The organism is Kouleothrix sp., assembly GCF_046328425.1.
Classification (GTDB): Bacteria; Chloroflexota; Chloroflexia; order Chloroflexales; family Roseiflexaceae; genus Kouleothrix.
In genome coordinates, this window is record NZ_JAXLWP010000008.1 from 1 (window position 1) to 56,623 (window position 56,623).

General features: G+C 66.3%; 51 protein-coding genes and 1 pseudogene (1 of these 52 cut by a window edge). 24 read left to right on the forward strand and 28 right to left on the reverse strand.

Features of this window, described 5'->3' with window-relative positions:
* Positions 1-275: 275 nt before the first annotated feature.
* From U0177_RS08565 to U0177_RS08580, 4 genes are all read left to right on the forward strand, one after another.
* The gene (locus U0177_RS08565) at positions 276-1,304 is read left to right on the forward strand and encodes a peptidoglycan DD-metalloendopeptidase family protein (RefSeq protein WP_409570194.1); all 1,029 of its coding nucleotides are present in this window, start codon (positions 276-278) and stop codon (positions 1,302-1,304) included.
* A 22-nt stretch (positions 1,305-1,326) separates the two neighbouring features.
* Positions 1,327-2,127: an HAD family hydrolase gene (locus U0177_RS08570; protein ID WP_409570195.1), complete on the forward strand. Its 801-nt coding sequence runs from the start codon at positions 1,327-1,329 to the stop codon at positions 2,125-2,127.
* Positions 2,128-2,317: 190 nt separating this feature from the next.
* A complete protein-coding gene (locus U0177_RS08575) occupies positions 2,318-2,539 on the forward strand; it encodes a hypothetical protein (protein ID WP_409570196.1) in 222 nt (73 codons plus the stop codon).
* Positions 2,540-2,618: 79 nt separating this feature from the next.
* Positions 2,619-2,837 (forward strand): hypothetical protein, encoded by a 219-nt coding sequence (locus tag U0177_RS08580; RefSeq protein WP_409570197.1) that lies wholly within the window; start codon positions 2,619-2,621, stop codon positions 2,835-2,837.
* A 383-nt stretch (positions 2,838-3,220) separates the two neighbouring features.
* Here U0177_RS08580 and U0177_RS08585 read toward each other — a convergent pair whose 3' ends face one another.
* The gene (locus U0177_RS08585; protein ID WP_409570198.1) at positions 3,221-6,697 is read right to left on the reverse strand and encodes a BTAD domain-containing putative transcriptional regulator; all 3,477 of its coding nucleotides are present in this window, start codon (positions 6,695-6,697) and stop codon (positions 3,221-3,223) included.
* 153 nt (positions 6,698-6,850) lie between these two features.
* Here U0177_RS08585 and U0177_RS08590 point away from each other — a divergent pair, with 153 nt between their 5' ends.
* Together U0177_RS08590 and U0177_RS08595 are read left to right on the forward strand one after the other, a co-directional pair.
* A complete protein-coding gene (locus U0177_RS08590; protein ID WP_409570199.1) occupies positions 6,851-8,173 on the forward strand; it encodes an MGDG synthase family glycosyltransferase in 1,323 nt (440 codons plus the stop codon).
* Positions 8,174-8,392: 219 nt separating this feature from the next.
* On the forward strand, positions 8,393-10,417 hold the full coding sequence (locus U0177_RS08595) for a VanW family protein (protein ID WP_409570200.1): 2,025 nt from the start codon (positions 8,393-8,395) through the stop codon (positions 10,415-10,417).
* A 69-nt stretch (positions 10,418-10,486) separates the two neighbouring features.
* On the opposite strand, the gene U0177_RS08600 is transcribed toward U0177_RS08595, so the two are convergent.
* Positions 10,487-11,308 carry a DUF92 domain-containing protein gene (locus U0177_RS08600; RefSeq protein WP_409570201.1) on the reverse strand — a complete coding sequence of 274 codons (822 nt, stop codon included), beginning with the start codon at positions 11,306-11,308 and terminating at the stop codon, positions 10,487-10,489.
* A gap of 16 nt (positions 11,309-11,324) precedes the next feature.
* Positions 11,325-11,780: an SRPBCC family protein gene (locus tag U0177_RS08605; protein ID WP_409570202.1), complete on the reverse strand. Its 456-nt coding sequence runs from the start codon at positions 11,778-11,780 to the stop codon at positions 11,325-11,327.
* 344 nt (positions 11,781-12,124) lie between these two features.
* Here U0177_RS08605 and U0177_RS08610 point away from each other — a divergent pair, with 344 nt between their 5' ends.
* Positions 12,125-12,994, forward strand: a complete 870-nt coding sequence (locus U0177_RS08610; protein ID WP_409570203.1) for a retropepsin-like aspartic protease — start codon at positions 12,125-12,127, stop codon at positions 12,992-12,994.
* Positions 12,995-13,028: 34 nt separating this feature from the next.
* Here U0177_RS08610 and U0177_RS08615 read toward each other — a convergent pair whose 3' ends face one another.
* The 3 genes from U0177_RS08615 to U0177_RS08625 are packed head-to-tail and all read right to left on the reverse strand — an operon-like array spanning position 13,029 to position 17,019.
* On the reverse strand, positions 13,029-13,772 hold the full coding sequence (locus U0177_RS08615) for a hypothetical protein (protein WP_409570204.1): 744 nt from the start codon (positions 13,770-13,772) through the stop codon (positions 13,029-13,031).
* A gap of 60 nt (positions 13,773-13,832) precedes the next feature.
* Positions 13,833-15,308 (reverse strand): hypothetical protein, encoded by a 1,476-nt coding sequence (locus U0177_RS08620; RefSeq protein WP_409570205.1) that lies wholly within the window; start codon positions 15,306-15,308, stop codon positions 13,833-13,835.
* Positions 15,309-15,354: 46 nt separating this feature from the next.
* Entirely contained in the window at positions 15,355-17,019 is a 1,665-nt protein-coding gene (locus U0177_RS08625) for an extracellular solute-binding protein (protein ID WP_409570206.1), read from the reverse strand.
* 272 nt (positions 17,020-17,291) lie between these two features.
* Here U0177_RS08625 and U0177_RS08630 point away from each other — a divergent pair, with 272 nt between their 5' ends.
* Complete coding sequence (locus U0177_RS08630) at positions 17,292-17,786, forward strand: 6-pyruvoyl trahydropterin synthase family protein (RefSeq protein WP_409570207.1); 495 nt, start codon at positions 17,292-17,294, stop codon at positions 17,784-17,786.
* 121 nt (positions 17,787-17,907) lie between these two features.
* Here the strand turns inward: U0177_RS08630 and U0177_RS08635 are convergent, their stop codons facing one another.
* The 5 genes from U0177_RS08635 to U0177_RS08655 all read right to left on the reverse strand — a co-directional run bounded on the left by U0177_RS08635 (position 17,908) and on the right by U0177_RS08655 (position 23,565).
* Complete coding sequence (locus tag U0177_RS08635; RefSeq protein WP_409570208.1) at positions 17,908-18,225, reverse strand: hypothetical protein; 318 nt, start codon at positions 18,223-18,225, stop codon at positions 17,908-17,910.
* A 270-nt stretch (positions 18,226-18,495) separates the two neighbouring features.
* Positions 18,496-20,625, reverse strand: a complete 2,130-nt coding sequence (locus U0177_RS08640; protein WP_409570209.1) for a hypothetical protein — start codon at positions 20,623-20,625, stop codon at positions 18,496-18,498.
* A gap of 375 nt (positions 20,626-21,000) precedes the next feature.
* Positions 21,001-21,795, reverse strand: coding sequence for an SDR family NAD(P)-dependent oxidoreductase (locus U0177_RS08645; protein WP_409570210.1), 795 nt, complete (start codon positions 21,793-21,795; stop codon positions 21,001-21,003).
* A gap of 45 nt (positions 21,796-21,840) precedes the next feature.
* A complete protein-coding gene (locus U0177_RS08650; protein ID WP_409570211.1) occupies positions 21,841-22,344 on the reverse strand; it encodes a cupin domain-containing protein in 504 nt (167 codons plus the stop codon).
* Between the two features lie 216 nt (positions 22,345-22,560).
* Positions 22,561-23,565, reverse strand: coding sequence for an aldo/keto reductase (locus U0177_RS08655; RefSeq protein ID WP_409570212.1), 1,005 nt, complete (start codon positions 23,563-23,565; stop codon positions 22,561-22,563).
* Positions 23,566-23,744: 179 nt separating this feature from the next.
* Here U0177_RS08655 and U0177_RS08660 point away from each other — a divergent pair, with 179 nt between their 5' ends.
* Entirely contained in the window at positions 23,745-24,983 is a 1,239-nt protein-coding gene (locus U0177_RS08660; RefSeq protein ID WP_409570213.1) for a PP2C family protein-serine/threonine phosphatase, read from the forward strand.
* A 16-nt stretch (positions 24,984-24,999) separates the two neighbouring features.
* On the opposite strand, the gene U0177_RS08665 is transcribed toward U0177_RS08660, so the two are convergent.
* Together U0177_RS08665 and U0177_RS08670 are read right to left on the reverse strand one after the other, a co-directional pair.
* On the reverse strand, positions 25,000-25,584 hold the full coding sequence (locus U0177_RS08665) for a YdeI/OmpD-associated family protein (protein ID WP_409570214.1): 585 nt from the start codon (positions 25,582-25,584) through the stop codon (positions 25,000-25,002).
* 53 nt (positions 25,585-25,637) lie between these two features.
* Entirely contained in the window at positions 25,638-26,612 is a 975-nt protein-coding gene (locus U0177_RS08670; RefSeq protein WP_409570215.1) for an NAD(P)H-quinone oxidoreductase, read from the reverse strand.
* Between the two features lie 264 nt (positions 26,613-26,876).
* Between U0177_RS08670 and U0177_RS08675 the strand changes: the two genes are divergently transcribed.
* From U0177_RS08675 to U0177_RS08690, 4 genes are all read left to right on the forward strand, one after another.
* Complete coding sequence (locus tag U0177_RS08675; RefSeq protein ID WP_409570216.1) at positions 26,877-27,074, forward strand: hypothetical protein; 198 nt, start codon at positions 26,877-26,879, stop codon at positions 27,072-27,074.
* Positions 27,075-27,189: 115 nt separating this feature from the next.
* Positions 27,190-27,699 (forward strand): STAS domain-containing protein, encoded by a 510-nt coding sequence (locus U0177_RS08680; RefSeq protein ID WP_409570217.1) that lies wholly within the window; start codon positions 27,190-27,192, stop codon positions 27,697-27,699.
* 167 nt (positions 27,700-27,866) lie between these two features.
* Positions 27,867-29,453 (forward strand): aldehyde dehydrogenase family protein, encoded by a 1,587-nt coding sequence (locus U0177_RS08685; protein ID WP_409570218.1) that lies wholly within the window; start codon positions 27,867-27,869, stop codon positions 29,451-29,453.
* Positions 29,454-29,637: 184 nt separating this feature from the next.
* The gene (locus tag U0177_RS08690) at positions 29,638-30,201 is read left to right on the forward strand and encodes a hypothetical protein (RefSeq protein WP_409570219.1); all 564 of its coding nucleotides are present in this window, start codon (positions 29,638-29,640) and stop codon (positions 30,199-30,201) included.
* A gap of 86 nt (positions 30,202-30,287) precedes the next feature.
* On the opposite strand, the gene U0177_RS08695 is transcribed toward U0177_RS08690, so the two are convergent.
* Entirely contained in the window at positions 30,288-30,731 is a 444-nt protein-coding gene (locus tag U0177_RS08695; protein ID WP_409570220.1) for a CBS domain-containing protein, read from the reverse strand.
* 159 nt (positions 30,732-30,890) lie between these two features.
* Positions 30,891-31,820, reverse strand: coding sequence for an NAD(P)/FAD-dependent oxidoreductase (locus U0177_RS08700; protein WP_409570221.1), 930 nt, complete (start codon positions 31,818-31,820; stop codon positions 30,891-30,893).
* A 345-nt stretch (positions 31,821-32,165) separates the two neighbouring features.
* On the opposite strand from U0177_RS08700, the gene U0177_RS08705 reads away from it, so the two are divergent.
* Positions 32,166-33,113 carry an L-lactate dehydrogenase gene (locus U0177_RS08705; RefSeq protein ID WP_409570222.1) on the forward strand — a complete coding sequence of 316 codons (948 nt, stop codon included), beginning with the start codon at positions 32,166-32,168 and terminating at the stop codon, positions 33,111-33,113.
* A 79-nt stretch (positions 33,114-33,192) separates the two neighbouring features.
* Here the strand turns inward: U0177_RS08705 and U0177_RS08710 are convergent, their stop codons facing one another.
* On the reverse strand, positions 33,193-33,498 hold the full coding sequence (locus U0177_RS08710) for a hypothetical protein (RefSeq protein ID WP_409570223.1): 306 nt from the start codon (positions 33,496-33,498) through the stop codon (positions 33,193-33,195).
* Between the two features lie 102 nt (positions 33,499-33,600).
* On the opposite strand from U0177_RS08710, the gene U0177_RS08715 reads away from it, so the two are divergent.
* The 3 genes from U0177_RS08715 to U0177_RS08725 all read left to right on the forward strand — a co-directional run bounded on the left by U0177_RS08715 (position 33,601) and on the right by U0177_RS08725 (position 36,568).
* Positions 33,601-35,055, forward strand: a complete 1,455-nt coding sequence (locus U0177_RS08715) for a sensor histidine kinase (RefSeq protein ID WP_409570224.1) — start codon at positions 33,601-33,603, stop codon at positions 35,053-35,055.
* A gap of 208 nt (positions 35,056-35,263) precedes the next feature.
* Entirely contained in the window at positions 35,264-35,662 is a 399-nt protein-coding gene (locus U0177_RS08720; RefSeq protein ID WP_409570225.1) for a response regulator, read from the forward strand.
* A 114-nt stretch (positions 35,663-35,776) separates the two neighbouring features.
* Positions 35,777-36,568, forward strand: a complete 792-nt coding sequence (locus U0177_RS08725; protein ID WP_409570226.1) for a response regulator transcription factor — start codon at positions 35,777-35,779, stop codon at positions 36,566-36,568.
* An 8-nt stretch (positions 36,569-36,576) separates the two neighbouring features.
* On the opposite strand, the gene U0177_RS08730 is transcribed toward U0177_RS08725, so the two are convergent.
* The 4 genes from U0177_RS08730 to U0177_RS08745 all read right to left on the reverse strand — a co-directional run bounded on the left by U0177_RS08730 (position 36,577) and on the right by U0177_RS08745 (position 39,331).
* Entirely contained in the window at positions 36,577-36,999 is a 423-nt protein-coding gene (locus tag U0177_RS08730) for a hypothetical protein (protein WP_409570227.1), read from the reverse strand.
* Between the two features lie 79 nt (positions 37,000-37,078).
* Entirely contained in the window at positions 37,079-37,522 is a 444-nt protein-coding gene (locus tag U0177_RS08735) for a hypothetical protein (RefSeq protein WP_409570228.1), read from the reverse strand.
* Between the two features lie 14 nt (positions 37,523-37,536).
* On the reverse strand, positions 37,537-37,764 hold the full coding sequence (locus tag U0177_RS08740) for an ATP-binding protein (RefSeq protein WP_409570229.1): 228 nt from the start codon (positions 37,762-37,764) through the stop codon (positions 37,537-37,539).
* 175 nt (positions 37,765-37,939) lie between these two features.
* Entirely contained in the window at positions 37,940-39,331 is a 1,392-nt protein-coding gene (locus U0177_RS08745) for a multicopper oxidase domain-containing protein (RefSeq protein ID WP_409570230.1), read from the reverse strand.
* A gap of 299 nt (positions 39,332-39,630) precedes the next feature.
* Between U0177_RS08745 and U0177_RS08750 the strand changes: the two genes are divergently transcribed.
* The 5 genes from U0177_RS08750 to U0177_RS08770 all read left to right on the forward strand — a co-directional run bounded on the left by U0177_RS08750 (position 39,631) and on the right by U0177_RS08770 (position 45,434).
* On the forward strand, positions 39,631-40,305 hold the full coding sequence (locus U0177_RS08750; RefSeq protein WP_409570231.1) for a Crp/Fnr family transcriptional regulator: 675 nt from the start codon (positions 39,631-39,633) through the stop codon (positions 40,303-40,305).
* A gap of 163 nt (positions 40,306-40,468) precedes the next feature.
* Complete coding sequence (locus tag U0177_RS08755) at positions 40,469-41,818, forward strand: general stress protein (RefSeq protein WP_409570232.1); 1,350 nt, start codon at positions 40,469-40,471, stop codon at positions 41,816-41,818.
* Between the two features lie 300 nt (positions 41,819-42,118).
* On the forward strand, positions 42,119-42,445 hold the full coding sequence (locus U0177_RS08760) for a luciferase family protein (RefSeq protein ID WP_409570233.1): 327 nt from the start codon (positions 42,119-42,121) through the stop codon (positions 42,443-42,445).
* A gap of 87 nt (positions 42,446-42,532) precedes the next feature.
* Positions 42,533-44,074, forward strand: a complete 1,542-nt coding sequence (murJ, locus tag U0177_RS08765) for a murein biosynthesis integral membrane protein MurJ (protein ID WP_409570234.1) — start codon at positions 42,533-42,535, stop codon at positions 44,072-44,074.
* Between the two features lie 70 nt (positions 44,075-44,144).
* Positions 44,145-45,434, forward strand: a complete 1,290-nt coding sequence (locus U0177_RS08770) for an FAD-dependent oxidoreductase (protein ID WP_409570235.1) — start codon at positions 44,145-44,147, stop codon at positions 45,432-45,434.
* Here the strand turns inward: U0177_RS08770 and U0177_RS08775 are convergent.
* The 8 genes and pseudogenes from U0177_RS08775 to U0177_RS08810 all read right to left on the reverse strand — a co-directional run bounded on the left by U0177_RS08775 (position 45,431) and on the right by U0177_RS08810 (position 55,547).
* Positions 45,431-46,477 carry a dienelactone hydrolase family protein gene (locus U0177_RS08775; RefSeq protein ID WP_409570236.1) on the reverse strand — a complete coding sequence of 349 codons (1,047 nt, stop codon included), beginning with the start codon at positions 46,475-46,477 and terminating at the stop codon, positions 45,431-45,433. The genes U0177_RS08770 and U0177_RS08775 overlap by 4 nt on opposite strands.
* A gap of 206 nt (positions 46,478-46,683) precedes the next feature.
* Positions 46,684-47,610 (reverse strand): 1-phosphofructokinase, encoded by a 927-nt coding sequence (gene pfkB, locus U0177_RS08780; protein ID WP_409570237.1) that lies wholly within the window; start codon positions 47,608-47,610, stop codon positions 46,684-46,686.
* Positions 47,607-49,346 (reverse strand): zinc-binding dehydrogenase, encoded by a 1,740-nt coding sequence (locus U0177_RS08785; RefSeq protein ID WP_409570238.1) that lies wholly within the window; start codon positions 49,344-49,346, stop codon positions 47,607-47,609. The genes pfkB and U0177_RS08785 overlap by 4 nt, the downstream gene beginning before the upstream one ends.
* Before the next feature lie 3 nt (positions 49,347-49,349).
* Positions 49,350-51,374 carry a phosphoenolpyruvate--protein phosphotransferase gene (gene ptsP / locus U0177_RS08790; protein ID WP_409570239.1) on the reverse strand — a complete coding sequence of 675 codons (2,025 nt, stop codon included), beginning with the start codon at positions 51,372-51,374 and terminating at the stop codon, positions 49,350-49,352.
* A 163-nt stretch (positions 51,375-51,537) separates the two neighbouring features.
* Positions 51,538-51,981, reverse strand: a complete 444-nt coding sequence (locus U0177_RS08795) for a PTS sugar transporter subunit IIA (RefSeq protein WP_409570240.1) — start codon at positions 51,979-51,981, stop codon at positions 51,538-51,540.
* Positions 51,982-51,985: 4 nt separating this feature from the next.
* Entirely contained in the window at positions 51,986-52,309 is a 324-nt protein-coding gene (locus U0177_RS08800) for a PTS lactose transporter subunit IIB (RefSeq protein ID WP_409570241.1), read from the reverse strand.
* A gap of 152 nt (positions 52,310-52,461) precedes the next feature.
* A pseudogene (gene mtlA, locus U0177_RS08805) lies at positions 52,462-53,502 on the reverse strand (mannitol-specific PTS transporter subunit IIC); the annotation flags it as partial.
* Positions 53,503-54,008: 506 nt separating this feature from the next.
* On the reverse strand, positions 54,009-55,547 hold the full coding sequence (locus U0177_RS08810) for a BglG family transcription antiterminator (protein WP_409570242.1): 1,539 nt from the start codon (positions 55,545-55,547) through the stop codon (positions 54,009-54,011).
* A gap of 343 nt (positions 55,548-55,890) precedes the next feature.
* Here U0177_RS08810 and U0177_RS08815 point away from each other — a divergent pair, with 343 nt between their 5' ends.
* Positions 55,891-56,118 (forward strand): hypothetical protein, encoded by a 228-nt coding sequence (locus U0177_RS08815; RefSeq protein ID WP_409570243.1) that lies wholly within the window; start codon positions 55,891-55,893, stop codon positions 56,116-56,118.
* 235 nt (positions 56,119-56,353) lie between these two features.
* Positions 56,354-56,623, forward strand: the 5' portion of a protein-coding gene (gene nusA, locus U0177_RS08820) for a transcription termination factor NusA (protein ID WP_409570244.1). The gene runs 1,062 nt beyond the window's last position; 270 of the gene's 1,332 nt are visible here — the first part of the coding sequence; it begins with the start codon at positions 56,354-56,356; its stop codon lies off the right edge, out of view.

Below are 56,623 nucleotides of genomic sequence, written 5' to 3' on the forward strand. Positions count from 1 at the left end.
CCCCCAGAAACTACTCTTTTGGGCGGTCTCGGCCCCCGCAGTGGCCGAGACCGCCCAAAAGAAAAGATTCACCCCCTGAGTAAGTAAAAGCCGCGTTAAATTCCAACTTGCGCGAAGCGCAACTTCGTGTATAATCGCCGCACCGATGGCAACCAAACCTTCAACTGAATTGGCATAGCGGCCCTGCTGCCGCTCGCTAAGCTGGCGCTATTCGTCTGTGCGCGTCTTGTTTTGCGCGCCTACGCGGCCTCGTTGCCGCCGAAGGAGCCTGTCGATTGCGTCGAATTGCTCTCGCTTTTTTGCTAGGCGCCCTGCTGCTCGCGATCTTCCCCGCCGCCTCCGCCGCCGCCGCCGATCCGGCGCTGCCCCCGCCCGACCTGCTGCAGCTGCCATTCCCGGTTGGCGAATCCTGGACGTTCAATGGCATTCACGGCGCGCATAAAGAGGCGGTCGACTTCAGCGTCGGCCGCCCGTGGCCGCGCTGGAAGTCGGATACCAGCCAGATCTGGGTGGTGGCCGCCGCCGCCGGAACTATTCGTAAAACTTCGTCGTGCGGCCTCGAGATCGACCACGCCGACGGCTGGACTACCGTGTACTACCATGTCGAGCACATCCTGCGCGATTCGGGCACGGTGCAGGCCAACGAGCGTATCGCCAATATCGCCAACACGCCGCGCGAGGCCGCCTGCGAGGGTGGCTACGCCACCGCGCCGCACCTGCATTTCGGCCTGAAGCACAACGGCCAGGACGTGCCGATCAATGGCCTGACGCTCTCGGGCTGGAGCATCCACAGCGGGCGCGGCCGCTACGACAACAGCTGCGCGCGCATGTACCTGTACCGTGGCGATCAGAAGCTGTGCCCGTACACTGATCCGCTGCTCAACCAGGGCATTCCCGCAGCCGCGAGCCAGCCCCCGGCTCAGCCCCACGACGATGCCGCCGCCAATGAAGAAACAGCTCAGATCGACGTCGATGCGCTGGCCGACGGCGCGACTGTGAGCGGCACCGTTACCGTGCAAGGCTGGGCCGTCGATCACGCCGGCGGCGCCGGCAGCGGAGTCGACCACGTGCACCTGTACCTCGACGGCCCGGCCGGCCAGGGCAGCTTCATCGGCGAGGCGTCCTACGCGCTCGATCGCGCCGATGTCGCGGCCGCGCTGAGCAACGAGCGCTTCCGCGCCTCGGGCTTTCAGTTCGCCTGGGATACGCGCGGCCTCGCGCCTGGCCAACACATGCTGTTCATCTATGCCCACACCAGTAACGATTGGTCTTTCGTGACGCGCAGCGTGGTGGTGGTGGGCTAAGGCATGCTGTATACTATGCCCTATGATACGCCTGATTGTTTCCGACATCGACGGCACGCTGATCGACGAGCGCGGCGCGCTGCCTCCCGAAAATGCTCTGGCGCTTGCCGAGGCGGCGCGGCGCGGCGTGCGCGTGGCGCTGGCGACAATTCGCAAGCGCGATTCGGCGCTGCACATTGCCGGGCTGCTGGGCATGCCGTGTACGCTGGTGTGCAATGGCGGCGCGACGATCTTCGACGAAGCTGGCGCTGAGCTACAGGCGCTGACCATCCCGCTCGAGCTGGCGCGCACCATCGCCGCCCTGGCCGACCAGCAGGAATTACCACTGCTGGCCACGATCGACGAGCATAACTACTACCGGCCACGCTCACACCCGGCCGCGCATATCCAGGCAACCGGCACCGATGTCGCGGCGATGCTTCCGGCAATCGACCGCGCGCCAAGCCGCTTTATTGTGCGCGGCGAGGCTGGCGCGGCGCTGCTGATGCGCGAGTTCGGCGCCGCGCCGCTGCGCTTTGTGCGCCACTACCACACCGACGGATCGCTCGCCGATGCGACAATTACCCACGCCGATGCCACCAAAGAGTCCGCGCTGGCGTTTCTGTGCGCGCGCTGGGCGATCGATTGCGCCGCAGTGCTGGCGATCGGCGACGCCGAGGCCGACATCGCCATGCTGCGCATGGCCGGCGTGGGCGTTGCGGTTGGCAATGCACAGCCCGACGTGCGCGCCATCGCCGATTGGATCGCGCCTGCGGCCGGTGCGGGTGGCGTGGCGGCGGCCGTGCGGCGCTATGTGCTGCGGGAAGCGAGCGCTATACCCTAGTGGTGGGGCTTGGGGCGGCTTCGCCGCCCTAAAACGCTTGCCTTTGCCGCACTATGAAGCGATTTGCGATTCATAGTGCGGCACAAAGAATGTTCATTCTTGGAGCGCTGACGCCCCCAAACATCCCAACGGCATAAAGCTCACATAGCAGGTTTTGAAACATGCCCCAGGCAGAGAAGAGGAGCAGGCGATGATCATGGGCGGAAGCAAGCCGGCCACGCTGCGCGCGGTGCGGCTGATCGACATCCACGGCACGCGCTTCTACGACATCGAGTACACCCACGACGATGCGCCCGACGCTGTGCGCAGCGCGCGTATCGGCCCCGAGAGCGCCTACGATGCCCCGCAGCCCGGCGACCGGGTGACCGTGAGCTACCTAATGAATGTGGTCACGGCGCTCGCGCGACGGTAATCGGCAGGTAATGGCTGGGAACTATACTTGGCTTGTCAGCGATTTTTGCGGCTGATACGCCTTGTTAGGAGACCAGCCAATGAAAGGCCGGCGAGTCGAGTCGTTCTTGCTACGACTAGTTGTCGATGAGCCTGTGGAGTCCGGGGCGCGCCCGTGGCGCGGGCGCATTCAGCACGTGAGCAGTGGCTACGAGCGGCAGTTCGAGCGCGTGCAGGATATGCTGGCATTTATCGAAGATCAAGTATCCAGTCGGCGATCGTTTCTTCTCTCATTCGAGGCCCCGGTCGATCCTGAATAGCAGCTCGGGCTCAATAGCGTGAAGGCCGGCCTGGTGGCCGGTCTTTATTTTTTTGAGTAGCGCGCACGCGTTTCTGGCCCAACTCCGTTTGATCACTTTCTTTTTGGTATGCCCTGCCAGGATTTTGTACCAAGCAGCATCTCATACCAACTCCGTTTGATTACTCGTGTTTTCTTGTGCGGCAAAGCCCGCGAGGCGGGCGCAAAAACGAACTTCGGGGGCGGCGAAACCGCGAACCACCATAATCGAAGCGATCAGCCGGATTTGGTATCATACGCTGTTCGCTTGATCACCGTATCGATTGTGCACTCCGTGGCTTCGCCACGGGTGCAATCATTGCAGGGCGGCGAAGCCACCAAACCCCAGCATAAAGCGAGTGATCATCAGCGCATTTCGCGCAGTGCATTGTAGAGCGCTACCGTCTCGGCCATTGGTTCGACGGCCAGATCCTCGCGCAGCATCGCCACGCAGCGGGTGTAGAGCCGCAACGCGGTGCTGCGCTCGCCAAGCGACGCGTGGGCGCGCATCAGCAGGCGGTACGCTTCCTCGTGGGCGCGGTCGTTTTCGAGCACGCGCCACGCCAGGCCGATCGCGTCGTGCGCCAGCCCTTCTTCAAGCAGCAGTGCGCCTAGGCGGATCGCGGCATCGTTGAACAGCATGGCCAGGCGCTCGCGCTCGACCACCGTCCAATCCTCGTACATGTTATCGGGGAGGTATGGCCCGCGATACAGCCCCATCGCGCTGCGGAACGCCGCGATAGCGGCGGCGCGCTGCCCGCGCCGCGCCGCGCGCTGCCCTTCGGCAACCGCCTCGGCGAAGTCGGCTGCGTCGATCTGGTGGTCGCTGGCGACGTTGAAGCCGTATGTCTCGCCCTGCTGCACGACATACGCCGGCGGCGCGCCTTCCGGGCGCTCGGGCTCGATCGCCTTGCTTAGGCGGTTCAGCGTCACGCGCAGGTTATTGGATGCGGCGTCGGAGTCCATCTCGGGCCACAGCGCCTCGAGCACGCGGTCGCGCGGCAACGCGCGCCCGCGCTCGGTCAGCAGCAGCTGGAATAGCTGGCGGGCCTTGCTGCTGCGCCAATCGCGGTCGCGCACTTCCAGGTCGCCGCGCCATACCGCGAATGCGCCAAGCGTTCGCACGCGCAGCTTGTACGGCGGCCGGTACACCAGCCGGCCGAGGGCTTGTTCGGCGGCCTGGCGCACCGGCGCGCTGCGATCTTTCAGCAGCGCGCGCAGCGACGGGTAGGCCGCGGCGGTGCCAAGCTCGCCAAGCAGCTGGGCGACATTCGTGCGCACGGTGGCGTCGGGGGCGTCGATCAGGCCGCGCAGAATGTCGAGCGCCTGCTCGGGTAGCTGGGTTTGCAGCACGCCGCTGACGCTTTCAGGCGCCAGGCCAAGCTGCAGCGCCGCGACGGTGATGTGGCGTAGCGCGGCTGGTGGCACGATCGGCAGGTAGCGCTGGCCCTCGGCGGCGAAGGTTGCCCACCCGGCGCGCAGCATGCCGGCCTGGGTTTCGGCGTCGCCGAGCTGGCTGGCCAGGTAGGCCGCGTACAGCTGTGCGCAGGCCAGAAACAGGCGGTAGCCGCCTGCTTGCATCTCGCTAGCCAGATCGCGCATGAGCGCCAGTGCGCGCTCGGGCTGGCCTCCTTCACCCAACACCAGCGTCAGCAGCAGGCGCAGGCGTAGGTCGCGGTTGAGCCCTTCCGCCTCGTCGAGCCGGCGCAGCACTGTGCCAACGGCGGTGCTGGCGCGGGCGCCTTGGCCGCGCAGCAGCTGGCCGTAGAGCTCAAGCGCCTGCAGGCCTGCCAGCGGCTCGAGCGCGCCCATGTCGTGAAACGCGGTGCGCGCCTGCAGAATGTAAGTCGAGGCTTCGTCGATCCGGCCCTGAAGCATCAGCAGGAGCGCGAGCTGCTGGGCGCTGAGCCCGGCGCTGCCGTCGCGATAGTAGTCGGCAAGGTGGCGGTGCGCGTCGAGCGCCAGCGCCGCAGCTTCGCCGGTTTGCCCAAGCAGCTCGAGCGCAAACGCGCGGTGCCGCAGCAAATTCTGGCGCATACGGTCGTCGTGGTCGATCTGCGGCAGCCGCAGCGTAGCGTCGACAATGCCGAGCGCATCGGAGGGCATGCCGAGCTGGTTGTTGATCGAGGCTGCCAGCATTGCCATCAGCCAGTGCCACGCGGGCGAAAGCGGGTGCCCGGCCGCCTGACGGGCCACGCGCAGCGCCGCCAGGTAGCGGCCCTTGGTGTAGAGCAGGGCCATGACACCTACCAGCGCCGCGCCGCGCGACCACGCATCGCGCACGCGGTTGGCGGCGCGCACCGCGCGCACACAGCAGGCCACAAACGAAGGCGGGCGGCCGCGCAGGTACAGCAGCGCCGTCAGGTCGGCCAGCGCGCGTAGCTCACGGTCGAACTGGCCGGTGCTGTGGTAGCGGTCGGCGGCGCGCTCGATCGCGCTGATAGCCAGGTCGGGGGCGTTGACGATCTGGCTGTAGCCCCACATGTACAGCAGCTCGGTATCGCCTTCGCGCGCATCGGCCGGCAGCTGATCGAGCCAGCGGCGCACAGTCTCGCGGCGCGGCGATTGTAGCAGCGGCCAGGCGCGCTGGCGCAGCGCGCGGGCCAGCTCGCCAGTGGCGCCAGCGCTGGCGTAGTGGCTCAGTGCCTCGTCGAGGTCGCCGCGCGCCTCGAGCGCCTGGCCAAAGCGCCGGTGGATATCTTTGGCCTCGTGCGATGGCGGCGCGCCCTCGCCGGCGGGCTCGTCGTGGGGCAGCTCGTCGGGGCGCGCATCGTAGTGCAGCAGCAGCTCGCGCCAAAGCGGGTGAAAGCGCAGCTGGTCGCCCTGCTCGTCGAGCGGCAGGATCGGCAACCCCAGCGCCTGGGCGCGGCCCAGCAGGTAGGCAACGTCGTCGCGGCCTAGCACCTCGGCCAGCAGCGCGGCGTCGAAGCGCTCGGGGATGGCGGCCAGCCGCAGAAAATCGATGAGCTCATCGGGCAGGTCGGCCAGCACCTCGGTGGCCAGGTAGTGCAGCAGCTGCTGCTGGCTGCCGGCGAGCGCCTGCAGGAAATCGTTGCGCCGCTCGGTCGGCTGGCCGGCCAGCGCGCGCGCCGCCAGCTGAATGCTCAGCGCCCAGCCCTCGGTGCGGCCCAGCAGCAGCGCCAGGTCGGCGTCGTCGATCGTCACGCCCTGGGCCAGCAGCAGCTGGCGCGCTTCATCGGCTGAAAGGTGCAGGTCGCGCTGCGATAACTCCATCAGCTGGCCTTCGGCGCGCAGCCGCGAGATCGGCGCGAATGTCGGCGCGCGGCGCGAGGCCGCCACAATCCGCAGCGTCGGCGGGGCAGCACGCAGCAGGTAGCCCAGGATCTGGCCGATCACCGCCGACTCGGTCACCTGCTGGAGATCGTCGAGGAACAGAAAGGTGGTGGTGGGCAGCATGCGCTGCAGATCGCTGCAGAGCGACCCCGCGACCAGCGGCCAGTCGCGCTGCATGTTGGAGGCGCCCGAGAGCACGCGCCAGGCTTCTTCGCCCAGGTGCGGCGCCACCGACTGAAACGCGCGGATCAGGTAGGCCAGAAACATGGCCGGGTAGCGCTCGCCGCGGTCGAGCGTCAGCCAGCACACCGGCGCGCTGGTGCGCTGAAGCTCTTGCACCCACTGCGAGAGCAGCGTCGTCTTGCCGTAGCCGGCCGGCGCCACGACAAGTGTGAGCGGCTGGAGGCGCACCTCGGGCAGCAGCGCTTGCAGATCGGGCCGCAGCAGTACGCCGTCGCGAAGCGGCGGAGGCGTGAGCTTCAGTGGCAGTAACGGCTGGGCCGAGCGTCCGATCGGCGCCGAGGTGTGTGTGGGTTGGGCTGGTATCATGTCGACTTTGCCCGGAAATCGCCACGATAATTTTCACCCAGGGATTATAGCATACCCATGCAAGCTTTACACGATCGTACGCTGTATGGTAGGATACTGGCCGCAAGCTGGCGGCACCTTCCGGTATGTGCCAGCGGCTACGAGGAGCCCTGCGTGGATCATACTCCTAGTGTGCTTTTTGCAATCTCCGACACTGGCGGCGGCCACCGCGCCGGCGCCGCCGCTATCGATGCGGCGCTGGCGCAATTAGCCGATGGCACGGTCGACCGCCATATTGTCGATATGCTCACCAGCACCGGGCTGCCGCTGATCAAGGACGCGCCCGACCTGTATAATCAGCTCTCGACACGCTGGCTGTCGGTGTTCGACCTGATGTTCCAGATGACCGACGGCCGCCGCCGGATCGACGCGCTGACCCAGTTTGTCTACCTTTCGGCGCACCGCAATATTGTGCGCGTGTTCGAAGAAACCCGCCCCGACCTGGTCGTCTCGGTGCACCCGCTGGTCAACCGGCTTATCGGCAACGCCCGCCGCACCTACCGGCTCTCGTTTCACTTCGTTACGGTTGTGACCGACCTGGTGAGCCTGCACTCGGCCTGGGCCGACCCAGGCGCCGAGCTGTGTATTGTGCCAACCGAGGAAGCCTACCAGCTGCTGCTGCGGCGCGGCTTCCCGGCGCGCAAGCTGGTGCGCACCGGCTTCCCGGTGCATCCTAAATTCGCGGCCTACGCCGGCACCCGCCGCGAGGCGCGCGCCACGCTGGGCATCGAGCCTGACCCATTCACCCTGCTGATCACCAGCGGCGGCGTTGGCTCGGGCCAGCTGCGCGAGCTAGTACTGACGCTCGAACAAGCCTACCCCGCGCTGCAGCTGCTGGTCGTCACTGGTAAAAACGCCAGCCTGCGCGCCGAGCTTGAGGCGCTGGGCCTGCGGCCTTCGATACGCATCTATGGCTTTGTGAATAACATGGAAGTGCTGATGGCCGCCAGCGATATTATTGTCACCAAGGCTGGCCCCGGCACGCTGATGGAGGCGCTGGTAATGCGCCGGCCAGTGATTGTGACCGAAGCGGTGGGTATGCAGGAGCGCGGCAACATCGACTTGGTGCTGAACCGCGAGCTTGGCGCGTTTTGCCCCACGCCCGATCGGATCGTGCCGGCGATCGATGGCCTGATGGATCCCGCCACCTACGCCGCGACGGTCGCGCGGCTGGCCGAGGCCGTGCCGCGCGACGGCGCCACCCAGATCGCGCAGGTCGTGCTCGACCGGCTGCAGCTGCCGCCGCCATCGCGGCGGCGTATGCGGCTGCTGAACATCGACGCCATACGCCAGATTGGCGCTCGCCGCCCTCGGCTGCACCTGCCGGCGGCGCGCGCGCGCCAGCGGCGGCGCGCGCGCGCCGCACGGCTGCGAACGATTTCCATCCGTAACCTGCCGCGCTGGCGCAAGTCGCGCCGCGCGCCACCCTCGGGCTAGCGCCCATCCAAGCAGGCACGCGCCGAGCCTCATTCCGACGGTATGTAACTTGCTCTCAAATTGTAAGCAATTTTCACCTGATGCTCATTGACACGTCCGGTGGATGTCGGCTATAGTTAGCCAAACATTCCAACATCTGTGCGCTCGGCATGGCGCGCCGCTACTACGCCAGCCGAGCGTAGTTTTGCCCCTGGTTGCTCTGACGTTCGGGAGGCTCATGTGTCTGCTGAGAAGTTCTACTCCGAGCAAGGCGTCGCCGGTCGCGCGCTCAACGATCCGTACAGTGTGAGGGCATTGCCGGCGCACGAGCCGCGCCGGCGTCAGCAGGCGGGCGGCTCGCCATCGGCGCCGCGCCGCCGGCTGAACATTGGCATGTACGTGGCGCTGGCGCTCCTGGCGGCGCTGCTGGCAGGCGCCGGCGGCGGCCTGTACTACCTCGACCGCTCGTACCAGGGCAAGATCTACCCGAACGTCTCCATTCAGGGGCTGCAGGTCGGCGAGCTGACGCCGCAGGAGGCCGAGGCCGCGCTCCGCGCGCGCCACGCCGATTTCGCGCGCCAGCCGCTCACACTGACATTTGGCGATCAGACGTGGCGGCCGTCGCTCGACGAGCTTGGCATCAGCTTCGACTACGCCGACGCGATCGACCAGGCCTACCGCGCCGGGCGCGGCAATGGCATGCTCGAAAACCTCGAAGAGGTCTACGCGATCTGGCAGAACGGCCTTGAGCTGCCGCTGCACGCGTCGTTCGACCAGCAGAAGCTGCGCGCGTATGTCGCCGCCACCACCGCAGGCTTCGAGCTGGCCCCCGTCGATGCCAAGCTCTGGCTCGACGGCGTGCAGGTTGAAACCCAGCCGGCGCGCGCCGGCCGGCAGGTGCTGGTCGATCAAACCGTCGCCGAGCTGACGCAGGCGCTCATGTCGCTTACGCCACAGACGGCGACGGTGCGCACGCGCGATCTGCCGCCGCGCCTCGACGACGCGGCTGTCGACACGGCGCGCCAGCAGATCGAGGCGATGCTGCAGGCCCCGCTGACGCTTAGCGTCGCCGACAAGCGCTATATCTGGCGGCCTGACGAGATCGCGCTCATGCTCGACATCGCGCGTGTGCCAGCCAGCAGCGGCACCGACCGCGTGGCGGTTGCACTGAACCCCTACCTGCTCAACCGGCGCGTCAACCGGATCGCCGAAGAGACTGGCCAGGGCAGCGTGAACCCGCGCGTCGATTGGAACAATGGCGATCTGAAGATCATCAAGCCCGGCCAGCCTGGCCTGCGTATGAACGAGGCCGACGCGCGCGCGGCGATCCTGGCGGCGATTGGCACACCGCAGCGCACCGTGGTGCTGCCGGTGGTCGCGGTGGCGCCGCAGGTCACCGAAGCCAACCTCAAGCAGCTGGGCATCAACGAGCTTGTGGCGGCTGGTCGCAGCGATTTCACCGGCTCGGCCGCGTACCGCATCCAGAACATTGGCGCGGGCATGCGCCTGCTGCACGGCATTCTGATCGCGCCGGGCGAAGAATTTTCGTTTAACGATAATATCGGCTCGATCGACGAGAACAACGGCTTCGTGAAGGGCTACGCGATCATCCAGAACCGCACCCAGCTCGAGTTTGGCGGCGGGATCTGCCAGGACTCGACCACGCTGTTCCGCGCGGCATTCTGGGCTGGCCTGCCGATCACCGAGCGCTGGGGCCACTCATTCTACATTAGCTGGTACGATAAATACGGCATGGGGGTGCAGGGGAACGGCGCGGGCATGGACGCGACGATCTTCACCGGCGGGCCAGACCTGAAATTCATGAACGACACCGGCCACTGGCTGCTGATGCAGACGACGTCGAACCCGCGCACGGGCGTGGCCGAAGTGTCGCTGTACGGCACCAAGCCGAACCGGCAGGTATCGCTGACGCGGCGGGTGTACAACCAGATTCCCGCGCCGACGGAGCCAAAGTTCGTGGCCGACGCGGATCAGCCGCAGGGCAGCAGCCGCCAGAGCGACCACGCGCGCGGCGGCATGACGATCGACGTTTATCGCGTGATTGTCGAGAATGGCGTGCGCAAGGAGCCCGAGCTGTTCCAGACGAAATTCCGCCCCTGGCCAGATATCTTCGTCTATAATCCGGCCGATATGGGGCCTGACGGCAGGCCGCTATTTGCGCCTGGCGCGGCTCCGGCCGCTCCCGCCGCGCCGGCCCCCACCGAGCAGCCGGCCCCCGCTGAGCAGCCCACGTCAAATGGCTAGGTCGCGCCGTAGCTCTTGCTGATGCGCAGTTCGGGGGCAGCTCTGCTGCCCCCGAACTGCTTTTTGGGGCTAGCGGCCGAGCAGGCCAGCTACCGCGAGCGCCACCAGGCCGCCGGCAAGCGAGCTGGCAAAATTCACCACGTCGTTATTCACCCAGCGCCAGCCGCGGATCTCGGGCAGCGCGCGGCCGTCGGGCCCGGTGCGATGCTCGGTCTCGCCGCCGCTAGACGCGCGGTAGATCGCCTGCACAGTCGCGCCGATCAGGCTGTCGGCCACGCTGCCGGCCAGGCCGCCAAGCGCGGCGGCGGGCACCAGCGCCAGCAACCACGCGCCGCGCTCGGCGCGCGCCAGCAGCAGCGCAGTGATGCCGATCAGCAGCGCGCCGGCCAGCGAGGCCAGCAGACCATAGGCCGTGACGCCGCCCGAAGTGCCGGGCTCGACCACGCGCCCGCTGGTGATCATGCGCGGCGGCGCCGGGCTGAGCACGCCGATCTCGGTTGCCCAGGTGTCGGCCGTGACGGTGGCCATCACGCCGCAGAAGCAGGCCAGCAGCGCGGCCGGCTCGCCGCCGAGGCCATACGCGAGCGCCAGAAGCGCGCCCGCGCCGCCGTTCGCCAGCGTCTGCCATAAATCGCGGCGTCCGCCTTTTTCGAACTTCTCGCCGGCGAGGCGCTGCTTTTGCGCCTGGCGAAAGTGCGAGAGCATGCTGGAGGTGATGAAGAACGTGATCAGCGTCAGCCCCCACGTCCAGCCGCCAAAACCAAAGGTGAGTGTGCCGGTGAGGATGGCGCCGGCCCAGCCGCTTGCGTCAAGCGAGCGGCGCCAGTAGGCCAGGCCGCCGATCAGCGTGCTCAGCGCAAAGCCGGCCAGGATGCGGGGGATGTCGAGCACGGCGAACCTTTACGCTTCAGATTGCTTCTTGGAGGCTCATCTCGGCGCGGCTGGCGATCGCCGCCAGGGCCGTGTCGAGGTCGGGCGCGATCATTCGCGCGACCTCGGCGGTAGGCACAAATGCGGCGAGCGGGCCGATCAGCGCGGCCAGGTCGAGCGAGAGCGTCGCGTGGAGCGCGGTGCCGCCGCTATTGGGCCGCAGCTGCCAGCGTGCCTCGACCGGAACCGGGCGCGTGGTGTTGAACACTACCTCGCGGTTTGTCTGCCAGCGCACGGTGCCTTCGCTGCGCAGATCGCCAAACGGGCCGATCGCCATGTGCGTTACTACGCGGGCGTGGCTGGCTCCGCGCTCGACAAGCTCAATTTTGTGAACGTGCGGCACCACCCCGGCCAGGTTGTCGGGGTCGGCCAGCGTGGCGAACACCGCGTCGGGCTGGGCGGCGATCTGGCGGCTGCGAGTTACTTGGATCATAGCGGCTCCTCGTGCTGCGGCTACAGCGGCGCGGCGCGGATGCTGCGCGCTTACTATACCATACCTGCTTCATAGCGTTGCGGATGTATGGATGCCCAAAGCCGCCAGGGTAGCGCAGGGCTCGTGCAACGTCTTTCGATCCCTCCCCCTCGCCTGTCAGGGGAGGGGAAACACATCTGGCTGTGAGGTGCGATCGCGGCGGCGACCGCACCTCACCCCCCTTACCCCCTCTCCTGCGCGCGGGAGAGGGGGTAAGGGGGGCGAGGGCCGATGTTGCACGAGCGCTTCAGGGTAGCGCGGCGCGCTTGACAGCGCGCGCTGCGGTGCATACACTACAGGCACCTATGCTGATTGAAGATCGCACAAGCCTCGAGTTTCCCTCGCGCGGGCTCACCAGCGTGCCGTTGTGCCGGCCGGGTGGGCTGGTATGCTGCGATGCTTCGGGGCCGGGCGGATACCCGCTGCGGGTGATGCTCGACACCGGCACCGATCCATCGGCGATCGACGCGCGCCTGGCGCGCCGGCTGGCGCTGCACACCGGCGGCAGCGGCCTCGGGGTGGGCGCGGTCAGCGCCGAGGTGCCGTTTACCGAGGCGGTGCTGCCCTGGCTGCGCATCGGCGATCTGACCATCCGCGATCTGTTTGCGCCGGCGGTCGATCTGCGCGGGTCGCCATTCGATGTCGACGTGGTGCTGGGCTACAATGTGCTGCGCCAGCTGGCGCTGCGGATCGACTACCGCCGCGAGCTGCTGACGCTGGCGCATCCCGATCTGGGTATTCCTACACTGCAGCCGGGCGTCGCACTGCCGCTGGCATTTTTCGAGCATTTCCCGGCGCTGCGCGACGTGGCGATTGGTGGCCACACCGTCGCGCTCGCCACGCTCGACACCGGCTCGAATGCCGCGCTGACGGTCGGGCCGGATTTGGGCGCGGCACTCGGTCTGCAGGCCCACGCGGGCGCGCCGCTTGGCAGCGGGGCCGGCTTTGGCGGCGGCGGCACGGTGCTGCGCGGCGGGCTCTGGTCGGTGCGCATTGGGCCGCTCGCGCTCGGCGATGTCGAGGTCGACCTGCCGCAGGCCACGCAAGGCGACCTCAGCCGGGCGGGCCGGGCGAATATCGGCAACCGGCTGCTGGCGCGCTTTGCGGCTATCGCGTTCGACTATCAGCGGGCCCTGCTGCTGATCGAGCCTGACGGCGACGAGGCGTGGCGCTGAGGCTTCAGGCCTGCTGGTTTTCGCACGCGCAACCTCACGCGTCCCCTAGCTCGTGGCCGACATAGTAGGCGCCCACCAGGCTTTTGTTCTGCTCCTGCTCGTAGAACTCATACCACCACTTGGCCGCCTGCCAGATCGCCTCGGGGCAGCTGGCGCGGCTCTCGAGCCCAGGCGTCAGGTCGATCCCGACCGCGCCAAACACGATCTCGAGCATCGCGGCCGAGGGGATGCCCAGGCCATCGTAGAGCGGGTTGGCGCCGCCCGGTGCGACGCCCCAGACATACGCCAGCCAGCGCAGCATCAGCTCAAGCGCGTCGAGCACCGGCCGCTGCTGGCGGAAGCGGTTCAGCGCCTCGGCCACCTGCGCCTGCGGCGCGGCCACGCGCAGCAGCGCGATATTCGGGTAGGCGCGCGCGCTGCGGTACTGGTCGATCCGGCTCTGCTGCACGCCGTTCAGCGGCGGCGGGAAGCCGAAGCCGCTGGGCGGCTGGAGCGAGATCTCGAACACCGACGTCTTGGCCAGCGGCTGCGCGATCGGGCCGAGCAGCAGCGCGTGCGACCAGTGGCTGGGGTGCATGTCGTGGCGCAGGTGCGACTGAGCCACGCGCAGCCGGAACGAGGCGATATCAGCGCCGCCGATCAGCACGATCTGGCTGATCTCCTCGCTTTCGAGCACGTGGCGGCTGAGCCACTTGAGGTTGTCTTCGCTTTTGGGGCGCGCGTCTTCTTTGAACAACGTGTTCGGGTGGGTGGCGTTCGAGCGCAGAATGCTGATCATGCGAGTGTCCTTTGGCTGGTGGCGAAGCTCAGTCGGTGGCGCTTGAGCGCAGAATGCCGATCAGGTGAGTGTACCTTGGCTGTTGCGCAGCCTGAATGGGCCAAGGACGGTTGGGCGGCGCACGGATGGGTCGAGGCTCAGCGGGTAGTAGGTGACGCGCATGTCGAGCCCGCCGCCGCTCTGCTGGAAGCTCAGCATCACCACATGGTTGCCGCGCTGCATGTGCGTGGGCGGGGCCAGGCATGCGAAGCGATTACCGAGCACCTGGCTGGCGAAGTAGGCCGGCGGGAGCTGCGGGTCGGGGTGGCGCGGCCACGGGTCGGGTGTGCCGCCGAGCCAGCGGCCGAATGCCGAGCGCGCGCCGGCGATCTGGTCGGCCACTGGCGTATCCACCAGCGACACCGGCGAAGAGATGATCTCGCGCAGCGCGGTACGGCCGCTAAGCTGGTCGCGTATTTCGGTTGTGCGGCCCCAGTGCACATCGCCGGTGAGGCACAGCAGCGAGCGGTTGGCATCGGCCAGCCGCGCCAGCGCCCGCACGATCGGCGCGAAATCGCCATAGTTCGGCGTCTCGTAGTCCGAGAGCTTGCCGGCCAGCAGCCCGGCCGGGTCGCATAGCAGCGTCTGCCCCGACACAAAGACGCCGAAGAGCTTCGCGTCGATCACGTGCTGCACCCAGGCTTCGAGCCGCGCCAGCTCGGCCGGGCCGAGCATGTGCATCCGGCCGCGATCGCGGTCGGAGCGGCCGTCGGCCAGGAAGAACGAGAGCGGGGCGATATCGAGCGAGGCGCCGCTGCCGAGCGGCTCGGCGTAGCTGTGCTGAAAGGCCGTGTACATCGCCTGGGCGGCGCGCTGCCAATTGGCTCGGCCGCCTTCGGTCCAGGTATTCGCGATATACGGCGCGGTGTTGGGGAAATTATTCCAGTACTCGTGGTCGTCGGGGATGTGCAGGCTCGGCGCGGCCGCCAGGATGCGCGCGTAGCCCTCGGGGCCGAGCCAGTTCCGGCGGTAGTCGGCCTCGAACTTGTCGGCCAGCCCGGCGGCATCGGCCGGGTACAGGAAGTGCGTCGGCAGGTCGAGGTACACCTGGTCGCCCATCAGCAGCGCCAGGTGTGGCTGGCTGGCGCCGCCCAGCTGCGACACGATCGTCCCGGCCACGCCGGTAACGTCTTCGGGCTGGTAGAAGCACGACACCAGCAGCACGTTGAACCACTGGCCGAGCACATTCGGTACGCTGGCGGGCAGCGTGCGCAGCGGCACGCTGGTGCGGCTCGCGCCGGCCTGCAGCGTGACGGTGTAGCGCGTGTCGGGGGCCAGGCCGGCGAACTCGTACACGCCGGTGAAGACGCGCGGCGCAACGCCGGGCGGCAGCATATCGGCGGGGCGGGCGCTGCCGAGCGGCAGAAGCGCCCGCGGCTCGCGCGCCGCGCCGTCGAGCCACCAGCTGAGCGTTGGCGGATCGCCCTGGCCGAAGGCCCCAACCCACACGCGCAGCCGGTCGGGCGGCGCGGCGCGAGCATACAGCACGAGATCCATACACCCTCGCAAGCAAAAGGCGAAACGCAGCGCAGGCGCCGCCGGCCTAGAAGTACCGGCTCAGGTTATCGAAGATCTGGCCGACATCGCCGGTGCTGCCCTTCACCAGGATGGTGCGCGAAAAATCGACGATCGCCTGGAGCGTCTGGCCGGCCTCGGCCTGATCGGATTCGCCGCCGTAGGCCACCGGGAAAATGCTAATACTGCTCTCGTCGAAGTCGCCCTTGAGCTGGTCGAACGTCGTGCGGCTGGCGTTCTCGGCGCCGTCGGTGAGCAGCACAATCGCCTTGATGCGCTCCTCGCTGTCGGGCGGGAGCTTGTCGAGCTCGGCCTTGGCCGCCAGCAGCGCGTCGTAGATGGCGGTTTTGCCCTGCGGGCGCAGCGCCTGGATGGCGTCGCTGAGCGCGATCCGGCTTTCGCCGAGTGGCGCGGGCGGCACCTCGACCTTGGCAGTGCTCGAGAACGACACCAGGCCGATGCGGTCTTCGGGCAGGATGCGCTGAAGGAACGTATCCAGGCCAGCCTTGGCCTGGTCGAGCTTGCCGTTCTCGTCCATCGAGCCCGAGACGTCGATCACCAGGATCACGTCGGCGCGCTTGCGGTTCTGCGCCCACGTCTGCTTGGCGGCCACGATCACGTCGGCCGGCGGGAACGGCAGAATATTCTGCACGCCCTGCGGCTGCACGCCAAACGCCGGGCTGATCGGGTCGGCCAGCGGCACGTCGACATTCGCCGGCCGGAAGCCAAAGCTCATGGCGAGCTTCTGGCTCTCGGGCGTCAGCAGAAAGTTGAAGAATTGGTCGGCGGCCTGCTGCTCTTGCGTACTTGAACTCGACATAACGATGAATGGATCGTCGTGATAAAACGTGCCCTCCTTAGGGTAGATAGCGACCAGCGGCACGGGCGGGTTTTTATTCTTATTGAAATCGATCAGCGTAATCTCTTCCATCGGGAAGGCGCTGATATAGCTCATGCCGAACTTCTGCATGTTATCGCTAAACACCAGCGTGTTGTAGCCATAGTGCTTGATCGCCTTGCCAAGGCCGCGGATGAACTGCTGGCTCTTGGGATTCTGCACATCGGCCACGGTCAGGTCGCGCTGCTTGCCCGATGCGGCGTAGAACTCGGCCAGCAGCGTCGAGAGCGCCGAGGTGCTGATCTCGGGGTCGGTGTGGCCCCACGAGAAGCGGCCCCACTCGGGGTGGCCGAACTTGCCCCAGCCCTGCGGGTCGTTGATCAGCTCGAGCATGTCGGCCCAGCCGATCGGCTTGTTCGGGTAACCCATCGCCTCGGCCATCGGCTTCCACATCGAGATCACCACCGGCGTCAGCACCAGCGGCCGGTTCGAGGCAGCCACGTTGGGGTTGCCGGATTCCTGCTTCAGCACTTCGAGCCAGGTCGAGGCCGATGGCGACCAGATCGTAGGTTTGAGCTGGCCATTTTTGATCTCGGTGCGCGCCGCGCCGCTGGATTTATTCAGCCCCTCGACGAACACCACCTGGCCGGCGACCTTGGTGTTGGTGGCGTTAAACGCGGCGATGCGATCGGTCAGCCAGCCCTCTTTCTCGGGGCTGTAGGCGATGGTTATCTTCAGCGCGTTGCTGGGCGCCTGGGGCGTGCCGTTGTCGGCGCCGCCGAGCGGGTTGGCGCCACACGCCGCGAGCACCGCGCCAAGCATGGCAAGTAGCAGCAAAAGGGCAAGCTTGCGCATCTGGACTCCTTATTTCTATTGTGGCAGAGGGGTGCGCCTACGGTTTGCAGGGTGCTCTGCTCGGCCGGCCGCCGCCGCGATGGGTGGGGGCGGCCAAACAGAAGGTTTCGGGTGCGGCTGCGCCGCCTCGGCGCCCGAAGCGTCGATCTTGCTACTAATACGCGCGCGGCAGCCAAGTGTTGCACATCCTGCACAGCGGCGCGCCGCGCGCCGCTGCGCTCTCACGTATAATAGCATGCGGGGGAGTTGTGAGACAAGCAGGAGCATATGCTATGGGCGCCTATCGTATTCACATCAGCCGCGATAACCTGATGTTTGCGGCCGGGCACTTCGCCTCATACGACGGCGACAAGGTCGAGCCGCTGCATGGCCACAACTATCGGCTGGGCGTCACGCTTGAAGGCCCGACCGAAGAGAATGCGTATGTGTTCAACTTTGTGACGCTGAAGCGGATCATGAAGCGCGTGACCGACGAGCTCGATCACCATATGTTGCTGCCGCGCGCCAACCGGCTCGTGGCAGTGGAAGAGCAGCCCGACGGCGGTGTGATCGTGCGGACGCAGGGCCGCTGGTATCGCTTCCCGCGCGAAGATGTCGTGATCCTCGACCTGCCGAACACCACGGTGGAGATGATGGCGCGCTACCTGTGCGGCCGCCTGCGCGCCGAGCTGGCCGCGCGCGCCGACGCCGCGCACCTGACGGCGATCGAGGTATCGCTGGAAGAGAGCTTTGGCCAGACGGCGTTTTACCGCGAGCTGCTGGCCTGATCAAACGCGCGAAGCCGGCACATGCCGGCTTCGCGCGTGCGCGCCGCCGAGGGAAGCGGCGCCGCACTGGGGGGAATCGGCGGCATGCCAGTGCTACCGGGCATGCTACGCCGCGCTGCTGCTAGAGGTTCACCGCCTGCGGGCCAGCCCCGCCGGCCGACTGGCCGCCTGGCTGCTCGCGCACGATGCCGTTGCGCACCACCGACAGATCCGGCTCGGCGCCGTCGGCCACGGGCCGCTTGAAGGTGTAGTAGGCCTGCCCCGGCGCGGTGTGCTGGATGCCCGTCAGCTCCCAGCCATCCACGCCCAGGCCGTTCAGAAAGCGCCGCGCGAACCCGCTGGTGCGCTCGCCTTCCTCGGGGTAGCTTTCCTCGCCTTCGATCGACACACGCTTCCAGCCGGCTACGTAAACGACCTTGTACTCCCATCGTGCAGACATGTCTGGCCTCACTTTCAGTTGTTCGACGCTGATGGGCTTAGTATACCATGAAATTTTGTAATTGTGTAATCAAGTAATTAGACGTGTATTAGAATCCCTGGCTTGCGCAGCAGGCGCGCTCCGCTCTTCGGCAGAGCGCGCCTGTGCCGTATTCAGGCGGTTTTCCGCGCGGAGCGCGGAAACCGCACAGAGATGGCAGAGTCATGCGGCCGCAGGCATAAGAAAAGGGGTGGCAATGCCACCCCCGAGCAGCGCACGGCCGAGCCGGCATCAGCCCGCCGACGCGATCGGAATATTGACGAGCGTCTTATCGTTCAGATACTCTGTCACGTCGGGCGCGGGGTTGTAGTTGACGCTGCCGGCCTGCGACGCGCGAATAGCGCACAGGTTCTTCCCGGTGATCGTCACCAGATTACCGACGACGGTGCAATCGCCGGTGGCGCTAAAGCTCACCGCCAGGCCCGACGAGGCAACGGCGCTGATCGTGAATGGCGGGTCGCCGAAGTGTTTGTGCGGCAGCGGCGCGAACGAGATCGCCTGGTTGGCTTTGCCGATGCTGAAGCTCTGGATCACATCTGGCGCCGGGCCGTAGTTCGCGTTGCCGGCCTGGCTGGCGCGCACCGCGCAGCTGCCCGCGCCGGTGATCGCCAGCGTGGCGCCGCTCACGGCGCAGTTGCCGGTGGCGCTGAAGCTGACCGGCAGGCCCGACGACGCGCTGGCGCTGAGCGTGAACGATGGATCGCCGTACTGCCGGCTTGGCAGGCTGCCGAAGCTGATCGTCTGGCTGGTTCGATCGACGTCGAACATCGCGCTCTCGACGCCGGTTTGGCCGCTGGCGCTGGCGCTCAGCCGGTAGCTCACGCCGGCCTTCGAGATCGCCAGGCCGCTGAATGTCGCGATGCCCGCGACCGCTTGCACGCTGACGGTGCCTACGAGCGCGGCGCCAGCCGTGCCGCTGCTGGGATCGATGGATAGCGTGACCAGGCCATTAAACGCACTGTTCGTGTGGCCGGCGGAATCTTGCGCTACCACTATTGGCTGGGTTGTGAAGGGCGAGCCCGCCTGGCCGCCAGCGGGCGTGTTCTGGAACACCAAGCGCGGGAACGCGCCGCCGAGATCGCGGTAGTTGTGCAGGTACCAGGGCGTATTTTCGTCGCTGGCCATCACCACAAGCCCGGTGTTGGCGTCTACCGTCTGCTTGGTGGTGGTGGCATTGTTGACGCAGGTGTAGGTATTGCTTTGAATAAACGGCTCGCCAAGGCCGGGCTGGCCGCTGAAGTCGAGCGTGTCCATACTGGTTGATTTCATGTAGATCGCGCCGCAGCTGGTTGGCGCGGTGGCGAACATATACACGCGGCGATTGGTGGTGTCGAGCAGCAGCACCGGCCGGGTATGCGCGTCGGCGATCGTGCCGAAGGTAGCCCACTCCCAGGTGTTGTCGGGGCGGCGCACCACCAGGCGGAGCAGCGGGTCGGTGTTCGCGTGGCCGCAGCCGTTGTCGCCGAATGATGTCTTAACCGCCGCGAAGATCGCGCCGCTGGGATCCGCCTGTACCGCCTTGAGGTCGATATGGTCGTCGGCGGCGCACTGCTCGGAGTAGATGCTCTCGATCGGCTGCCAGGTCGCGGGCGGGTCGCCGTCCTTATGCGCGGCGAAGTACATCGACGACGGGGTGACGTGGTTGCTCCAGAGCACGCCGACGCTGCTGCCGTTTTTGTCGCGGTAGGCCACAATCGACGAGATATCGTCGGGGTCGAGCGTACGCGCGCCGGGGATCACGAACGGCGTGGCCCAGGTGTTGTCGGCGGTAGTGCTGTGATTCACATACACCTGGTTCCCCTGGGTGAAGGTGACCCACAGCATGCCGGTGGTGTCTTTGGCGAGCACAACCGTCTCGCCGCCGCCGGTACGCACCACCACCGGGTTGAAATCGCGGCTGTAGCTGTGCGTCTGCGGGTTGTAGCTGTAGCGCATAAACCAGGCATCGTACGCGACGGTAGTACCGCTGCCGCTTGGGTCGGAGCCGCCGCCGGAAACGACATACAGCTTCTGGGCGGCGTTATCCCACAGCACGTCGGCCTTGGTCTGCGCGCGCGTGTCGAGGTCGACGGCAGTGTCGTTCCAGGTCTGGTTGGCGAGGTTGAGCCAGTAGATCCGGTGGGTGTGGCTGGTGCGGTTGAACATGCTGGCCCACCAGCGGCCATCGTTGTACCACAGTTTGCTCTGGGGTTTCTCGCCGGTGGGCGTCACAACGCCAGTGTACTGGTACGAAAAGTCGGGGTAGCCAACATCGGCGGCGGCATTGATCACCGGTGGCGAGGCCGGGCCGGGCCAGCCGCCAAGTGCGAGCAGCAGGCCGGCGAATATGCTCCACAAAAACAAGATACGGCGATTGTGCATTGGCGCCCTCGTGAAGATGGGAGTGCGCTATGAGCGCACGACTGAAACGAGGCATAGCGCGCTGCGGTAGCGATAGGCCGGGTCAATTATAGATGTGCGGTGGCAAAAAATGAAGTGACAGTTTGTTTAAGCAAAAAACACACTACTATTGGAATGAGCAGATCATAGTGACTATATATAGATTTATTGACATAAACATAGTCGGGTTTGGGCCGCTTTCCAAACCCCTAAGAAGCTGTTTGAAAAGGGGTGGCTGGAGGACTTCGTCCCTCCAAGTTTCCACTGTTCTGGCGGGTGGCCACGAATGTGGCCGCCACCCGCCAGAAGGGGTGAGCGAGGGGCAAAGCCCCTCGCGCACCCCTTCTCAAACAGGCTCTAAAAGATCGGCGCCGACATGACGCCGCCGTCGACGCGCAGGCTGGCGCCGGTGATCCAGCGCGCCGCCGGCGAGGCGAGGAACAGGCAGGCGTCGGCGACGTCGGCGGGGGTGCCTAGCCGGCCGAGCGGCGCGGCGGCTTGCCAGCGCGCCACGCCGTCGGGCCAGTCGCGTTCGAGGCCGTCGCGCCAGATCAGGCCGGGCGCCACGGCGTTCACGCGAATGCCGTAGGCGCCTAGCTCGCCGGCGGCGGCACGCGTGTGCATCAGCACGCCGCCTTTTGCAGCATTGTAGTGGCTGTGCAGCGGCGCGGGCTGCTCGGCCTCGATCGAGGTAATGTTGATGATCGCGCCCCCGCCGCCCTGGGCGATCATCTGGCGCGCGGCGGCCTGTGTGCACAGAAACACGCCGCGCAGATTGGCGGCGATCATGGCGTCCCACTCGGCGGCCGGCATCTCGACCAAGCTAGCCAGCGACTGCCTGGCGGCGTTGTTTACCAGCACATCAAGCCGGCCGAAGCGCGCCACTACCGCCGCGAACAGCTCGGCAACCGCTTGCGCGTCGGCCAGGTCGGCCGCGAATGGGGCCGCCTGCCCGCCAGCATCCACGAGCCGCTGTGCCAGCTCGCTGGCCGCGCCGGCGCTGCTGCGGTAGTGGATGGCGACGCGCGCGCCGGCCTCGGCGAAGCGCGCGGCGATGCCCTGGCCAATCCCACCGGCCGCGCCCGTCACCAGCACGACCTTGCCGCCGAAGTCGAGCAGCGCGCCGACAGGCGGAACCGTGTTGTCGCTCATACCAGCCTCTTTCTTGCGCTTGGCCGTTTGCCCGCTTGGTTTCGGCTAGCGCGTTAGCGCCTCGATCAGCGCGGCGCGCTCGGGGAACTGCGCGATCAGCTCGTCGCGCCGGCCCAGCTCGAAGTCGCGCCCGTCGTAGGCCGGGGCCATGGTGGTGCCAAGCAGCGCAACCCGGCCGCCCGGCCGCACGCGCGATCCCTGCCACGCGCCGTGCGGCGCCAGCAGCTGCACCTGCTGCCCGGCGACCAGGTCGTGGCCCAGCACGTGCAGCGCGTGGCCGCCGCCGGGGTGCAGCAGCAGCAGCTCAACCGGGTCGCCCAGGTAGAAGTGGTAGAGCTCGTCGGTCTGCAGCCGGTGCAGCGCCGAGAAGTCGTTCGGGCCTAGCAGGTAGTAGATCGCGCCGCACAGATCGCGCTCGCCGGCGTAGCGCGCCGGCAGTGCGGCGGCGGGCAGCCGCTCGGCGGCGGTATAGGTGCGGCGAAAGAAGCCGCCCTCGATCGGCAGCGGCGCGAGATCCAGCAGCGCGATCAGCTGTTCGGCAGTGAGCATGGCGCCTCCGTGATGTGCGCGAGCCCGCCTGGCAGCGCACGCTCTAGCCCGAGCAGAGGTAGTGCCCTACGCGGCGAGCCTGGGGCGCATCAGCATGGCCGAGCGTACTACCGCGCTACGCTCTGCTCTAGGGCCAATACATTTCAAATAGCCACACAGATACAAAGACGCAAAGAATATGCGGCTGCAGCGCGCCCTCGCGACGAGCTACTGGCTCTAGGGCGCGATGCGCATTTTCATCCAGGCGGCCGAGTTGTGAAAATCGACGACGGCGTTGCCGGGCGGCACAAGCGCGTCGCAGGCGGCGCGCAGCTCGTCGCTCAAAGCCAGCTCAAGCACCGGCAGCGCCTGCTCAAGCTGCTCGAGCGTGCGCGGGCCGAACACCGGCGCGGTCACGCCGGGCTGATCCTTCACCCACAGCAGCGCCAGCTGCGCGGCCGGCATGCCCGCAGCCTGCGCGAGCGCGGCGAAGCGCTGGCCGACCTCGACGCCGCGCGGCGTGACGCGCTCGGCGTAGACGCCGCCACGCGCGACTGCGCGCGAGTCGCGCGGTGGGGCGGCGGCATCGGCGTAGCGGCCGGCCAGTACGCCCTGGGCCATCGGCGCCCACGGCAGCAGCGCCAAGCCGTGGGCCTGGCACAGCGGCACCAGCTCGTTCTCGATCCGGCGGTCGAGCAGGTTGTAGGGCGGCTGCTCGGACACATAGCGCGCATAGCCGTAGCGCTCGCTCAGCATCAGCGCACGCATCACCTGCCAGGCCGGGTGCGTCGAGCAGCCGATGTAGCGCACCTTGCCAGCGCGCACCAGGTCGTTCAGCGCGCCGAGCGTTTCCTCGGGCGGCGTGTCGGGGTCGGGCCGGTGCACCTGGTACAGGTCGATATGGTCGGCCTGCAGGCGCCGCAGCGAGTCGTCGCAGGCTCGCAGGATGTGCTGGCGTGAGCCGCCGCGATCGTTTGGGCCAGGCCCGACCGCGAAGAACACCTTGGTGGCCAGAAAGATCCGGTCGCGCCAGCCGTGCTCGCGGATGATCCGGCCGAGCATGCGCTCGCTCTCGCCCTCGTTGTAGCTGTTGGCCGTGTCGATCAGGTTGACGCCGGCGTCGAGCGCGCGCGACAGGATGCGCGCGGCCTCGGCCTCGGGCGTAGGGTTGCCGAAGTTGAGCGTGCCGATCGCCAGCGGCGCCACGCGCGCGCCGGCCTGGCCCAGGCGTCGGTAGTTCATTGGCATCCTTTCCGTGCCGTGCGCTCGCGCAATCGGCCGATTCGCAGTATACTTGCCGAAGCTCAGTATAGCCGCAATTGAGAAACTCGTGATCGCCGAGCTGCGCGTATGCCGGCGTGCCAAGCCGGCGCGCCAGGCCGCAAACCACGGCAGCTAGGCGCTCGCTTTGTTGAAACGCAATGGTTGACATCCAGACACTTCGCCAGGTTCCGCTGTTTGCCGAGCTGCCGGACGCCGAGCTGGCGCGTATTGCCGTGCAGCAGCTCGAGCGCTTTCCGGCCGGCACGCTGATCTTTCGCGAGGGCGATGTTGGCGAGCGCTTCTACGTGGTGCTCGAGGGCCAGATCGCGATCATCAAGGCGATCGAAACCGAAGACGAGCGCTGGGTAGGCACGCGCGGCCCCGGCGAGTTCGTCGGCGAGATGAGCCTGATCAACCAGGACGGCCTACGCACCGCAAGCGTGCGCGTGGTCGAAGATGCGCGCCTGCTGGTGCTGACGCGCGCCGACTTCGACACGCTGATGCATCGCCATCCGGCGCTGGCGTTCACTATGCTCAGCGTACTGAGCATGCGGCTACGCAGCTCGCAAGACGCGGCGCTGCTCGAGCTGCACGAGAAGAATCAGCGGCTCTCGCAGGCGTATGCCGAGCTCAAAGCGGCGCAGGCGCGGATCATCGAGCAGGAAACCCTGGCGCGCGAGCTGCAGCTTGCCCGCGAGATCCAGCGCAACATGCTGCCCACCCAGCTGCCGCGCCTGCCCGGGCTCGACCTCGGCGCCTGCATGATCCCGGCGCGCTCGGTTGGCGGCGATTTCTACGACGTGCTCGTGCTCGACGACGACCAGATCGGCCTGGTGATCGGCGATGTCTCGGGCAAGGGCGTGCCGGCCGCGCTGTTCATGGCGCTGACGTGCAGCCTGCTGCGCGCCGAGTCCAGGCGCGGCACCACGCCCGAGGCCGCGCTGCAGGCGGTGAATCGCCAGCTGCTGACCTACCCGACCCACAGCATGTTCGTGACGGTGCTGTACGGCATTCTGCGCCGCTCGACCGGCGAGTTCGCGTATGTGCGCGCCGGGCACGAGCTGCCGCTGCTGCTTGCCGCCGACGGCGCCGATTGCTCGCCGCAGCGCCGGCCCGGCCAGCCGCTCGGCCTGTTCGACAACTGCCTGCTCGATATTCAGTCGCTGGTGCTGCCGGCCGGCGGCACGCTGCTGCTGTACACCGACGGCCTGAACGAAGCGATGACCGCCGAGTACGAGCAGTTCGGCCGCGAGGGCGTGCTGGCAACGGCATGCGCGGCGCTTGACACCAGCGCGCAGGCGCTGTGCGACCAGCTCGTGGCCGCCGCTAACGCGCACAGCGCCGGCATGCCCCAGCACGACGATATTACCCTGCTGGCGCTGCGCGCGCGCCACTAGCCCTGCCGCCAAGGATCTACTTGCGCCACTGGTTGGCGCGCTGGTTTTGCTCGGCCAGCCGCGCAGTTTCGGCCACGCGCCTGGCGCGGGTTTCGGCGGTTTTGGCGCTGGCGATCCACTCCAGAATGCCGCGCTTGGCCGAGCGCGGGAACGCCGCGAAGTTCGCCGTGGCTGCCGGGTAGCCCGCCAGCGCCTCGGCCAGGTCAGGCGGAACCTCCAGCGCCTCAACTGCGTCGAGCGCGGCCCACGAGCCATCGGCCTGCGCCGCGCGGATCTTGGCCATGCCCGCCTCGGCCATGCGCCCCGCCGCGATCAGGCGCGCCACTCGCTCTTTGTTGGGCTTCGACCAGCCGGTGCCGGCTTTGCGCGGCGCGAACCACAGCATCGCGCGCTCGTCGTCGAGCTTGTTTGGCCGGCTGTCGACCCATCCAAAGCACAGGGCTTCTTCCACCGCTTCGTCGTACTCGATGCGCGGCTTGCCGGTGGCCTTCTTGTAGCTGATCAGCCACACTCCCTCGCCGCGCGTATGGTTGGCTTCGAGCCAGGCCCGCCATTCGCCACGCGTCAGCGGGTGAGTCGCGTTTTCGGGTTCAATCGACATAATAATTTCGCTCTCACGGCACCTTCTAGTAGCCAGCGAGCTTTTCTCGCCAGCTAGACGCCTACCTTTAGGACGACCTTCCCAGCACTGGCGTTCGATTCGACATAACGATGAGCATCGGCGGCGTCGGCCAGGTCGAACGTACGGTCGATCACCGGCCGCAGCTCGCCGCTGGCGAAGCGCGGCAGCGCGAACTCGGCGAACGCGCGCGTCAGCGCGACCTTCTGGTCGAGCGGGGTGCGCCGCAGCGTTGTGCCGGCCACCGTCAGCGACTTGCCGAGGATCGCGCCGATGTCGAGCGCGCCGCGCGAGCCGCCCAGAAAGCCGATCAGCATCAGCCGGCCGTACGGCGCCAGCGCGGCCATGTTCGCCTCCCAGTACGGCGCGCCCACGAAGTCGAGCACCAGGTTTGCGCCCTGGCCGCCGCTGGCTTCGGCCACGCGCTCGGCGAACGCCTCGGTTTTGTAGTTGATCGCCAGCTCGGCGCCAAGCGCGCGGCACAGCTCGAGCTTGGCCGCGGCGCCGGCGGTGGCAAACACCCGCGCCCCGGCCGCGCGCGCCAGCTGGATCGCCGCCGTGCCCACGCCGCTGGCCCCGGCGTGGATCAGCACGATCTCGCCGGCCTTGAGCCGGCCCAGCGTGAACAGGTTCAGGTACGCCGTTAGAAACGCCTCGGGGATGGCCGCGGCCTGCTCGAAGCCGAACTGCGCCGGGATGCGAATGGCCATGCCCGCAGGCACCGCCGCCAGCTCGGCATAGCCGCCGCCGGTCACCACCGCCATCACGCGCTCGCCGGCGCGCCACTCGCCGGCATCCTCGGCCACCTCGCCGGCCAGCTCGAGCCCAAGAATGGCCGAGGCGCCCGGCGGCGGGCTGTAGCCGCCGCGCCGCTGCAAGATATCGGCGCGGTTGACGGCGCTGGCGCGCACGCGCACCAGCAGCTCGCCCGCGCCGGGCTGCGGGTCGGGCGCGTCGGCGTAGCGCAGCACATCGGCATCGCCTGGCTGCTCGAACACAATCGCTTTCATAGCCGCTCTCCCCAGTACACTCGCGCAACAACACGCGGCGTGCGCTCGTCTACACCATAGTATCCGGCAAAGTATACAGGATTCATGGGGAAGTTGGGAGGCCGGCGCAGCCGCATGGCCGGTGGCGCATGCCTCAGGGCCGCGCCGGGGGCGCTGCGCCGCACACACTACACCCACTTCTACACCTTTTGGCCGCCGACAGATCGGCCGCTGGGTGGTATGCTCAGGGTACGCGGCTTATGCATCACTATAAGCGAGGCGCCTATGACCAGCGACTCTCATCACCCAGCGCTGCCCGACACCGCGCCGTCGGCGCCGGGCCACTACTACGCCGAGATCGGCAGCGACGCGCTCGAAAGCCAGAGCGAGCTGATCGACCAGATCCTGGCCTTCGCGCTCGACGTGCTCGACGCCCAGTATGTCGAGGTTCGGGTGTACGAGGGCGCCACGCCGCCGCGCTGACCGCCTGTGAACCATCTCACCGCGCGGGTGTAACCGATCTCGCTGCGCGCTGCAAACCCTGTGGTACAATGCGGTCACCCCAGTGATGGTGAAGCGGTCAGCGAGGGAGTTGGCTATGGAGATCCATGTCACGCATTACCAGGGCCGCAGTATTATCTCGGTTATGCGCTTGGTCGGCCGCCTCGACGCGACAAGCTACCTCGATGTGATCGAGAAAGCCAAGCAGCTTGTCGGCGAGGGCACGCGCCAGATGGTCATCGACCTCGGCGGCGTGCCGTACCTGAGCAGCGCTGGCCTGATGGCGCTCCACGCCATCGCCGTGCTGCTGCGCGGCGAGACGCCGGCCGACCCCGAGGCCGGCTGGGGCGCGCTGCAAGCCGCCGCCGACGATATTGCGACCAGTACGGCCCAGCAGCTGCGGCTGCTCAACCCCCAGCCGGCCGTGCTGCGCACGCTCGAGCATGTCAACTTCACCCAGTTTCTCGCGATCTACACCAACCTCGACGACGCAATCAGCTCGTTCACTCCGCTCGCCGAGCTGCCCGACCAGACGCGGCGCCAGATGCGCTATGTGCAGGCGGCTGGCTCCGCGCAGCCCACTAAGCCGGCCAAGCCCGAGCCCTAGCCTGTAAACGCTCAGCCTGCTGTCAGCAGTCGGGGTCGGCAATGCCGACCCCGACTTTCTTGGGCGTGTGCTCCGCAAATCCCCCTCGCTCGGCGCTGTGGTAAGATAGGGCGTCTCCGCCCCGTGCACACGGGCGCGAGTGCCGCAACCACAGCAAAGGAGCTTGTATGACCCGGCGTTTTTCGCATTTGATCGGCGGCCAGGCCGTCGATAGCCCGGCTTCTTTTTTCTCGCGCAGCTCGAGCAACCTCGAAGATGTGCTCGGCGAGTTTCCCGAGGCCAGCCAGGCTCAGGTACGCGACGCTTGCGTGGCCGCGCGCCAGGCTTTCGCGGCGTGGGGCCGCACGCCCGCGCCGATCCGCGGCCAGATCATCGGCTCGATCGGCAAGGCGATCGAGCGCGAGAAAGAGGCGCTCAGCCGCCTGGTAAGCCGCGAGATGGGCAAGACGCTCAAGGAGGCTCGCGGCGATGTCCAGGAGGCGATCGACACCTGCCACTTCTTCCAGTCGGAGGGGCGCCGCCTGTACGGCCAGACGGTGCCGTCGGAGATGCAGCGCAAGGAGCTGCAGACCTACCGCCGGCCGCTCGGCGTGGTGGCGATCATCACCGCCGGCAACTTCCCGATCGCCGTGCCCAGCTGGAAGATCATCCCCGCGCTGGTCACTGGCAATACGATCGTCTGGAAGCCCTCGGAAGATTGCCCGGCCTCGTCGTATGCCTTCGCCAAGCTGATCGAAGAGGCCGGGCTGCCGGCCGGCGTGCTGAATGTCGTGTTTGGCGGCGGCAAAGATAGCGCCGGTCAGCATTTGGTCGACCTGATGGACGAGCGCGACGAGCGCGGCCGCAAGCGCGTCGACAAATTCGCCTTCACCGGCAGCACCGCAGTCGGCCGTCAGATCGGCGCGATCGCCGGGCGCAACCTGCTGCACCCAACGCTCGAGCTGGGCGGCAAGAACCCGCTGATCGTAATGGCCGACGCCGACCTGGACAATGCCGTGAGCGGCGCGCTGTGGGCCGCCTTCGGCACCGGCGGCCAGCGCTGCACGAGCGCCGGCAATATCATTCTCGACGCGCCGATCTACGATGAGTTCAAGCGCCGCTTTCTGGCAGCCGCGCAGGCGATCACGATCGGCGACCCGATCAAGCACCCCGAGGTGCTGTATGGCCCGTTCATCAACGAGCGCTTCTACCATAGCTGGGCCGAGCACTACAGCTGGGGCCGCGCCGACGGCGCTACGCTGCTGTACGGCCAGGGCCGCATCACCAGCGAGAATAAGCCCGCCGGCTTTCAGGGCGATCCGTCGACCGGCTTCTTTGGCTGGCCGACGATCTGGGAGGGCGTGCGGCCCGGCATGCAGCTGTTTCAGCGCGAGATCTTCGGGCCGACGATCAACCTCGTGCGCGTCAGCGGCATCGACGAGGCGATCGATACCGCGAACAGCGTCGACTACGGCCTCAGCTCGGCCTGCTACACCAACAACCGCGAGTGGGCCTACCAGTTCAAAGAGCGCATTGAGGCCGGCATGAGCAGCATCAACAACTCGACCACCGGCGCCGAGGCGCATATGCCGTTCGGCGGCGTGAAGGGCTCGGGCAATGGCACGCGCGAGAGCGGCATCTGGGTGATCGAGAGCTACACGTACTGGCACGCCGTCAACGACGACATCAGCGGCAAGCTGCAGCTGGCCCAGATGGACACCGGCTATATCGAGCCGAAGGCGCCCTTCAGCGTCGCCGAGATCGATGGGGTGTAGCGCCTGAAACAGGGCGAGCGAAGCGCCTCTCTTTCGCGCGGGCCTGGTGCTTACCCGCAGAAGAGGCGCTTCGCCAGGTTTCTTCACGATCGTCTGAGCTTCCTCTCACGCGCGCTTTAGCTTGTGGCACTATTGTTGCAATCAGCAATAAAAAACCATCGGCACATGCCGGAATGGAGCTGGTATGCAATACATGGACGAGCTGAAGCAAACAACGCTACGCTGGGCGCCGCTGCGCCCGGGCCTGAGTGATCACGAGCTGCGCGCCGGCGACACGCCGATCGGCGCGCTCTCGTGGTCGCCCGACGAGAACACCGCCTACGCCGAGCTTGGCGGCCAGTGCTGGGTGTTTTGCCGCGAGCAGCAGCAGGTGCAGATCACCATGGCCGGCCGGCGGCCGTGCGGGACATTTGTGTTCGGCTGGGAGGGCGGCGTGCTCTACCTGGCGAACGGCGCGACGTTCCACTGGGGCTGCAACCCGCGCCTCGGCCGCTCCGAGTGGGTCGAAAATGGCCTGCTGCTGCGGGCGCAGTATGCCCTTCAGGCATCAGGCGCCACCGGGCAGGCCGAGCTGGCCCCTGGCGCCGCGGCTATGGCATTCACGCCGCTGCTGGTCGTGCTCGACCGCTACCTCATGCACGAGCTGCTGCCCGAGCATGCGCCGGTGCAGCGCGCGGCGCCGGCACGGGCGCTACGCCAGCCGCTGGCGCGCGGCGCAGTGGCGCACCAGGGCGCGCCCGGCCAGTAGCCGCCAGCTACCAGCCTGGCTAAAGCAAACGTACGGGCGCGATCGATCGCGCCCGTACGCCGGGGAGCCCTGCGGTTGAAAGTGCCTCAGGCTGGCGCGCGCGCCTCGTCGGCCGCGCCGATATGCCGCCGCACAATCAGCCGAAACAGGTCGCTCTCGGTGATCATGCCCACCACGCGGCCATCTTCCACCACCGGCACGCCGCCAATGCGATGATCGAGCAGCAGTTGCGCCACCGCCATAACCGGCATATCGGGCGTGGCAGCGCGCACCTCGCGTGTCATGAAGTCGCGCAGCGGCAGATCGGCCACGCGGTGATACAGGTTGTAGTCGCGCACATCGCTCACGTGCGAATCCGAGATACGGTTGATGTCGCCCTCGGTCACGATCCCCACCAGGCGGCCCTCGGCGTCGACAACCGGCATCCGGCGGATGCGCCGCTCCTGGAGCATCCGGCGCGCCTCGGGCAGCGGCAGCGTCTCGGGCGCAACAATCGCCGGGCTGCTCATCCAGCTGCGCACATCGTCCATGACATGCTCCCTTTACTGACATTTCACGAACGCAGGCGTTAAACCAAATTCGCTTGTGGGGGCTTGGGGGCGGCTTCGCCGCCCTGCTTTTTTGTGTTGCACTACGTGGCATTGCCACGTAGTGCAACACAAACGATACGTAATCAAGCGAACAGCGTATTAGTCCGAGCCTTCGGCCTCGGGCTGGCGCGGGTGGGCGAGCACGTACTCGTAGGCGCTAGCCGCAGCGCGCGCGCCATCGCCGATCGCAATCAAAATATTCTCGCCGAATGCTGTAGTCACATCGCCGGCGGCAAATAGGCCGGGCTGCGTCGTGGCGTTCTTCGCGTCGACCAGCACAAACCCGTCGGGGTCGATCTGCGCGAGCTGGCGCACCAGGCCGCTGTTCGGCAGCAGGCCAATATCGGCGAACACCGCGTCGACGCGCAGGTACGAAGGCTCGCCGTCGTGCGCGACGACCAGGTGCTCGACCGCCTCGCGCCCGACGATCTCGGTGACGCGGTAGCCGCGCAGCAGCTGTACGTTCGGCAGCCCAGCCAGCACGCGGGCCAGCGGCGACGTCAGGTTGGTGTCGTCCGGGGCGATCAGGTAGATCTGCCCGGCGCTGCGTGCGAGCTCGATCACACCGCGCAGTGCGCGCTTGGTGGTGCCGATCACCGCCACATGCTTGCCCGCAACCAGCTGGGTATGCGTGGTGATCGAGTAGCCGATGCCGTGGTTCAGCAGCGGCTTGGCGCCTGGCACGTCGAGCGCCAGCGGCGATGCGCCGGTGGCCAGAATCACCGCCGTGGCCGAGCGCACGCCGTGGCGCTGCGTTTCGACATGAAACAGCCCATTGTGCTTGCTCACGCTAATCACGCGGTCGCGCAGCACCGCGTTAGGGTGGCTAGTGACGCGGCGCTCGAACTGCTGCACCGCCTCGGCGCCGGCCAGGTATTCATCGCCAACCTGGCCTAGCAGCTGCTGCTGCGTGCCGGCCTTACCGCCTACATCTTCATAAATCGTTACGGCATCAAGCTGTTTGGCCATTGCAAACAGCGCCGCCGAGACACCGGCGGCACCGCTGCCGATGATAATCAGGTCGTGCATGATCGAGAACTCCTCTATGCCTTTCGGCTACTGTATCGTTCTGCTGCAGGGCCGGCGCGCCACGGTGGCCCGAGCCTGGGGCCACACACGCTTGAAGGCTGGCTCACGATCTGGCGTTTCGCCTTCCCTGGCTTTGAGCAGGACAATTGGCCCACAAAAAACGATTCGCGGGCAGGCATAGCCCCCCGCACCCCACCGCATCGGTTTTACCACGAGTACCACCTGCCAACAGTATAGCCGATTGGTAGCATAAACCTGAAAATAAACCACAACCGCGAGTTGTAAGGCAGCAACGTTGTGCTGTGCTATACTATGGGGGCTGCAAGAACATGCAAGGGAGGCACTATGCCTGGCTATCACACCGCCGGCAAGGTCGGGCTTGTCGGCACCGGCATGGTTGGCGCGTCGTTTGCTTATGCGCTGATGCAGCGCGGCCTGGCCAACGAGCTGGTGCTGGTCGATCTCGACGCCGCGCGCGCCGAAGGCGAGGCCATGGATCTGAACCACGGCATGCCATTCGTACGGCCCATGCGGATGTATGCCGGCAGCTACGAGCAGCTTGCCGGCGCCGAGGTGGTTGTGATCACCGCAGGCGCCAATCAGCGCCCCGGCGAAACGCGGCTCGACTTGCTGCAGCGCAACGCCGCAGTGTTTCGCGATATTGTGCCGCGCGTGGTTGCGGCCGCGCCCGATAGCATTATCGTGATCGCGACCAACCCCGTCGATATTCTCACGACGATCTCCAACCAGCTGGCCCAGCTGCCGCCCGGCCGCGTGATTGGCTCGGGCACGATCCTCGATACCGCGCGCTTCCGCTACCTGCTCGGCGATTATTACCAGGTCGATCCGCGCAGCGTACACGCCTATATTGTCGGCGAGCATGGCGACAGCGAGCTGGCGCTGTGGAGCCTGGCAAATATCGCCGGCGTGCGGCTGCACGATTTCGTGGGCGCGAATGGCCGTGGCTACGACGAAGCTGCGCTCCAGGCGATCTTCGAGCAGACGCGCACGGCCGCATACGAGATCATCAAGCGCAAAAAGGCCACCTACTACGCGATCGGCCTCGGCCTGCTCACGATCGTCGAGGCGGTGCTGCGCGACCAGAATACCGTGCTGACGGTGTGCAGCCCGCTCAGCGGCCAGTATGGCGTCGAGGGCATCGCCATCAGCCTGCCGACGATTGTCGGCCGGAATGGTATTGAAGAGGTGCTGAACCTGCCCATGAGCGGCGACGAAGTAGCGGCATTTCAGCGCTCGGCACAGACGTTGCAAGAGCGGCTAGCGCAACTGTAGGCGCGAGGCAATGCACTGTGGCGGTGATTGGCTTGCATGGCCGCGAGCGCGGCGGCGCGAGCAAGCCTGTGGCAGAGGTTTAGTTCCAGTGCAACGTGTTGCGCGTGGCGTGTAACACCGCACCGCGCCGGTCGAGCAGCAGCCGTACCGACTGGCGCAGCGGGCAGTCGAATACGGTGCATTTGCCGAGCGCCGCCTGGGCTGGTAGCACACCATATGGGCAAATGTGCCGGCATACTTCCGCTGTCACCGCGTAGCGCGGCGAGCCGGGCGGGCCATCGAGCATCCGTAGCTGCAGGCGTGCACCGCTCATATCGGGCATGTGCTGGTTCAGGTAAACCTGGGCCATCGACAGAAACGGATTTTGACGTTTTCGGCGTGCCATAGGCGTGCCCTTTCTTCGTCGATATAAACCTGATAGTAGTGTCGCATAGTTGTGGGAAAAATCACGAATACTTCCGACAACAATAGGTTGAGGATCGACAACATGTCTAACCCCGCAGCGCCTAACAAACCCAGCAGCGGGCGTGTTCGCGTTTTCCTGCGCCGGTATGCGCGGCAGCGGCGCGCGCGCGCGCTCGAACAGCGCGTAGCCGAGCTTCAGGCGCAGCTCGCCGCTGCGCGCGCGCATCAAACGGCAGGGTTCAGCCAGCGGCTCGACACGCTGCTGGCGATCAGCTCGGCGCTGTTGATCACGCACGAGGTCGACGCGATTCTGCAGCTGGTGGTGCACCAGGCGCTGGCGCTGTTTCCCGGCGCGAGCAACGCGCTGCTGTTTTTGAACGACGCGGCCGGGCAGGCGCTCGAGCTACGCGCCGTGAGCGAGGGCAGCCTGGGGCAGCTGCGCATCAGCGCCGGCCAGGCCGTCAGCGGCCGCGCTTTTCTGTCGCCGCGCGCTATGCTGCTGGTTGGCCCCGAGCTCGAAATAGCGCTCGACGAGCTGGATGCGGAGCAGCAGGCTGAGTATATGCGCCTGATCGCGCCCTGGCCGCCGCTGAGCGCGCTGGTGGCGCCGCTACGGATCGAGGGGCGCCGGCTCGGCTCGCTGGCGATCTACGCCGGCACCGACGCTCACCTGTTTCTGCCACGCGATCTGCCATTCGTGCAGGCGCTGGCCGACCTTGCGGCGGTGGCGATCGCCGAAACGCACGAGCGCGAGCGCGCGGCGCTGCTGCAATCGGAGCTGCAGCAGACCGAGACGCGCCACGCCGAGACACAGGCGCGGCTCGACGCGACCCAGGCGCAGCTGCTGCAAAGCGCCAAGCTGGCAGCGGTGGGCGAGCTCAGCGCATCGGTGGCGCACGAGATCAACAACCCGCTCTACGCAGCGCGCAATAGCCTATTTCTGCTCGAACAAGATCTGCCCTCCGGCACGCCGCAGCGCGAATTCCTCGACATCGCGCAGGCCGAGCTGGCGCGCATCGCCGGGATCATCACGCGCATGCGCGATTTCTACCGCCCCAGCCGCGCCGAGCTCGAGCCGACACACATCAACGATGTGCTACGCAGCACGATTGAGCTGGTGCAAACATACCTGCGCCACGAGCATGTGACGGTGCAGGCCAATTTATCGAGCTACCTGCCGCTGATCGAAGCGCACCCCGACCAAATGCGCCAGGTGTTTCTCAACCTGATGCTCAATGCCTGCGACGCCATGCCCGGCGGCGGTACGCTCAGCGTGACGACGCGCTTCGTGTCGTCGAAGGACGGGCACGCCGGGATGATCGAAACCCGCGTGATCGACACCGGCCATGGCATTGCCACCGAGCACCTCGCGCACCTGTTCGAGCCGTTCTATACCACCAAACCACAAGGCACCGGCCTGGGCCTGGCGATCAGCGCGCACATCATCAACCAGCACGGCGGCTGTATCGCGGTCGATAGCGCCGTGGGCGCGGGCACAACATTCACCATTGTGCTGCCGGCACAGCCGCCGGCCTGATCGGCACAACCTCGGCGCGCGGGCAGGCGCCAGCCCCATGCTTCACCACCCGGCGCCTGAGCGCATCCTGATGCGCGGCGTCGTACTCTACCCCGGTTGCTAAATCACCACAAATTGTTGCTAACTCTTTTCTGCTTTGGATGTGCTTCTTGATAGCATACAGCATAAGAAGTGGCCTCGGAACAATGAGCCGGAAGGTGGAACGCCGATGCGGCCTTCGCACATTCTGATCGTCGACAACGACCCGGCGGCTGCTATGGTGACACAGCATGGGTTGCAGCGGCTGTTTGTCTCCGATGCTGAGGTTGAGATCGCGGCATCGCCACTGCAGGCCTGGGCGCGCTGCCAGGATACTCCTGTTGATCTGGTAGTCGTCGACCCAAGCACCGAAAATAGCCCCGCCAATGCGCTGGTGAAGGATCTTCACGCCTTCTACCCCGAGATCCCCGTGGTGGTGCTCACCGCCTACGACACGCCGCGCCTGCGCAGCCAGATGCGCTCGCTAGGCGTGCGCCACTACCTCGCCAAGCCAGTCGAGCTGCAAGACCTGGGCATATCCGCGCGCGTCGCCCTGAGCGAACATCTAGCCTCCGCCGGCAACGTTTGACACGATCTGCAACGAATGCTAGGATTGGCGCTACGCGATTTCACAGCCGCGCGTGCAGCGGCTGCCGTGGTGGGCGCTCTCACTCCCAGCATACACTGGCCGGAGGAGTTTCGCATGACCCAGGCTGCGCATATTTTGGTGGTCGACGACGAGTCGTCGATCCGGCTTACGCTCGCCGCACTGCTCAAGCGCGCGGGCTACGATGTGACGCCCGCCGAGAATGGCGCCGAGGCGGTAACGCTACTCGAGCGCCAGATGTTCGACCTGATGCTGGTGGATCTCAAGATGCCCGGCATGGATGGCATGCAGGTGGTGACTGCCGCGCGCAAGCGCCAGCCCGATATCGCGATCATTGTGCTGACGGGCCACGGCTCGCTTGACACGGCCGTTGAGGGGTTGCACCAGGGTATTTTCGACTACCTGCTAAAAACCACCGAGCCGGTGCAGGTGATCGAGCGCGTGAAGGCCGGCCTGGCGATGCGCAACCAGCGGCTGCGCGAGCGCACCCTGCTCGATGTGGTTGGCGCGGCGGTGCAAGAGCTGCGCAGCACGCAATCGGCTAGCCCGACCGAGCCAGCCGGGCCAAGCGAGCGGGCGATCACCGTCGGCGCGCTGCACCTCGATACCTGGCGCCAGGAGGCCAGCCTGGGCGGCCGCACGCTGGCGCTGACGCCCACCGAATTTCGGGTGCTGCTGTGCCTGGCCGAGCACGCCGGCACAATGCTCTCGTACGCGCACCTGGTGCGCTGCGCCCAGGGCTACGAGACCGACGAGATGGAGGCGGGCGAGCTGATCAAGCCGCACATCCACCACCTGCGCCAGAAGCTCGAGCCTGATCCGTCGACGCCGCGCTATATTCTGAATGTGCGCGGCAAGGGCTACCTGCTTTCGCCAGTAGGCGAGTAGCGCACCGATCACGCGCCTACCGCAAACGGCCGGATGCGCGGCCAGGCATGGCGCAGAAACAGCGCCGCCGCCGCCAGATACAGCGCGCCAACCAGCAGCAGCAGCCAGCGCAGCCAGCCGGCCGTAGCGGCAAACACGCTTTGCAGTACGCCCAAGCTCACGCCTATGTTGATCGCCGCATAGCATCCCCACACCGGTCGCTCGTCGCCGCGCTCGCCCTGCGCGAGCCGTGGCAGGATCCAGAACGCGACCCCGCAGGCGAGCTGCACCGTCCAACCCACCAGCAGCACGTGGATGTGTGCTGAGCGCAAGGCCCACAGCCCGGGCAGCAGCGGCACGCCTTTGGTGGATAGCACCAGCCCGCCGAATGTGTAGCCAATCGCCAGCCACACCAGTGCGGTGCGAACCATGAGCTGGCTGAGTCGTGGCATATTTCCTCGCTATAGCTGTGCTTTGCTTGCACTACGAGAGCTAGCAAAGCGTGCTTTTCCCGGGCTCGCGAGCCGCGCGCTATTGCTGCGGGCGCGGCGAGCTTGGGCGGCCCTTCACGCGCGGCCAGATCGCCGCGACAAACGACCAGATCCCCAGCACCTGCAGCAGCGCCGCCGGCGCCAGCATCCAGCCGAGCCATGGCTGCGGCTGCCAGGCGTGCAGCGGCTCGAACACCGCGCGCAGCAGCAGCCCGGCGTTGAGCGCGCCATAGGTAAACCAGCCAAGCCGCTCGTCGCCGCGCGGGCGCTCGCGCGAGTAGGGCGGAAACATCCACAGCGACACGCCGCAGATCAGCTGGGTGATCCAGCCGACCATCAGCAGGTGGTAGAACACGGGCATGAGCGCGGCAATGCGGCCGTCGATCTCGAGCGCCTGGTTGAAGAGGATCAGCGCGCCGACCATGAAAGCGCACACCAGGTAGATCAGCGCGGTGCGGATGAAAAAGCGGGCCTGCGGGTACATAGCTCTACCACGGGCTAGCTGCCGGGGGCGAAGGCCACGGTGAATGGCCGGCCGATCGCGCCCTCAGGGCAGTACGATTCACAAACCTCGCAGAAGCTGCAGTCGGCCGGCCGCACGATGGTGGCTTTGTTGGCATGTACCTCGACTGCGCTGGTTGGGCAAAGCTGCGCGCACAGGCCGCAGCCAGTGCAGCGCTGCAGATCAATGATCGGCAGCACCCAGCCTGGTGTCGATGCGCTCATCGGCGGTGTCCTTTCACTGCGAGGGCGGCTGTATCTTACCGCAATTTGGCCGATCTGTGTGAGGGCCTGAACGTGCTGATCAGGGACGAAAGGCGAGAAAGGCGAACGACGAGCATGTGTGGCGTGAGGCCTTTCGCTATTCGTCGCTCGCCTTTCGTGACGCAGATCGGCTGCGCTATTTCTTCGGGTCGCCGTCGCCCGACTGGAACAGCCCCAGCGCACCGCGGCCGACGAAGTTGAACGCGTGGGTCACCATGGGGTACAGGCCGTCTTCGGCGGTGGTGAACTCGACGATTGCGCCCTGAGCCGGCGCCAGATCAACCGCTTGCGCGCCGTAGTGGCCGGGGTTATCGGCGGTGAGCGTCACGCCTTCTTTGATCACGGTGTTGAAGATTGTGCCAACCACGTGGAACGAGCTGTCGACGCTTGGGCCGGCGTTCAGCACGAACAGCCGCACTTTTTCGCCGGTGCCGATTTTGATCGGGTTGTCCTTGTACTGGTTGGCCACACCGTTGAACACGACATAATCGGGGGCGGCCGCGCTGGCCGAGGCTTTGGTGAGGCTGGCCGGCTGGCCTTGCGGGCCGAGGTACCACTCGCTTTGCACGATCGCGAATTCTTTATCTACGCGCGGCAGGCCATCCGCAGGCTCGACGATCACCATGCCGTACATGCCGTTGGCGATATGGTGCAGCGCCGGTGCGGTTCCGCAGTGGTACATCCACACGCCGGCATACTCGGCTTTCCACTCGTAGAGCTTTTCTTCGCCGGGGTTGATCGAGGTCATCTCGTCGTTCCAGGCCACCTGGCTGGCGTGGAAGTCGACCGAGTGCGCGAGCTGGTTGGTGGCCGGGTTCTTCAGGTGAATGCGCACCGTGTCGCCGACTTTGACACGGAGCACCGGGCCGGGCACTGTGCCGTTGAACGTCCAGACATGCTGCACAAAGCCTTTGGCGACGGTCATGTCTTTTTCTTCGACCACCAGGTCGATGTCGTGGGTGGCGCCGGCAAGCGCGGCGGGCGCAGCGGCGTCGTAGGGCGTATAGTCCGGGGCATTCGCGTCGGGCTGCACGTCGGTGGTGGGCGGCGGGCCGCCGTGGTCGTCGGCGTTGTGGCCGCCGGCGGTGCTGCCGGCAACCGATATCGTGCCCTTCATGCCCGCGTCGCTGTGGCCGGGCACCGAGCAGATAAAGCTCAGGCCGCTGGCCGGCACGTCGACATCGGTCGACTTGGTTTCTTTGGGGTTGGCCACCAGCTTGGTGCCATTCGGGAAGGTAACATCGTGCGGGATCGCGCCGTCGTTGGTGAACTTGACGGTGTAGCGGCCCGGCTTGGCGATATTCAGCGAGGCCGGCTGGAAGCCCAGGTCGACGGCCTTGATCTCGAGTGCGCCGAGCACATCGCTGGTGGCGGCGGGAGCGGCCGGCGCATTGCTGGCTGGCTGGGCAGCCGGCTGGGTGGGCGCGTCGGCGCGGGCGGCGCGCAGTGGCGTGGTAGCGGGCGTGCCGCCGCAGCTAGCCAACAGTAGCGTGCCAAGCAGTGCGAGCAGTGCGAGCGAGCGTTTCATAAGGCTTCCTCCTTGCCTTCGTTGGGCGGCTGTTCTGCCGCCGCGTCGATAGCTTCAGCTTAGCGAGTAAGCCCTGCCGGGGAAGCGACTTTTGTCGCTTGGCCGTGTGTATGCGCCAGAGTTGTCGAATCTTCACGATCGCCCTGGCGCGCCGGGCAGCTGTTGCTGCGCGAATTGGGTATGGCGCTCACGGCTGCTTGCCGAGGTGCCCGAGGTATCGTTGGGCAACTGCATCAATCGCACGTTATCTATGGTATTCTTACTGCGCTTGGCTATAGGCTCGTAGTTCGGGTGGATCTATGCTCGAAGAACGGATCGCTCAGCTTCGACAGGCCGGCTTTTGCGCGGATCTGCCCATGCCCGCGCTGGCCGCGCTGGCTACGCTGGCCGGGCCTATTCAGCGGCCGGCCGGTACGCTGATCCAGCTCGAAGGCGACACCCCCGAGGCGATGTATGTGGTGGCGCGGGGCCGCGTGAAGATCGCGCGGATTGGCCTGGGCGGGCGCGAGCAGGTGCTGAATGTGATCGGCCCAGGCGGGCACTTCAATACTGTGCCGATGTTCGATGGCGGCCCCTGCCCGGCCAACGCCGAGGCGCTGACCGACGTGACCCTGCTGGCGCTGCCGCGCGATGCCCTGCTGGAGGCGGTCGAGCGCTACCCCAGCATCGCGCTGGCGCTGCTGCGCGATTTCACCGGCAGGCTGCGCCACCTGGTGAACCTCGTCGACGATCTGGCGCTGCATAGCGTGCAGGGCCGCCTGGCCGGGCTGCTGCTCGAGCAGGCCGAGGCAGCCGAGCGCGGCGCGGCGCCCCCGCCGCTGACCCAGGCCGAGATGGCTGCGCGGCTGGGAACCGTGCGCGAGATGATCGGGCGCGCGCTCAAAGTATTTGAGAGCCAGGGGTTGATACGCCTCGATCGCGGCATGATCACGCTGCTCGATCGCGCCGGCCTGGCCGCGCAGCGCGAGACATAAGCCGGGGTGTTCACCCGTGGCACCGATCCTGCTTCACTGCTCCTCCAAGACATCGCAGCCATAGCTGCGAGCGATCAGCGCGCCGCGCCGGCTGCGGCCGGCGCCCGCACCGAAGGCTCTCACACTGCGGTTGAGAGCACGGATCGTCAAGGAGGAAACTTCAATGGCTAAGACAGTTGTTGGTTTGTTCGATACCGCCGCCGAGGCGCAGAATGTGGTACAAAGCCTCGTGAATGGTGGCTTTACGCGCGAAGACATCAGCATCCTGGCAAATAACCGCGATGGCACTACCTCCGACACAGCCGGCAGCGCAACGGCCGAAGGCGCCGGCGCTGGCGCGGTCGGTGGCGGTGTGCTCGGCGGCGTGCTGGGCCTGCTGGTGGGCGTTGGCGCGCTGGCCATCCCAGGGATCGGCCCGGTGCTGGCGGCAGGCCCGCTGGCGGCAGCGCTCGGCGCAGCCGGCGCTAGCACGCTGGTCGGCGCGGGCATCGGCGCGGCGGCTGGCGGCATTATTGGCGCGCTGGTCGGCGCGGGCATTCCCGAGGAGGATGCCGGCTTCTATGCCGAGGGTGTGCGTCGCGGCGGCACGCTGGTGATGGTCAAGAGCTCGGACGAGATGGCGCAGCAGGCCTACGATATCATGACCAGCGCTGGCGCGGTGGACGTCGAGCGGCGCGGCAGCGACTGGCGCTCCAGCGGCTGGACGGGCTTCAACCCCAACGACGACACCACTGGCGATAATGCCTGGGAGCGCAGCAGCAAGGTCGGCACCGCTGGTGGTACGGTTGCGGGTGCGGCCACCGGCGCGGCGATGGGCTCGGTTGGCGGCCCGGTCGGCACGGTTGTCGGCGGCGCGGCCGGCGCAGTGGCCGGCGCGGTGGCTGGCGCTGCGGGCGACACCGCCGGCAAGAAGGCCGAGGAAGGCACCGACACCGACACCAGCTGGAACGAGCGCGCGGTTGGCTCGAGCGGCTCGTCGAGCTGGAACGACGCCGACGCGATCGGCTCGCGGCGCGGCCAGGCCGATTATGATACCGGCGACCGCGCGCGCCAAGTGCGCGACGAGGCCGGCTCGAACTGGCAGGAAAGCAGCAAGGTCGGCACTGTCGGCGGCACGGTTGCGGGCGCTGCTACCGGCGCGGCTATGGGCTCGGTTGGCGGGCCGATCGGCACCGTGGCGGGCGGCCTTGCCGGCGCAGCTGCGGGCGCGGTCACTGGCGCCGTGGGCGACACCGTCGGCGAGAGCGCCGAGGATCGCTTCCGTGGCTACGACAGCGACTTCCGCACGCACTACCAGAGCTATGGCACCAGCAGCGGCTACTCATACGACCAGTACCTGCCGGTGTATCGCTACGGCTACAACCTGGCCAACGACCCGGCCTACCAGGGCCGCGACTGGGGCACGATCGAGAGCGATGCGCGCACGCGCTGGGAAGAGCGCAACCCCGGCACCTGGGATCGCTTCAAGGACTCGGTGCGCTACGCCTGGGACAAGGCGCGCAGCAAGATCTAGTACCACATCCGAACTTTGGCTATGCGAAGGCCTGCCCGGCTTTGCCGGGCAGGCCTTCGCATAGCCAGAGTGTAACGGTACGCAATTGAGCCTGCGGCAGCATGACTTGTTCACCTCTGACGAAGGCTGAGCGCGCCAGCTGCGTAAGCCCTAAACCGTCAAAGCAATCGTAGCCACAGGCGCGGCGAGCTGCTATTCAGCTCGCCGCGCCGTGCTGTTCCTGTCCCTTTGAACAGCTTGCCCTGGTACGCGAACAGTTTATGATAAAACCGTTCGGCGATACGAGTACGAGGGCTACGTATGGAGACAATTGCCACAACGATCGAGCGCACGCTGCTGGCGTGGCCAGGCGTCAGCGCGCAGCCACACCGCTTTGGCGGGGTCGAGTTTCACGTCAACAACCACGAGATCGGGCACCTGCACGGCAGCTACCTGGCCGATCTGCCATTCCCGCGCAAAATCCGCGACGAGCTGGTTGCCGCTGGCCGCGCGCAGGCGCACCACATCCTGCCCGACACCGGCTGGGTCAGCTACTTCATTCGTGGCGGCGACGACCTCGCGCCGGTGCTGGCGCTGTTTCGCCTGAACTACGAGCGCCTGGTTGCCGGGCGGCCGGCGGCCACGTAGCAGGCTGCTGTACGAGCGCGCTACGAGCGCAGCAAGACCTGCCGCGTAGAATACCGCCAACACGCATATATACACAGGAGGCAAGCGATGGCTCTTGCGTTAGGCGGGCAGGCGGTTCACCAGCCTGGCGGCGACACCCCAAACATGGTGCTGGGCGGCTACACCGCCCTGGCCGAGAGCGCCTGGATGGGCGCGGCACAGGCCAGCGATGTGCTCGAGAGCGTGCGCGCTGCGCCGGCAGGCGCTGCCCGCCGGCCAGTGCTGCCGCGCCTGCCGCGCCTGCGGCTGGCCGGGCTGCTGACGCGCGAGTTCAGCATTGCCGAAGCGACCTTTATTCTCATGGCCTCGTTCTTTGTCTCGGCGGCACTGGGCGCGGTGCGGCAGGTGCTGTTCAACGCCGCGTTTGGCGCGGGCGCCGAGGCCAGCGCCTACTATGCGGCGTTTCGCCTGCCCGACACGCTATTCAGCCTGATCGCCGGCGGGGCGCTTTCGAGCGCCATGATCCCGGTGCTGCTCCGCACAATCCAGCAGGATGGCGCCGAAGCCGGCTGGCGGCTCACCAGCCAGGTGCTTTCGGCCCTGCTGCTGGTGTTCGCGGCGGTGGTGGCCGTCGGCGAAGTCTTCACGCCATTCTTTGTGACCAACCTGCTCGCGCCGGGCTTCGACACGCCCACCAGCAGCTTGACGATTGCGCTCACGCGGGTGATGCTGCTGCAGCCATTGATCCTGGCGATCGGCAGCGTTGCCACGGCCGTGCTGAACAGCCGCAACCAGTTCCTGCTCACCGCGCTGTCGGTCGCGAGCCACAATATCACGCTGATCGCCGGCATTGTGGCGGCGCGCTTCATCCCGAGCCTGGGGATCTATGGTCCAACGCTGGGTGTGGTGGCCGGCGCAGTGCTGCAGGTGCTGATCCTGCTGCCTGGGCTAGGCCAGCGCGGCAGCGGCCTGCGACTGCGGCTCGACCTGGCCGACCAGCGGCTGCGCGAGGTGCTGCGGCTGCTTATACCCAACGGCCTCTCGGTAGGCGTGAACTACGCCGGTTTCATCCTCGATACCGCGTTTGCCTCCAAAGCGCCCGAGCTGGCCGGTCTGCCGGCCATTCAGAACGCCTGGCTGCTCGTAGGGCTGCCGATCGCGCTGCTTGGCCAGGCGGTAGGCCAGTCGGCGTTTCCGCGATTGGCCGGGCACGCCGCCGCCGGCGAATGGCTGCCCATGCGCCGCACGCTGCTGCGATCGCTTGGCGCGGTGGTGGCGCTGGCCATCCCGGCTCTGCTGGCGCTGATAGCGCTCGGCCGCACCGTCGTTCGCATTCTGTTCGAGCGCGGTAAGTTCGACGCCGCCGCCGGCACGCTGACGTACCAGGTGCTCGTGGTCTACGCGGTCGCGCTGCCGTTCTATGTGGCCACCGAGGTGATAACCCGCGGCCTGATTGCGCTCGATGATACCCGGACGCCGCTTGCGACGAACGCCCTGCAGATCGCCGGCCGCTGGCTGCTGCTCGCGCTGCTGGTCGGCCAGATCGGCGTTATCGCAATTCCGGCGGCCTTTGCGATTACCGCCTCGGCCGAGACGCTGATCCTCGGCACAGTGCTGCTGCTGAAGCTGCGCCGGCGCGTTCGCGGCTAGCGCGCGCGCTTGCGAAACCGGCGCGGTACAGGGTATCATGGCGCCGGGAGCAGTGTTGTGAGAAGGATCTATGCACATACTAATCGTTGGCGCCGGGCTGGCTGGCCTGGCGTGCGCGCGCATGCTGGCGCGCTGGAAGATTGACATAACAATTTTCGAGGCATCCGATGGCGTGGGCGGGCGCGTACGCAGCGATTACGCCGACGGCTACACCTTCGACCGGGGCTTCCAGGTGCTGTTCGACGCTTACCCCGCTGCGCTGCGCCAGCTCGATCTGGCCGCGCTTGATTTGCGGGCCTTCGACCCTGGCGCGATCATCTGCCTGCCTGGGCGGCGCGTGGTGCTGACCGACCCGCTGCGCGATCCGGCGTGGCGCGATCGGCTGGCGGCGGCAGTGACGCCGGCGATCTCGCCGCTCGATAAGCTGCGCACGCTGCGGCTTGCGACAAGCCTGCGCGGGCAGACGATCGACGAGATGCTGGACGGCTCCGATCAGCCGAGCTACGAGTTTCTGCGCGAGTGTGGCTTCAGCGATGCTACGATCGACCTGTTCTTCCGCCCGTTCTACGGTGGCGTGCTGTTCGACCGCGCACTCGCCACAAGCGCCAAATGCCTCAAGTTCGACTTCAAGATGCTGGCCGATGGCCGCGCCTGCCTGCCGGCCGGCGGCATGGGCGCAATCAGCGCGCAGCTGGCCGCTCCGCTGCTTGCCGCCGGCCGCGTGCTGCTGAACACGCCGGCGACGGCGCTGCTACGCGATGGCGAGCGGGTCGTTGGTGTAAGGTTACATAATGGAGAAGAGCTACGCGCCGACGCAGTGGTGCTGGCGACGCCCGCGCCCGAGGCAGCACGGCTGAGCGGCTTGCCAATGCCTTCGCAGGCGCGTGGCACCATCGCGCTCTACTATGCCGGCGACCAGCCGCTGTACGCGGGCGCCAAGCTGCTGCTGAACCCCGCGCCCGACGCGTTTGTGAACAATGCGCAGCTGCTGACGAACGTGGCGCCTTCGTATGCGCCGCCCGGCAAGCACCTATTGGGCGCGACAGTGATCGGCGTGCCCGACCTGAGCGACCACGAGCTGTTCCGGCGCGGCCTGCGCGATCTGCACGCAATGGTTGAAGGTGACATAACGGCGCAGGCCGCGCTAGCAGGCTACCAGCCGCTCCGGCTCTACCGCATCCCTTTCGCGCAGTTTGGCCAGGCGCCCGGCAGCCACCCCGGCCTGCCCGACAACCGCAGCGGCCAGGCCGGGCTGTACTTCGCCGCCGAGTTCACCGAGGCCAGCAGCCTGAACGCCGCGATGATCAGCGGCGAGAAGTGCGCCGCAGCGCTGGCCGAAGACCTGGTGGGTCGTGCCTAGGCTTTGAGATACTTCTCGAACCAGGCCAGCGTGTCTTTCCAGGCCGCTGCTGCCGCGTCCTGGTTATAGTTTGGGCCGGTGTCGTTGTTGAAGGCGTGGTTGGCGCCGTCGTACACACGCTTCTCGTAGGTCTTGCCGGCGCTCTCCATAGCCCGCTCGAGCGCCGGGATCGTGCTGTTGACGCGCTGGTCGTTGCCGCCGTACTGGCCGAGAATCGCCGCGTTGGTCGCAGCCATCTGGCTGGCCGGGTCGGGTGTGACGCCGTAGTAGCACACTGCCGCCGCGATGGTTGGGTTGGCTGCGGCCAGGCGCAGAGTGTATGCGCCGCCAAAGCAGAAGCCTACCACGCCATGTTTACCCGACATAATGTCGGGCTGCTGATCGAGAAAGGCGACTGCCGCATTAAGATCGGCCACCAGCTCGTCGGGCTTTGCGTTGGCAAAAAAGGCTTGGATCTGGCTGCCCAGCTTGGCCGTGCCGCCCGCGCGCGAGGCCAGGTCTGGCGCGATGGCGATATAGCCGGCTTTTGCGACGCGGCGGGCTACGTCGCGGATGTGGTCGGTCAGGCCGCGATTCTCGTGGATCACCACTACGCCTGGGTAGCTGCCGGCGGCGCTTGGGCGCGCCAGGTAGCTGCTCAGTGGCGCATCGCCGGGTATGCGTACCTCCTCGGCGCGCACTGCCGGGTCGTCGGCGGCTACGGCGAGTGGCGCAGAGCTGTTAGGCGCTGGTTGGGAAGTGGCGGCGGGGTGGCTGGTTGGCGCGCTCGACGTAGCTGGCGTGGGGTTTGCCGTGGGCGCGGTTGTGGGCGCCGTAGCGCCATTGGTAGGCGCAGGCAGGGGCGTGGCCGCACCGCGGGCATCGCCGCAGGCAGCAAGCAGCGCTGCGGCGGCGGCAGCCCCGCCGCAGATCCCGAGCACGCGGCGCAACATCTCGCGGCGCGTCATCAGCCCTTCTTGGTAGTCTTCATACATTTCTTCGCCTAGGTAGCGCTGCATCTGGCTCAGCTGCGCTACGGCGACCTCGCGGCGGCTGCGGGGCATGATTCTCCTCCTTCTACGTATGTGCGCGGTTTTTCCACGCAGAGCTTGGAAAAACCGCGCACCGATGCGTAAGTTCTACGATTATAGCCTGCGCAGCCGTGCTCAGAATGAGAGCCTGGTAAGAGTTTCATTCAAAGCAACATTAGTGATGTAATGTTGCTTTAGAACAAAGAACCAGGGTTTGAGCGTACTCAAACCCTGGTTCTTTAGTCTAGCTGATCGATTGCGACCTGCGCCGCAAGCCGCGTCACTTCGTCGCGCGTACCGACTGCGGTGCCATCGTGGGCGGCCGTAGCAGCGCCACAAGCCACCGCCCAGCGCAGCACCTCGGCAGGTGTCTGGCCCTGGCTGAGCCCCCACACCAAGCCACCTACCAGCGAGTCGCCTGCGCCGATCGGATTGCGCTGCTCGATCGGTGGAGGTGTAGCTAGCCACCCGCGCCCGCCCGTCACCAGCAGCGCCCCGGCGGCGCCAAGTGACACAACTACCTGCTCGATCCCATCCAGCGCCCGCGCCGCCGCCAGCGCCTCGGCCGGGGTGTTCACTGGCCGCCCGGTGAGCTGGCTGGCCTCGTAGCCGTTGGGCTTGACCAAGAATGGCCGTGCGGCGCAGCTCACCTGTAGCGCTTCACCGCTAGTGTCCAGTAATACCTGGCCGTTCAGTTCCTTTATTATGTCGATTAAATCTGCATAAAAGCTGGGTGGCAGCCCGGGCGGCAGACTACCCGCCAGAACCCACCAATCGCCTGGGCGGGCCAAAGTGCGAACCCGTTCAACCAGGGCTGCCCGCTCGGCATCCGCGATCGTCGGCCCAGGCTCGTTGACCTTGATATGGCGCGCATGGTCGTGTGGAACGATGCTGATGTTGGTACGCGTCTCGCCAGCGATCGCAACAAAGTCTGGCGTAATTCCAATCGCCTCAAGTCCCTCGCGCAGAGTATCGCCGGTGCGCCCGCCCGCGAACCCAAGCGCGACGCTGGGTGTGCCAAGCGCGGCGAGCATCCGCGATACGTTGAAGCCTTTGCCACCACAGTCGATCCGCGAGCTGGTTGCGCGCAGCACCTCGTCGTACTCCAGCGCAGGCACGGTCAGCTCGCGGTCAAGCGCCGGGTTCAGCGTGACAGTGTAGATCATGGTTTCCAGAAGCGCTCAATCAGGGCCTGCTCGGCCTCGGCAGTCCATTGGTCATTCGGACCAAGCTTGGCCGCCACGTCGGGAAAGCGCTCTTTCAGCTCCGGCAGACCAATCAAAGGCAGTCCGCTCGCCTGTGGGAAAACCACCACCTTACCGGGGTAGCGCCCTTCCATCAGCGCGCGGAGCGCCTCCTGCGCCGCCTCCATCCCGCCAATTGCGGCGACTGAGCGGTTCGGCGAAAGCGCGCCGGCGATGGTCTTGTCGATCACCAGCTGCTGGTCGCTCAGGCGCGAGCCCGAAGTGCCGGTGAATTGCGCATTATGTAAATAAACATTGCTCACATTTAGCGGCGCGTAGGTGCCATTGGGCACGCCTGCGAACAGTACCAGCATCCCGCTTGGCCCCAGCACGGCGGCGGCCTCGGCCATGAGCGCAGCCGAGGGAACGCTGACGATCACATCGTCGGCGCCTTCTCCATCTGTCTCGCGCATCACCAGCTCGCGCAGCGAATTACCGGGCTGTGCGGTATTCGCAATCACCAGGCGCCGGTCGCGCTCCTCGGCCAATCCAGCGAACATGCGCTCCAGCGTGGCCAGCCGGGCGTCGTTCACATCAGTGGCAATCACCGTGCGCGGGCCGTTGGGCAGCTCGATCGCGCGCTGGACGTGCATCTGGCCCATCGGGCCACCCGCGCCGACAAATACCGCCACACCGCCAGGCTGTAGCTCGGCGCGGTTGCGGGCCTCGCCATAGCTGGCGGCGATATCGGGCCCCGGGCTGCCGACATAGGCGGTGTAATCGTAGTGCAGCCGCCCCACGTCGATCAGCGGGTTGCCATCCAGCGGTGCCTGCCCAACCAAGTTGAAGGTGCCGCGCCGCGCGATCAGCTTAGCCGCCGCGGCAACCTGCTCGGCTGAATGCGGATCGAGCACCACAACGTCGTCGAAGCCTCGCCCGCCGGTAAGCTCTTCGCTCAGCGCCGAGTAGTCGCTCGGGCTGAGGCCATCGCGAATCTCGACCCGCGCGGTTGTCTCGCGCTCGACCAGCGCGCGCAGGTGCGCTGGCACGTCGGTGAGAATGATCGTCGCAGGCGCGTTAAGCCCGTCAGAGAAGGTGTAGACGGTTGGATCGTTCTTGTGCCCGACGATCCACATTGCCCCGCCCACCTTTGGCGTTAGGCGCCGGCGCTGGGTGTAGGCACCTTCCACGCAGGCCCATGGCTCGGTCAGCGCGGTCTCGGCGTAGCCCAGGCCCTCAGCGACCGGCAGCACATACGCGCCGTCGTCGGCGCTGAGGACTTCTGGGCCGATCAGGTGGAACTGGATTAGGCCGCCGGGGATGGTGTAGCCGTAGGCGGTGCTCTTGCCCTGCTGATAGATGTCCGGCTGCATTGCTAGGCGCTGGCCGGGGCTGTACTGGCCGCGCAAGTTCTTGCCGACGCGAAGCACCGTCAGGGCAGCCTCGTGGCCCAGGCGCGTCGGCTCGGTCGCCAGATCGCGGTTGTACAGCTTGGGATGCTTGCCGCCCTGCTGGATCAGCTTCACGTCGGAGAAGCACATCCCGACGGCGTCAACGCGCACCAGCAGCTGGTCGTCGCCCGGCTCGGGCACCGGCGCCTGCTCGGGCCTGCCGTCTCGGCCGACGCTCTCGACGCCTGGGCCATACATATTCCACGTCAGCGCCGTGTCGGAGACTGGCGCATCGGGCGACTGGTAGAGATCAAATGCTTTTGGCATGGGTCATTCTCCTGCGCGCACCTCGGCGGCAGTAGCGCACTGGAGCGCCTGCCGGGCACGCTCCTGACACTGCGCGAGCGTCAGCGTGCGGATCTGTGCTTTTACAAGCGGGATATCTTTGATCGCGATGCTCAGCTCGTCGACACCCAAACCTACCAGGATGGGCACCGCCTGCGGTTTTGAGCCGAGATTGCCGCATACGCCAACCCACTTGCCGGCCGCGTGCGCGCCCTCGACTGTCTTGGCGATCAGCCGCAGCACCGCCGGGTGCAGGTCGTCGGCCTGGCTTGCCAGCGTTGGGTGCATGCGATCCATCGCTAGGGTATACTGAGTCAGGTCGTTGGTGCCGATCGAGAAGAAGTCGGCCTCGCGCGCCAGCACGTCGGCCATTAGCGCGGCCGAGGGCACCTCGATCATGATGCCAACCTCGACGGGCGGCGCGCCTAGCTCGGCGCGTAGCTGCTCGACGATCGCGCGAGCCGTGCGCAGCTCGCCAATGTCCGCGACCATCGGGAACATGATCCGCAGCTTGCCGAACGAGGCCGCGCGTAGAATGGCGCGCAGCTGCGTTCGAAACAGATCAGGGTGCTCCAGGCACAGGCGCAGGCCGCGTACACCGAGAAACGGGTTGTCTTCGCGCGGTAGATCGAGGTAGGCTACCTCTTTATCGCCGCCGATGTCGAGCGTGCGGATGATCACCGGCTGGCCACCAAATGCTTTGGCGACGTCGCGGTAGATCGCGAACTGCTCCTCCTCGGTTGGCTCGGTCACGCGCTTGGGATCGAGAAAGATCACCTCGGTGCGGAACAGCCCGACTCCCTCTGCGCCACCTTCCACCGCCGGGCCGGCCTCGTCGGCGCCGCCAATATTGGCGACAATCTCGACACGGTGGCCGTCGGCGGTGACCGCCGGCTCGGCCGCCGAGCGAGCAGCGTCGGCGCGCTGCTGCTGCTGGCGCCGCTGAGCCGCCCGTGCATCGGCGATCAGATCAGCGCTGGGGCTAACGGTTAGCATGCCGGTTCCACCGTCGAGGATCACCTGCGTACCAGCGGCCAGTTCCAGCACGCCGGCGCCTGCGCTGACAATGGCAGGCAGGCCCAACGCGCGCGCCAGGATGGCTGTGTGGGCGTTGGGGCCGCCCACGGCGGTGCAGAAACCAAGCACGCGCTGCGGATCGAGCGCTACCGTCTCCGAGGGCGTGAGGTCGTTGGCCACGACGATCACCGACTCGTCGGGGAGCGCGGGCGCCGCATCTCCGGCGCCGGTCAGCAGCCGCAGCACCCGGGCGCCAACATCGCGAATGTCGGCGGCTCGCTCGGCCAGCAGCGCGTCGGAAAGTTCGGCCAGCTCAGCCGCATGCTCGGCGGTGGCGATCTGCCAGGCCTCGGCTGCGCTGCGCCCGTCGGCGATCGCTGCGCGCACCGCGTCGATCAGGCCGGGGTCGGAAAGAATCTCGTGGTGAACCTGGAAGATCGCAGCCTCGCTGGCGTCGGCACGCTGTGCTACCTCGGCGTGGAGCGTATTCAGCTGGTGCTGCGCCGCTTCCAGGGCGCTCTGCAGGCGCGCGTGCTCCTTGTCGACTCCGGCAAAGCGCTCGCGCACCTCGACATAGATGCGCTCGAACCGGAAGACCGGGCCGATTGCGATCCCGGGCGCGCCGGCGATGCCCTGGATCACGGCGCCAGCCCCTGCCGGTTGTTGGTGCGCCGGCGCGGTCGGGGCGGGTACTGCTGGTGTGATCGCAGCATGCTCGCCAGCATCTGGCCCCTCGCCGAGGCCATCACGCACCGCGGCCACGATCGCCGCCGCAGCATGCTCCTCGTCGTCGCCGCTGACATCGACGACGATCTGCTCGCCACGCCGGACCCCAAGAGTCAGCACCGAGATCAAGCTCTTGGCATTGACCTGCTTCTCGCCGTGGCGGATCTTGATCGTCGACCGGAACTGCTTGGCGAGATCGACAAACGCGCGGGCCGGGCGGGCGTGCAGCCCAGTGGCGTTGTGGATCACGAGATTGAGCTGTTGCATAACACACTTCCTTGTGGCACCGCCAGCAGCATTGAGGTAGCCTGGCCTTGTATCTTTCAACTAGCAACAAAGACGTGAAGACTCGAAGCGCTGATGACATTTCGAAGCCTTCGCGCCTTTGTGGCAAGGCCTCATCACAGCGGTATCTGAAATGCTATTGGCCCTAGGCCTCAGCCTCGCGGGCGCGGCCAAGCCTCTCGACGATCTGCTCGGCGTCGGTGGTCTGTGCCAGCGCCGCAGCCGCGTCCTCATCCTCGATCACTTCGGCTAGGTTGGCCAGCACTCCAACATGCTCGTCGGCATTCGCCGCAATTCCGATCACCAGGTACGCCATCTCGCCAGGCTCCCACTCGACACCATTCGGCAGCTGTAGCACCGAGATGCCGGTGCAATGCACCTCGCCCAAGTTCTCGTGCTGCCCATGCGGGATGGCCACGCCATTGCCAATATAGGTCGACATCGTCTGCTCGCGCGCCAGCATGCCCTGTACATACGCCGGGGCAACGCAGCCGGCGCCAACAAGCAGATCGCCAGCCTGGCGAATCGCATCCTGCTTATCGCTGGCGGTGGCGCCAAGCCGCACTGTCTGAAGCGAAATGATCGACATAGCCTTACATCCCCTCCCCAATCTCGCCACCGGTTTTGAGCACATTCACCAGGCGGTCGAACACCGGGTCGTTCAGGAACTGTGAGAACGCGATCACCACTGCGCCAGGTGCTTGCTCGCGCGCGAGCTTGGCCAGCCCCTTGTGAGCCACCACAACCTTCGCGTTGGGCGGCACTGCACGTACGGGCTTATGAATAACATTTACGCTGATATTAGCCTGCTTCAACTTCTTCTTGAGCGCGTTGACACCCATCAAGCTAGAGCCGATCCCGGCCTCGCAAGCGAAGATAATCGTGTCGACGTTCGCCGCAGATATCGATGCTGCCATTGCTGGCTCCTTTCACAGGGTATCGCATGGCCACAGATTACACAGATTACGCAGATTAACCAGATCGAGCTTTCCGATACCGAATACAATCTGTGCAATCTGCGTAATCTGTGGATGATTCGGCACTAGGCTGGCACAACCGCGGGGTCAACCTCGGTTATTTCCTCGCCATCCTCGCTCGCGGCGGGGAGTGGGAACAGCCGCAGGATGGCGGTTCCGGCGATGAACGACGCGACAATCCCGATCAGTACGCCGCCCAGCACTGGGATGTACTCGCCGCGCGGGATCACCGCCAGGTATGCGAAGATCGAGCCAGGGGCTGGGGTGGCAACGACGCCGGCGCCAGTGATGACGAACCAGAGGTCGGCCAGAATGCCGCCGGCCCACATCGCGATAATCATGACCGGGTGCGCCAGGATGTAGGGGAAGTAGATTTCGTGGATGCCGCCCAGGAAATGGATGATCGCCGCGCCAGGGGCCGACAGCTTCAGGTTGCCCTTGCCGGCGAACCAGTAGGCCAGCAGCAGGCCCAGGCCTGGCCCTGGGTTGCTTTCGAGCATGAAGTGGATCGCCTTGCCGCTCTTGGCAACTTCGGCCACACCCAGCGGGGCGAGAATACCATGGTTGATCGCATTATTGAGAAACAGCACCTTGGCCGGCTCGATAATGATGTCGGCCACTGGCAGCAGCCGCGAGGCGATCAGGAAGTCCACACCCGCACCCAGCACGTTGCTGAATGCTTGCACCACCGGGCCGATGATCACATTGGCGATCAGCACCAGGGCAACCACCAGGAAGCCAGCCGAGAAGTTGTTGATCAGCAGCTCAAAGCCGACCGGGATCTTGTCTTCAAGAAATTCGTCGATTTTCTTCATCAGGTAGCCGCCGACTGGGCCCATGATCATCGCACCGAGAAACATCGGGATGTCCGCGCCGACGATTACGCCCATAGTGGCTGCCGCGCCGACGACACCGCCACGCTGGTCGTAGATCAGCTTGCCGCCAGTGTAGCCGATCAGAATCGGTAGCAGGTAGTTGATCATCGGGCCGACGAGCTTGGCGAAACCTTCGTTAGGTATCCATCCAACCGGGATAAACAGGGCTGTGATCAAGCCCCATGCGATAAATGCGCCGATATTCGGCACCACCATTGCTGCCAAGAAGCTGCCGAAGCTTTGGACTCGCTGTCGCATGTTGGGTTTCTCCTTTGAAATCGTTGTGGATCAATCGCCGTTGATAAACCATGGGCGCAGGAATCCGGCGCGGCGACGTCCCGGGTCGTCGCGCGCTGGAGCCAGCGCTCCCGCAGGATCAGCCATCTCTATGTCGCGTGCTTTTAGGCACGCGTCAGCTAGGCCCGCACACCAGCGGCGCCCTGAGAGCCGAGCAGCACCACCCCCGCCAAGCGGGCAAGCGGCCTATCGTCGATGGCTGATATAAACTTAGGTAGTGAGTAGCTTGTGCGTGCAATGGTACATTTGGTATATAGCTTTGTCAAGCCTTAAAGAACACTTTATTGATCTCTTTTTTACAATCTTCATTGTGGCAAAATTGAACTATTTTAGGACTTAGGCAGTTGGCGCGCTCAGCCTTCGGCAGAGCGGTACTATGCTCCGTATCGTGTGCGGTTTTTCCGCGCTCCGCGCGGAAAAACCGCACACAGAAGGATCAAGTGCGTAACTCCTACATGTGCTAACGCTCAGGCCATCCACTGTGTCAGCGCGGCGATATCGTCGGGCCGTAGCATCGGGTGTACGTGTATGATGTCGACCAAGGCCGGCTCAGGCAGCACCAGGGGCACCGTCGTGATGATCAGGTCGGCCCCGGCCGCGCGCGCAGCGGTCAGCTCGCGCATTGGGAGCACCTCAAAAGTCCCAAGACGCGGGAAACGCGCCCGCAGCCGCGCCACCAGCAGCTGGGTAGTGGCCATCCCGCTGGGGCATACTACCAGCACATGTCGCGACTGCTCAGGCCGCGCGCGCACCACCGCCGCGCGCAGCAGCAGCACCAGCTCGTCGATCGTGTCGGGCGGCAGGCCCGCGCCGCTGGCACGCTCAATTTCCTCGGCCAGCTGCGCGGCGACAGCCCGCTCGTCGGCGTAGCGCTCGGTGTGAATATCGGCGATGGTTTTGGGTGGCGCCCACAGGCGGAAGCGCTGGCGCACACACGCGGGTGGAATTAAGGCTTCAAGCCCATCACGCAGCAGCTGGTCGCGCGTCAGCTCAGGCGCCGCGTAGGCCGCGGCAATGTGCGCCTGAAGCTGGTCGACCAGCGTGCCGGTCGCCGCCGTTCGGTCGCCCGGCCAGGGCTCGTCGCGCGCGCTCGTAAGCAGCAGCAGCGCCAGCTGCGCGGTCTCAGCGGCGCGCTGCCCCTCGGGTAGATCGGGCCACAGCCGCGCGCAGTGTCGCGCGGCCGTCGGCCAGGCGGCCTGCGATTGGATCCAGCCGAGCGCTTCGTCATCCCAACCAACATACTGGCGCACCCGCACGCGCTGAGCCTGTATCGCCAGGCCCAGCGCCAGCGGTGCGACCGCCTCGTCCGAGAAGCGCCCGCCAAGATCGGCCTCGGCCAGCGCAATCAGCTCGTAGGCGGCCGCCATATCCAACTCGCGCACCAGCGCGCTTGCCTGGCCGACGATTGGCAGCAGCCCAGCGTCGTGCGCGAGCACAAACACCAGCCCGCGGTCGGCGGCGACGCTCATAATTGGCGCGTCGAATGGTACGTCGCCCCACAGCAGCGCCGCCAATGCCTGGCGCTTGGCCAGCTCGTCGCCCTCGGCCCAGCAGCCGCGGTGCTGGCGGCGCGCGATCGCTAGATCAAAGCGTGCCAGGCATCGCTCGATTACGTCGAGATCCTTGAGCACGGTAGTGCGCGCGACCGCAAGGCTCTGCTGAAGCTCGGCGAGCGTGAGCGGCTGTATGGCTGTCAGCAGCGCCAGCGCCAGCAGCTGCTGGCGCTGCTCGGTGGTGAGTACCAGCTGGAAGCGCGCCTGGGCCGCCAGGTCGGCCAGTAGCCGCTGGCGCTGCTCGGGCGAGCAGATCACCTGCACCCCGACCCCTGGGGCGTGGCGCAATGTAGCGTGGCGCCGGTTGAGCCACGATTTGATCTCGCGCAAGCCATAGTGGACTTGCCACGGAGACAGGTGGAGCTGCCGGCCAAGCGCTGCGGCGCCCACCGGCCGTTCGGCGGCGAGCAGGAGCCGTAGGAGATCGCGCTGCGCGGTCGTCATCGACAACATCGGCCTCACTGCATTAGGCACCAAAACGCCGTGCCCACACGCTACGCAGCTGAACACGCAGCGTGCACTACCCAGCGTCCGAACGCCGTAACGTTCCAACGTGCAAGTAGCTGGTGGAAGATAGTGAGTGATAGTGGTGTTATACTATGGCCGGTTTACCGCATTGTCAAGCCAAAAAACACGCTTGATTAGTTTGGTTTCCGCGAGCGGACATGTAACAAAAGTATACTATTACCCTACGACCCTGCTATTAAAGCCTTTGCTACGGCGCTAGAGCCTTGACAAGCCCCGCGCGCTTCGCTACTATGCCAGCGGAACCAGGCAAACAAAGGAGCACACGTATATGAAGCCAACTCGAGTGCTGCTGGGCGCGCTGCTGCTCGGCGCCACACTGGCGGCCTGCGATGTCAGCCCGAGCGCGCCGGCGGGCGGCACTGCCTCGCCTAGCCAGCCGACCGCGGCCAGCCAGCCGGGGCAGGCGCCCGCCACGCCATACCCGGCGCCCGCCGACGCGGGCTACCCCGCGCCAAACGCCGATGGCACCTATCCAGCGCCAACAAGCGCGCCATAGCGGTTGCGTGCGCAGCCTGATAATGGTATACTAACGGTCGCACGAGACGGATTTCGCCGAAAAGTGGGGTATCCCCACTTTTCTTATTGTCACGAGCTACTCGGTTGCTGTCGTTGCGTCACGAGCCGTGCGCGCAGCGAAGCGGCCTCGATTGGGTATTTGCCTCTTCTATTGTTCCGTATGAACCAGGCGCTCGGAAGCAGCAGTTTGTGTTGACAGGGTAGGGTGAGGACCAATGAAACACGAGTTTTACGCGGCCATTTCGCAGATTGCGGCTGAGCGTGGGATTCCCAAAGAAGCAATTATTGAAGTGATGGAGAAGGCCCTGGTGACGGCCTACCGCCGCACGCTGGGCAATAACCCGCCACCGATAGAAGTTTCGGTCAAGCTCGACCCGCAAACCGGCCAGGCGCGCGTGTACGCCGAGAAGCAGGTTGTCGACGAGGTATACGACGATCGGTTTGAGATCGATTATGTCGATGCGAAGCGCACCAAGCCCGATGTA

Bases quoted from the DNA above. Each gene is read 5' to 3' on its own strand.
- U0177_RS08570 (WP_409570195.1), top strand. From the start codon at position 1,327: ATGATACGCCTGATTGTTTCCGACATCGACGGCACGCTGATCGACGAG.
- U0177_RS08575 (WP_409570196.1), top strand. From the start codon at position 2,318: ATGATCATGGGCGGAAGCAAGCCGGCCACGCTGCGCGCGGTGCGGCTG.
- U0177_RS08580 (WP_409570197.1), top strand. From the start codon at position 2,619: ATGAAAGGCCGGCGAGTCGAGTCGTTCTTGCTACGACTAGTTGTCGAT.
- U0177_RS08585 (WP_409570198.1), bottom strand. From the start codon at position 6,697: ATGATACCAGCCCAACCCACACACACCTCGGCGCCGATCGGACGCTCG.
- U0177_RS08605 (WP_409570202.1), bottom strand. From the start codon at position 11,780: ATGATCCAAGTAACTCGCAGCCGCCAGATCGCCGCCCAGCCCGACGCG.
- U0177_RS08610 (WP_409570203.1), top strand. From the start codon at position 12,125: ATGCTGATTGAAGATCGCACAAGCCTCGAGTTTCCCTCGCGCGGGCTC.
- U0177_RS08615 (WP_409570204.1), bottom strand. From the start codon at position 13,772: ATGATCAGCATTCTGCGCTCGAACGCCACCCACCCGAACACGTTGTTC.
- U0177_RS08620 (WP_409570205.1), bottom strand. From the start codon at position 15,308: ATGGATCTCGTGCTGTATGCTCGCGCCGCGCCGCCCGACCGGCTGCGC.
- U0177_RS08625 (WP_409570206.1), bottom strand. From the start codon at position 17,019: ATGCGCAAGCTTGCCCTTTTGCTGCTACTTGCCATGCTTGGCGCGGTG.
- U0177_RS08630 (WP_409570207.1), top strand. From the start codon at position 17,292: ATGGGCGCCTATCGTATTCACATCAGCCGCGATAACCTGATGTTTGCG.
- U0177_RS08635 (WP_409570208.1), bottom strand. From the start codon at position 18,225: ATGTCTGCACGATGGGAGTACAAGGTCGTTTACGTAGCCGGCTGGAAG.
- U0177_RS08640 (WP_409570209.1), bottom strand. From the start codon at position 20,625: ATGCACAATCGCCGTATCTTGTTTTTGTGGAGCATATTCGCCGGCCTG.
- U0177_RS08645 (WP_409570210.1), bottom strand. From the start codon at position 21,795: ATGAGCGACAACACGGTTCCGCCTGTCGGCGCGCTGCTCGACTTCGGC.
- U0177_RS08650 (WP_409570211.1), bottom strand. From the start codon at position 22,344: ATGCTCACTGCCGAACAGCTGATCGCGCTGCTGGATCTCGCGCCGCTG.
- U0177_RS08655 (WP_409570212.1), bottom strand. From the start codon at position 23,565: ATGAACTACCGACGCCTGGGCCAGGCCGGCGCGCGCGTGGCGCCGCTG.
- U0177_RS08660 (WP_409570213.1), top strand. From the start codon at position 23,745: ATGGTTGACATCCAGACACTTCGCCAGGTTCCGCTGTTTGCCGAGCTG.
- U0177_RS08665 (WP_409570214.1), bottom strand. From the start codon at position 25,584: ATGTCGATTGAACCCGAAAACGCGACTCACCCGCTGACGCGTGGCGAA.
- U0177_RS08670 (WP_409570215.1), bottom strand. From the start codon at position 26,612: ATGAAAGCGATTGTGTTCGAGCAGCCAGGCGATGCCGATGTGCTGCGC.
- U0177_RS08675 (WP_409570216.1), top strand. From the start codon at position 26,877: ATGACCAGCGACTCTCATCACCCAGCGCTGCCCGACACCGCGCCGTCG.
- U0177_RS08680 (WP_409570217.1), top strand. From the start codon at position 27,190: ATGGAGATCCATGTCACGCATTACCAGGGCCGCAGTATTATCTCGGTT.
- U0177_RS08685 (WP_409570218.1), top strand. From the start codon at position 27,867: ATGACCCGGCGTTTTTCGCATTTGATCGGCGGCCAGGCCGTCGATAGC.
- U0177_RS08690 (WP_409570219.1), top strand. From the start codon at position 29,638: ATGCAATACATGGACGAGCTGAAGCAAACAACGCTACGCTGGGCGCCG.
- U0177_RS08695 (WP_409570220.1), bottom strand. From the start codon at position 30,731: ATGGACGATGTGCGCAGCTGGATGAGCAGCCCGGCGATTGTTGCGCCC.
- U0177_RS08700 (WP_409570221.1), bottom strand. From the start codon at position 31,820: ATGCACGACCTGATTATCATCGGCAGCGGTGCCGCCGGTGTCTCGGCG.
- U0177_RS08705 (WP_409570222.1), top strand. From the start codon at position 32,166: ATGCCTGGCTATCACACCGCCGGCAAGGTCGGGCTTGTCGGCACCGGC.
- U0177_RS08710 (WP_409570223.1), bottom strand. From the start codon at position 33,498: ATGGCACGCCGAAAACGTCAAAATCCGTTTCTGTCGATGGCCCAGGTT.
- U0177_RS08715 (WP_409570224.1), top strand. From the start codon at position 33,601: ATGTCTAACCCCGCAGCGCCTAACAAACCCAGCAGCGGGCGTGTTCGC.
- U0177_RS08720 (WP_409570225.1), top strand. From the start codon at position 35,264: ATGCGGCCTTCGCACATTCTGATCGTCGACAACGACCCGGCGGCTGCT.
- U0177_RS08725 (WP_409570226.1), top strand. From the start codon at position 35,777: ATGACCCAGGCTGCGCATATTTTGGTGGTCGACGACGAGTCGTCGATC.
- U0177_RS08730 (WP_409570227.1), bottom strand. From the start codon at position 36,999: ATGCCACGACTCAGCCAGCTCATGGTTCGCACCGCACTGGTGTGGCTG.
- U0177_RS08735 (WP_409570228.1), bottom strand. From the start codon at position 37,522: ATGTACCCGCAGGCCCGCTTTTTCATCCGCACCGCGCTGATCTACCTG.
- U0177_RS08740 (WP_409570229.1), bottom strand. From the start codon at position 37,764: ATGAGCGCATCGACACCAGGCTGGGTGCTGCCGATCATTGATCTGCAG.
- U0177_RS08745 (WP_409570230.1), bottom strand. From the start codon at position 39,331: ATGAAACGCTCGCTCGCACTGCTCGCACTGCTTGGCACGCTACTGTTG.
- U0177_RS08750 (WP_409570231.1), top strand. From the start codon at position 39,631: ATGCTCGAAGAACGGATCGCTCAGCTTCGACAGGCCGGCTTTTGCGCG.
- U0177_RS08755 (WP_409570232.1), top strand. From the start codon at position 40,469: ATGGCTAAGACAGTTGTTGGTTTGTTCGATACCGCCGCCGAGGCGCAG.
- U0177_RS08760 (WP_409570233.1), top strand. From the start codon at position 42,119: ATGGAGACAATTGCCACAACGATCGAGCGCACGCTGCTGGCGTGGCCA.
- murJ (WP_409570234.1), top strand. From the start codon at position 42,533: ATGGCTCTTGCGTTAGGCGGGCAGGCGGTTCACCAGCCTGGCGGCGAC.
- U0177_RS08770 (WP_409570235.1), top strand. From the start codon at position 44,145: ATGCACATACTAATCGTTGGCGCCGGGCTGGCTGGCCTGGCGTGCGCG.
- U0177_RS08775 (WP_409570236.1), bottom strand. From the start codon at position 46,477: ATGCCCCGCAGCCGCCGCGAGGTCGCCGTAGCGCAGCTGAGCCAGATG.
- pfkB (WP_409570237.1), bottom strand. From the start codon at position 47,610: ATGATCTACACTGTCACGCTGAACCCGGCGCTTGACCGCGAGCTGACC.
- U0177_RS08785 (WP_409570238.1), bottom strand. From the start codon at position 49,346: ATGCCAAAAGCATTTGATCTCTACCAGTCGCCCGATGCGCCAGTCTCC.
- ptsP (WP_409570239.1), bottom strand. From the start codon at position 51,374: ATGCAACAGCTCAATCTCGTGATCCACAACGCCACTGGGCTGCACGCC.
- U0177_RS08795 (WP_409570240.1), bottom strand. From the start codon at position 51,981: ATGTCGATCATTTCGCTTCAGACAGTGCGGCTTGGCGCCACCGCCAGC.
- U0177_RS08800 (WP_409570241.1), bottom strand. From the start codon at position 52,309: ATGGCAGCATCGATATCTGCGGCGAACGTCGACACGATTATCTTCGCT.
- U0177_RS08810 (WP_409570242.1), bottom strand. From the start codon at position 55,547: ATGTTGTCGATGACGACCGCGCAGCGCGATCTCCTACGGCTCCTGCTC.
- U0177_RS08815 (WP_409570243.1), top strand. From the start codon at position 55,891: ATGAAGCCAACTCGAGTGCTGCTGGGCGCGCTGCTGCTCGGCGCCACA.